Raw genomic sequence first — 57,245 nt, forward strand, 5'->3', positions numbered from 1 at the left:
AGCCTTCAGCATCCGCACCCGCACATCAGGTTCAATGGTGCCATCCTTGAACCGCACCATGAGGAAGATACTGTAATCGACCCCAAGGGCCATCAACATGATAAACGTGAAGAACGGCGTGTTCCAGGTCAACAGTGGCCGCCCTAGCACAGTGCTGGAAATCAGCCGCGTCAGCCCCATCGAAGTGACATACGCGGTGACCAAGGTGGCCAAAATCGTGATCGGTTGCAAAATCGATTCGGTGACAAAAATCAAGGCGATGAAGATCCCAATCACCATGATGGCGGCAGTCCGCAAGAAATCGCCATTGGCCAGGTTCCGTAAGTCATGATCTTCGGCGGTTTGCCCGCCGATGGCTACGGTCGCCTTACCCAGCGCCCCATGCTTCAACTTAGCATTCAAGTCTTTTTGCAACGTGGTGAACTGCTGGTCTGCTTTGGCCGAGTTTGGATCGCCTTTGAAGACGACAGTCAGGGTCGTGATGCGATTATGGTCAAACATGTACGCATCCAGCGCTGGCTTGAACTGACTGCTCTTAATCGTGGCTTTCGGCAGGTAGAACTGATTGCCCATGTATGAACCTTTCAGCTCAGTCAGGTAATCATCCATACTTGAATTGCCAGCTTCCAGCGCGCCTAAGGCCTTGGTGGCAGTGGTCAAACCATCACCAAGCTTGTCGACCTGGCTAGCCATGGCCTTCAGCTTGGTATTCAGCTCTTGCACGCCAGCATTGACTTGGCCGGCGCCGCTGGTTAGCGCGGCGGTGCCGGAGTTAAGGGTGCCGTTTTGCGCGGCTAATTGCGCCGTCCCGTTGGCGAGCTGATTAATGCCACTAACGGCTTGGCTCGCGCCACCGCTTAACGCGGCCATATTCGCTGCCAGTGAAGCAGTGCCATTGGCCAACGTTTGGGTCCCGGCGTTCATGGCATTAGCACCACTAGCGACTTTAGCCGCCCCAGCGGCCAACTGGTTCACTTGCGCAGCCGCGGTATTGACTTCACTGGCAGCACCATTCAGGCCTTGGTTGACCTGGGTTAAGCCGGCTTGAATGCCAGTGACGGCAGTTTGCAGCAAGCCAGGCTGGGTGCCGCCAGCCTGCGCGTTTAGCTGTGCGAGCAGGGCGGCGGCCTGCGTATTCATGGTGGTAAGCGCTTGATACAACCCGTTCAGACTTTGATTGAGCTGATTGCCAGCGGCAGCGAGTTGCTGAACCTTGTCATTCATGGTTTGGGTCCCAGCACTGACTTGGTTAGCCCCATCTTTCAGGGTACTCATGTTGTCATTGATCTTCTGTGCACCAGCATTAAGCTGATCACTGCCGGCTTGCAATTGCTGAGAGCCTGATACCAACGCCCCAGCACTGTTTTTCAAGGTCTGGGTGCCGCTGTTCACCGTGCTGACGCCAGCCGTATAGGTTTTGAGCCCGGCTTGCAAGGTCGCCATTTTATCGGCGAGCTGCTGACTGCCATCCGCCAAGGTTTGCACTTGCGCCATCGAGCCGCTGATATTTTGGGCTTTAAGCTGAGTGTTGGCATCAGCAAGGCCCTTTTTCAAGGTCGCTAAACCTTTTTGCGATTCTGCTAGGCCTTTGGTGATGGTGGTCAGCTGACTGCGCAGGTACATGGCGTCAATGCGGCTGCCGCCAGGTTCGGTGACAGACGCGACGGTTTTAACCCCTGGTTCTTTTTGCAGATACTGAGTCAAATCGTCAATCGCCGCCAGTTTAGCCTGGGTGTTCAGCGGCGTTTTGCTTTGAATATAAATCGTCGCTGGTGCGGTCATGCCTTTGGAGAAATGCTTTTGAATCAGGACATAGCCCTGCTTGGATTGGTAAGTCGTGGGCAATTCATCCGCATTGTTGAAGTTTTCTTCGGCGTTCATCGCCATGGTAAACGGTACCGCCAGAATGGCAACGGCAGCTAACCACAGCGCAGGCTTGTTCATCGCCCCGCGAGACAGCCAGTACCAGAGCTTGCTTGAGCTTTCCCCGCCATCCACGCGGCTCGGCCAGAACATTTTGGCGCCAAGTGTGGCCATGAAGAACATGTTCAGCGTCAGTAGTACTGGCAAGAGTACCAGCACGCCAATCGCGACTGCAGAGGCACTTTGATAGAAGGTAAACTTGGCGAGCCACAGCACGGAGAACCCAATCAAGACTGACACGCCGGAATAAAGTACCGTGCGGCCGCCATGCCGCCGCGTTTCGGCGGTCGCCTCCAGCGCGGTTTTCCCTTTCGCTAGCTGCCCTTTGAAGTAATCGTACAGGAGGATATCATAATCCGTCCCAATCCCGAACAGCACCACGACCATGAAGACTTGAGTAAAGTTCGAAATTGGAAAGCCGGCATGCGCGGCCAGGTTCATGACCACGCTGAGGCTGGTGATGAAGGCGACCCCGACATTCAGCAGTGAAATCACCGGCACGATTGGGGAGCGGAAGACGATGATCAGCACGATGAAGATGAAAATAATCGCGATGATTTCGGTTTTCTGAATCCCTTTTTCCGTCACCGTTGAGAAGTCGTCATTCAACGCGTCGACCCCGGTGACATACGTCTTCAGGCCGTTGGTTTTCAGCTGGGCCTGCAGTTTCTTAACTTGATTTTTGACCAGTGGGCCTTTTTTGACGGTAATTTGGGTCAGCTGGGTGGTTTTGTCGCCACTGATCAGTTGCTTTTTGGTTTGCGCATTTTCACTGGGCCGCATGACCGTGGTAATCGTCAGCCCGGATTCACTTTTGAGGGCTTTGAGTTTACGGTCAATTGCTCGGCTTTGCTTGGCGGTCAACGCGTGCTTACTGTTGAACACCGCCGTATAAGTTGAGACCTTGCGATTGTGATTGGCCTTTTTTTGAATCCGGGTGGCGACCTGGCTAGGCACATTGTCAGGTAGCTTCACAGCCCCGTTGTCGCGCACCAAAGCGTTGACATCAGGCATGAAGACAACGGCCACAATCACCAACAGCGCCCAAATCACTGCTGCGAGGCCATGATGTTTCAAAAAGTTTTTCATCTGCGTTACTCCATTCATCTGTTTACGTTTAGACAGTTGTAAAACATTCATTGCTATGGTAGATTACAGGAGAAAGCTAGACAAGAGACAATCTCTATCCAATCGTCGAAAATTGGACAGATGTTGCAAATTGCAAAAGAAAATCATTGAAGAGGTAACCACTCATGAAATACGATCCAGCACAAAAAACCACTCGGGGCGCGGCTCGGACGCTTAAAGCGTTTTCAGAAACGATGCTGATGATGCTTGGTGAAAAGCCGTTTGAGAAAATCAGTGTCAATGCCTTATGTGAAGCCGCCGACTATCCACGGGCGACCTTCTATAATTATTTTGACGATAAGTATGACTTGCTCACCTACTGCTGGTACCGGATGCGGCGGGAAGTCCATCTGGATCAAATCAGTGGCGACCCGACAGACGCCACGTTTATGGCGGCTTTCGACCAAATCTACCATCTGTTTGACTCCCATCATGACTTATTGATTGCGGTGGTGTCACACAATCCGCTTGATAGTCAGCTGGTGAATCACTTTATCCAGTACTTCACCAGCGTGTTTACGGAGCTGTTTTCCGCCCGCGCCAAGCCGCAAGCACTCAAAACACCAGTCGAGCTGGTGGCAAAGCATTACAGTTCAACGGTGCTGCTGATTATGGAATGGATCTTCCTCGGTCAGCACCCCACCACGCGCGAGGAGGCAGAAGTCTACGTACGAGAGCTGCTAGAACCCAGCTTTACTTGTGTTGAATAACTCAAAATAGCCTCAACCACCGCGCTTGGCGTGATGGTTGAGGCTACTTTGATGGGGCTAGTTCAGACATGCGCCGGCAGCTGGCCTGCCAGCACGCCATCTATTGCTTTGAGCACCCCAAGGTCAAGATTGCTGGCGGTGCGGTAATCCGCATAGGCTGCCATGTTTGGCGTCGCATTGGCGACGAGCACGCCGTATTTCACCGTTTGCATCATCTGAATATCATTGTTGGTATCGCCAAAGGCCATCATTTCGGCTGGCGTGATGTTCAGAGCTGCGCCAAGTTGGGTCAGCCCGAGGCCTTTATTGGTGGTTTTCGGCATGACGTCGATGAAGGTTTCCCCGCCCACCGTCAGGCCATACCGGTTGCCGAATTGCGCCTCGATGCGCGGAAAAGCGGCATAGGCGCCGCCTGCGCGAAAATATAGCGACAGCTTCGCCATTGGCACCGGTGCCTGGGTGAGATCAGGCGCAATGGCAAAGCGACTGATAAACGAGCTCAGCTCCGGCTGGTAGTCGGCTTCGCTGGCATCGAGGTAAGTGGCATCCAGGGCATTGCCAATCGCAATCACATCCGGCTGGGTGCGCACATAGGCCACCACTTCGGCGGTTTCTTCAGGCTTCAGCATGTTTTGCGCGAGGACTTGGCCCTGCCGCTTGATGACGCCACCATTTTCGGCGACGAAGCTCATGTGGTCCGCCACCGGCGCGAACAAGTCCTCCAGGGTGTACACGCCGCGGCCGCTGGCAGCCACGAATTCGATCCCAGCCGCATGGAGCTGGCAGATGCGGTCAAAAATGCCTGCTGGCAACGTGCTATCGGCAAGCAGCAAGGTGTTATCAAGATCACTAGCAATCAATTTAATGGGCGTCATGAGGTTCCTTTCCGGGATCAGGTTGCAAAGCAGGCGGCAAATGGTCTTGCCATTGCTGCATTTGGTCTAAAAAGCGCTTGGCTTTGGGGACGGTGCCAACCATATCGGTGTAAATACGGTCGAGCACGCGGCGCAGTTCTTTTTTGGTGGCGGCAGTCACCGTCACCGCATGGACTTGATGCAAATCCAGCACTGAAAATTGCCGCAATAAATACAGGGCCTTGGGCTGAACATGAAAGCGATAGGCGTCTTCCGGCCAGTGGTTTTGACACAGCAGGCCGCCGTAGCGTTCGGAAAAATCCAGTGGTAAGTCGCTGCGCCCATCCAGCACACAGCCGCGCCAGTTTGGAGCCACCCCAAACGCCCCCAGCAACTGCACTTCGGCAATGTTGGTGACAATGGCCGGATCAACGCCATCGTCGATCAAGGCCAAACTGGTTTCAGCGAAATCATACCAAGTCCCTAGCGCCTCGCCATCGGGAAAAGCGAGGTCAATCAGGCCCAAAATGTACGTGGCATAGGCGTTAAGCGTAATGTCTTCGGCAATATGCTGAAACTGATGTGCGCTTTGCACCGTGGTCAGGTAAGACAGGCCATCTTCATTGATGGTACCGGTGTAGTCGGCCTGAGTGAACGGCAAAATCCCTGCCGTCATGCGAAAGCCCGGCTTTTTGGCGCGATGAATGAGAAACATCTTCTTACCATACTCAGCCGTGGCGAGTTTCACCAGTAAATCAGATTCGCGATAATTTTGCCGGCTCAACACCAGCCCTTGAAAGGCGACATTGCGCTTGCTCATGTTAGCGGAGATCCTTGCTGTTGTAACCGAGACTTCTCAGGTACTGGTTGTTGTCGCGCCAGTTCTTCTGCACGCGCACCCACAGCTTCAAGTTCACGCGCTCGCCAAGCAGGGCTTCGATGTCTTGCCGCGCGCGAATACCGATTTGCTTTAGCATCGCCCCGCCTTTACCGATGACAATGCCTTTTTGGCTATCGCGTTCGACAATGATGTAGGCTTCAATCTGGAGTTTGCCATTGACCCGGTCTTTCATGCGCTCCACTTGCACCGCGGAAGAGTGCGGCACCTCATCGCGGGTCAGTTCCAGGACTTTTTCGCGAATCAATTCCCCCACAACGAAATACTCGGGGTGGTCGGTGAGCTGATCTTCAGGATAAAACTGCGGGCCTTCTGGCAGCGCGGCAATCAAATCCTGCACCAATTCTTCCACGTTATTCCCCATCGTAGCAGACAGCGGGTAGACGCCGGCAAAATGCAGCGCCTTTTCGTACTGAGGAATCCGCGGCAGCAAGTCGTCGGGATGCACAAGGTCAATTTTATTAATCAGCAAATACACTGGCGTTTTCACCGGCCGCAGCTGATTGATAATGTACTGGTCGCCAGGGCCCATCGCCTCATCGGCGGCAACCATGAAGAGCACGGCGTCGACTTGATTGAGCGTCGACAGGGCGGCCTTATCCATGTAGTCATCCAGCTGATTTTTCGGCTTGTGAATCCCTGGGGTATCGACAAACACGATTTGGGCGTCGGCGGTAGTATAAATCCCATTGATTTTGTTGCGGGTGGTTTGCGCTTTCGGCGACATAATCGCAATTTTTTCGCCGAGCAAACGATTCATAAACGTCGATTTGCCGACGTTGGGCCGGCCAATAATGGCCACAAAACCTGAGTGATGGGTTGTCATTTCAAATCTCCTTTAGTAAAGGCGCCTGGCAGTAAAGCCGCGACCGTGGTGGTCTGAACCTGCCCATGCAAATTGGTCAGATAAACCGGCGCGTCCGAGGCGAAGAACTCCGCCATCACCTGCCGACATGCTCCGCATGGTGAAATCGGCCCAGCGGTATCGCCAATCACGGCAATCGCTTCTAGGTGCGTGTAACCAGCAGCCACAGCCTGAAACATGGCGTTGCGTTCGGCGCACATCGCTAGGCCGTAACTGGCGTTTTCAATGTTGCAGGCCGCAAAAATGTGGCCATCGACTTGCACCGCGGCCCCCACGGCAAAATGTGAGTACGGGATGTAGGCGTTTTGGCGCGCCTTTTGGGCTGCTGCAATTAAATCATCCATGAACTGCCTCCAATTAGATGCCACAAGGGCGGGAAAAACACATACACGCCGCACACCACCGCAATCAGCGCCGCCACTAGCACGGCGCCGGCGCTCATGTCTTTGATGCGCTTCGCCCGCACATCGTAGCGACCTTCAACCTCGAGGTCGACCAGCGCTTCGATGATGGTATTCCAAAGCTCGCACAAAAAGACGAGCAGCACTGCCAGCACCAGCAGTAGCCAACTAAAGCGATTGACCCGGAGCACCGCAGCCGCCATAAACACCAGCAGCGCGGCAAGACTTTCCCGCCGAAAGTTACCTTCATGCCTGAACACCGTCACTAGCCCGGCCAGCGCGTGCCGGAACGACTGGCCGAAGTGCCGATTTTTGCTGGTTTGCTTAGCGGGTGAGGCCATAGGCAGTCAAAATCTTCTCTTGCAACGGAATCATGACCGCCTCATCTTCCGGCTTGATGTGGTCGTATCCGTTGAGATGCAAGAAGCCATGGACCACGGTGTAGCCCAATTCACGCTCGAAGGAATGCTCGTAGGTGGTGGCTTGACGCGCCACTTGGTCAGGATCGATAAATAAATCGCCAATGTTTTCCGGCATGTCGGGGAAACCTGACAACACCTCTTCATCGCCATCTTCAATGGCAAAACTGATGACATCCGTGACGCGGTCAGTGTCGCGGTATTCTTTGTTGATTCGGTTGATTTCGGCATCATCAACAATGGTGATCGACATTTCCGTATCCGGCGCCTTATCCAGCGTCTTGGCGGCAAATTCGACTAATTCCTTCACCAATTTGGTATGTTCAGCCGACAGGCGTTTCTGGTCATCATATAATTCCAGGTCCATGGGATTCTCCTTTGAGGTCATTTAATATCATCTGGGGTTTGCGGGTACTCGATGCGCGTATAAAAGGTGCTGGCTAAGCCCGCTTCTAGTGAAGCTTCGACTTGCCGCAGCTGCGCTACGGTGATCGGGGCGTCATCGAATTGCCCATCAGCGAGCCGCTCGTCGGTGATGTGATGGACAAAATCGTGAATTTTCTCTGGCGTCGGCTGCTTCATCGAGCGGATGGCGGCTTCACAAGTATCCGCCAGGTTGATCACCGCCGCCTCGATGCTTTGCGGCTTTGGGCCTTGATAACGGTACTCAGATTCTGGCGTGCTCGGATCCGTTTTTAACGCTTCCATGTAGAAGTATTTCATCAAAGTAGTGCCATGATGTTGCTGGCAAATATCAATGATGAATTGCGGCATGTGGCGTGCCTTGAGCATCGCCACCCCGTCATCGACATGGGCAAAAATAATTTTGGCGCTGGCCTGCGCTGACAAATGATGGTGCGGGCTATCGAAGCCATTCGGCATGTTCTCGGTAAAATAAAGCGGCCGTTTCAACTTGCCCACATCATGATAATAACATGCCACGCGCGTCAACCTCGCTCGGCCCCCGATTTTTGCCACGGCGTTGGCGGCCAGACTCGCCACCATCATGCTATGGTGATACGTCCCGGGCGCCTTGGTCAACAGCTCGCGCAGCAGCGGGTCATTCGGGTTGCTCAACTGATTCAGCCGGAAAATCGCGTCATCGCGCCAGATTAACTCCAGATACGGCGTGACGCCAATCGCCAAAATATAACCGAGCACCTGCCCCACCACGGTGAAGCCTAGGGTCTGCCAGGTCAAACTGCTGGTGAACCGGGCCCCTTGCATCAGCATCAAACTGACGGTTAAGGCGAGATTCAAGCCCAGCACCCAAAACGCCACACGCTGCAACACATCATTAAGCCGGCGCTTGGGAATCATCACCGCCAAGATACCAGTGGTTAAGTACGTTACTGCGGTGCCAGCGGTGAAAATCGTGCCGGTGGTGGAATAGAAAATGAAGTATGCCAGCAGCGTTTGCATCAAGGCCGCCAGCAGCCCCCACCGCCGGTCAATGAACGTCCGGAAAATTAACGGTAGCAGCGCTGCTGGTAGCAACAAGGTCAAATTCGCCCCACTGGTGTTTGCCAAGTAGCGCAGCCCCAGCATGATTAGCGCCACTAGCAGCATGCCGCCGCCATATAGCAGCAATTCTTTTGCTTGCTCTGCCCGCGGATGATCCATGAGCAGCGCGAGCACTGCCAGCGCCTGCACAATCAGCAGCACGCCAAAGCCCAGCAAGGCCCAAGGCGCCTTGCGTTTGGTCAGGCCCAGCACGGTGATTTGATGCAGCACGCTTTGATCGATGAGCTGCCCTTGCTGCACGATGACCTGCCCTTGCAAAATCGCAACCGGCTTAACCGCCGCGGCGGCAGCCGCTTGCTTGGCCTTGGTTTTAGTGGTATCCACCAATTCATTGGCGATGAGGGTTTGGTTGACCAAAGTCGTGGCCACTTTGTTTTGGGCTGCGGTTAAGTTAGCCGCCTTGACCGCGCGCCGGGCGGTTTGCTTGCTAGCGGTCAGCTGATCACTCGTCACGCGGCCGGCGAGCTGTGCCGCAACGGCCTTGCTGGCGGCTTCAAAGGCCTGGTGGCGCTGGGCCTGCGTTAACCCATAAGCCTGGGTTAAAAAGGCCGTGCTGAATTGATAGAAATAAGGGTAATCGGCCTTGCTGTATTGGGCGCGGAACGTTTTGGTCAGCTCCGCCGGCGTCGGGACCGCCAGCACAGCATTGGCGTTATCCTTTTGCGCCTTCTTCAGGGCGGTCTGCGCTTTGCTGGTGGCGGTGGTTTCCACCGTTGCTAACGCTTTTTCGAACCGAGTCAGTTGATCGGCTTGCTTGGTGCTGACGCTTTGATCATAACTGTACACCGGCGTGGTGGCATTGGCCGCCGCGACCCGCGCCTTTTTAGTGCTGGCAAGATCTTGCACGGTTTGCGTGGCAATGATGGTTTGCGGCGCGGCAGTGTTGACCTTTACCTGCAGTGGCCGCGGCCACAAAATCCACGCCGCCAACGCAAACAGCACTGCGCTAAATATCAGCAGCAGTGCTAAAGCACGATGACTAAATTTTGGCGTTGTTTCCATCGCTGTTCCCCCGCTAAGCCTTGGACTGCTCGCTGGCCTCGCCATACGCTTCAATGATCTTCGCGACCACCGGATGCCGCACAACATCGCTGGCGGCAAAGGTGGCAAAACCAATGTGATCGATATCCTTAAGAATCTTCTGGGCCTGAATCAAGCCACTGTGTTGGTTAGGCGGCAAGTCGATTTGGGTGATGTCGCCGTTGACAATCATCTTCGACGAAAACCCGAGCCGCGTCAGGAACATCTTCATTTGCATCTGGGTGGTGTTTTGGGCCTCATCCAAAATGGCAAAGGCATTGTCTAAGGTCCGCCCCCGCATGTAAGCCAGTGGCGCAATTTCAATCACGCCGCGGTCCATCAAGCGATTAGTGTGGTCCGTACCGAGCACCGCGTACAAGGCATCATAAATCGGCCGCAAGTAGGGATCGACTTTCTCCTTCAGATCGCCAGGCAAAAAGCCCAAGTTTTCACCGGCTTCAACCGCCGGCCGGGTAAGGATGATTTTTTCGACCTCACCAGCCTTCATGGCGGCCACAGCCATGACCACTGCTAGGTAAGTTTTCCCGGTGCCGGCTGGGCCGATGCCGAAGGTAATATCATTGTGCTTGATCGACTGCACGTACTGACGCTGGCCAAAATTCTTGACGCGAATCGGCGCCCCTTTGGCATCGCGAATCAGCGTTTCACTGTACATGTCAGCAAAATACTCCAAAGTACCGCGTTTGGCCATGTTGATGGCTGACACCACATCTTGAGGCGCCACGGCAATGCCCCGACCCAGCAGTGTCAGCAATTGCGTGATGAGCTGGTAAGCTAAACTCGTGGCCGCTGGCGTGCCCGACAAGCGCAACTCTTGGCCAAATGGGGCAATGAGCACATCCAGTCCTTCCTCGATCAAGGTCAGGTTCTGATCATTGATGCCAGCAATGGCAATCGCCTGATCTGCGCTGGCCAATGTCAGCGTCTTTTCCACAGTTTCTGGCAAAAAGCGGCCCCCTTAATGATTTGCTTTTATTCTACCATAAAGCGCATCGCCTCGCGCCGTAGCGGTGGCAATCAAAAACCCGTCCAGGACTGCTGGGCGGGCAATGCAACCTTAGCCTAACTTTGCTTTGACGATGCGATTAACCATGGCCCCATCGGCTTGGCCTTTCACTTTTGGCATCAGGGTCTTCATGACCTTACCAAAATCGCTTTTGCCGGTAGCGCCAACTTCGGCAATCGTTTCATCGACCAGTTTGGTCACTGCGGCTTCATCGAGTTGCGCTGGCAGATAAGCTTCGACGATTTTGATTTCGGCTTCCAGCGGCGTCACCAAATCCTCGCGGCCGGCTTTGCTGAATTCTTCCAAGCTCTCTTTACGCTGCTTCAGCTCGGTGGAAAGCACTGCCTTTTCGTCTTCCGGCGTGAGGTCATGGCCCAAGTCAATCTGCTTGTTTTGCAAGGCGGACTTTAACATCCGCACCGTGCTTAACGTTTGCTTGTCCTTGGCCTTCATTGCCGTTTTCATTTGTTCGTTCAATTGATCCAATACTGCCATGTTGATCTTCCTTTCTGACGCAAAAAACGCGCGCCACAATCGGCGCGCGCTTTGGCGAAAATTAGAACTTCTTGCGCTTGCGTGCAGCTTCAGATTTTAACTTCCGCTTAACGCTTGGCTTTTCGTAGAATTCCCGCTTCCGGTATTCGGCTAAAGTACCTGACTTGGATACGGTGCGCTTGAAGCGCCGAAGAGCATCATCGAGAGATTCGTTTTTCTTAACGACCGTCTTTGCCATATGATATCCCTCCCTCCGACACTTGTGTAACCATTGATAGATACCATCGCAAGTTCTTGTCTATTATATCTAAGTTGAAAAATCGCGTCAATACAGCATTTATCGAAATTGGCGATATTCTGTGATTTTTATCCCTGAAGGCCTACGCTTTTTCTCCCCGTCAGCTATGGTAAAATGAAAGCGAACGCAATACAGCGAACAATCCCGCCCCGGGTTCGGGCGAAAGGTGGATGAACATGGCAGCAACGAATTACTATATTATCTCAGATTCAATCGGCGAAACCGGCCTCAAGCTGGCCCAAGCCGCCGCGGCGCAATTTGCCGATCAAAGTGCCCATTATCTGCGCTTTCCGTTTGTGCATGATCAAACCAAACTGATGAGCACCTTGGATGCGGCGAAAAAAGACGATGGCATCGTGATTGCGACCTTGGTGACACCAGGCATGGCGCATGTCGCCAAGGAATATGCCCAGCAAATCAAGGTGCCACTGATTGACGTGATGACGCCGATTCTCAAAGCCGTCAGTCAAGGCACCGGTGAAGCCCCTAGCGGCGTGGCTGGCGCGGTTCATGACCTGGACGAAAAATACTTTGATCGCATCTCGGCGATGGAATTCGCCGTGCTTTATGATGACGGGAAGGATCCCAAAGGCTTCCTGGAAGCCGACATCGTGCTGTTAGGAGTCTCGCGCACCAGCAAAACCCCACTGTCGCTGTTCCTCGCCAACCGCAATCTTAAAGTGGCAAACCTGCCGCTGGTGCCAAATGCGCACATTCCGGAAGAAATCTGGAAAGTCGATCCCAAGAAAATCGTTGGCCTCACCACCGATGCTTCAGTGCTGATGGAATTCCGGCGCCAGCGGATGATTGCTTACGGCCTGGATCCTGACACCGCCTACTCGGCCCGCGGCCAGGTGAACGACGAATTGCAATTTGCCGATGATCTTTACAAGAAGCTCGGCTGCATGGTGATCAACACCGCCCACCGCTCGATTGAAGAAACGGCGATGCTCATTCTCGAGCACATGGGCCTAGATGAAGTCGACGATGCCGCTAAGCAGTAAATGGAAATCAAAAACTCAGGTCAGTGGTGACCTGAGTTTTTTCGTCTTAGTTGGCGGTTTAAGCGCCACCAGAGCGGATCAGCCGCGGATGCGGTCCAATTCGGCTTTGTAAGCCTTAGCGGTAGCCGTGACCCCAGCATAATCGCCAGTCTTGGCGGCGGCAGTTAAGTTGGAGCCGGCACCAACTAAGGTGACGCCAGCGGCGAACCATTCGGCCATGTTATCGAGCGCAACTCCGCCAGTGGGCATGATCGACAACTGTGGGAATGGTGCCTTGACGGCTTTGACCATGGCTGGGTGCATCACGGCGCCTGGGAACAGCTTGACCAAATCACAACCGGCTTCCAAAGCGCGCTGGATTTCCGTTGGCGTCATGCAGCCTGGTGTGTAAGGGATGTTGTACAGATTGCACATCTTGGCTACTTCCGCGTTGAAGGACGGACTGACAATGAAGGCCGCCCCTGCTGACAACGCCAGCCGCGCCGTCACCGGATCGAGCACCGTACCGGCCCCGATAATGACACTGGTGTCATCGTGATACTTTTGGGCCAGTTCTTGAATGACGTTTGCCGCATTCGGCACGGTGAAGGTCAGCTCAATGGCAGTGACGCCGCCGGCAATCACGGCATCGCTTTGTTTCAACGCGCCTTCCGGGGTATCATCGCGAATCACCGCGACCACGCCTGCTTGCTTGAGGCGCAATAAGTTCTCAACTTTTTGCATGTTGAATAGTCTCCTTTAGTGTTCAATCAGTTCCTAACAAGGACATTGTACGCCTTTTCCGATATTAAGGAAACCGTTTGCCTAAAGAATATGTTACACTGATTTTAGACATAAAAGGCTTACATTTACCAGTAAGGAGTGATTGTCATGTCAACGATTTTAACCATGGGTGAAATGCTATTGCGGCTGAAGCCGGTGGATCATCAGCGCATTCTGCAGGCGAATACTTTCGAGGCCAATTACGGCGGCGCCGAGGCCAATGTCGCGGTCTCTCTGGCCCAGCTCGGCGATGACGCAGCAGTGCTGACCAAAGTGCCGGCTAATCTGCTCGGGCAAAAAGCGCTCAATACGCTGCGCGAATTTGGTGTGGAGACGAGTCGCGTGCTGCAAGGTGGACCGCGCCTCGGGATTTACTTTTTTGAAAAAGGGGCGTCGATTCGCAGCACCAACGTGGTTTATGATCGCGCCGGCAGTGCTTTTGCCTTAGCCGAAGCCAGCGAGTTTGACTGGCCCACCATATTCAACGGCGTCGATTATTTCTATTTCTCCGGCATCACCCCCGCCTTGTCGCCGGCCTTGGCCGCGGCCTTAGACGAGGCCTTGGCTTATTGCCACGCGCACGCCATCAAGGTCTGCCTAGACGCCAATTACCGCGGCAAGCTTTGGTCGCCTGAGCAGGCGCAGCCGGTGATTGCCCGGTACATGCCGTTTGTTGATGTTCTGCTGGCCAATGATGAGGATTTCGAAGCCGCCCTGGGTATTAAAGCCTTCGATGGCGATATGAGCACCGGCATCGATCAGCTGCCGAGCTTCAAAACGGCAATGACGCAGCTAGCGGCCAAGTACCCCAATCTGCACACCATTGCCAGCGTGGTCCGCAACATTCATTCCGTCGAACAGCATGACTGCACCGCTTTGATGTGGCAAGCCGGTCAATTTTACCAAGGCCCGGTTTATCATATGCACGTGTTTGAAGGGGTGGCTTCTGGTGATGCCTTTGGCGCCGGGTTGCTCCATGCGCTGAAGCATGGCTTTGATCCGCAGGCCCAAATCGATTATGCCGATACCGCCAGCGCCTTGAAGCTGACCATCAGCGGTGATTTAAATCTGGTATCTGACGCTGATATTCGCGGCGCCATGGTTAACGCTGGTGGCGTGAACCGCTAACTGAAAGCAAATTGAACCCGGCTGCGCAACTTGCAGCCGGGTTTTTAGTTTAGAGTGAGGCGCGCAGATGGAGTGTGGCCGGAATTTCCGTCCGGGCCACAGACACAGCCTCGCCGCTCATCAAGGCCACCAGCCGTTCGGCCACGGCCCGCCCAATTTGCTCAGGGTGCTGATCAAGTACCGATAGCGCCGGATTGGCCAGTTCGCCCCAGTTCCAATCATCATAGCCACATAAGCCGACTGCCACAGGTACAGCGACAGCATGGGCCTGGAGCCAGCGCAAACTAGCCATCAGCAAGTTCCCATTCGCAGCAAAAATCGCCGGGTGATGCTCCGCATTTGCAGCCAGCCAAGGCTTGATGCCCGCCACGGTGCTATCTTTGCCCACTTCTAGCAAGCTAACGCTGGCCCCTGCGGCCTGGGCCGCGACTTTAAACCCTTCATAGCGTTCAGCTCTGACCGAGGCGTCCTTAACGGGTTGGCTGATCACCAGCAGGCGCCGGTAGCCTTTTGCCACCACTGCCTCAGCCAAGGCAGCGCTAGCGGTCTGGTCGTTTGACGTCACACAAGGAAAGCTGAGCGGCGTCAACACCCGGTCCACCAGCACCACCGGCAAGCCAGCGGTGCGGAGGGCCTCATACGCACTGGCCTGCCCCCGCGCCGGTTGCAAGATGATGCCGTCGACATTAGAGGCCACGAGACTCGCCAAGGCCTGCGCTTCGGTGGCGGGGTCCTCACCGCCATCAGCAATCAAAATCTGATCACCATGGTCATGGGTGACCGCGGCGATCCCTTTAATGAGGAAAGTCGAGTAGACATTGGAGACATCCCCCACCACGACGCCAATTTGATGCGAGCGCTTGGAGCGCAAGGCACTGGCGTTATGGTTGGGCACGTATCCCAGTGCCGCAATCACCGCGGCAATGCGCTGTCGCGTAGCAGGCGACATGCGGTCGAATTGCCCAGTTAGGTAGCGAGAAATCGTGGATTTAGATACCCCAGCCGCCGCTGCGACCTCATTGATGGTCGTTGTCATGATTATGCCTCTTTCTCTGCCAGCGGTGCCGCGCCTAAGGCTACCAAATCAGCCGGCGCAAAGTGACCGGTTTTGAGCCAGTTGATTTCTGGGCCATACGGTGGCACCAAATGCTTGCGGTCTGACCCGACATACGGCGTTTCCAAAATCTTGGGAATGCCTTGCAATTGCGGGTGATGCGCAATCGCGTTGAGGCAGTCAAACCCTAGCGTGCCAAAGCCAATATTGGTATGGCGGTCCTTGTGCGCGCCTTGCGGATTTTTGGAATCATTGAGGTGAATCAGCGCTAGTTTGTTTAAGCCAATCACATGGTCGAAAGTATTGAGCACGCCATCGAAGTCATCCCGCACCGGATAGCCGGCGTCGCTCATGTGACAAGTATCCATCGTCACCATCACCTTGTCCTGCAGCTCGACCTGGTCAATGATAGCCGCCAATTCTTCAAAGGTGCGGCCGATTTCGGTGCCTTTACCGGCCATCGTTTCCAAGGCAATGACCACGTGTTGGTCCGGTGTGAGTATTTCGTTCAGTCCTTTAGCGATTTGGTTGATTGCCGCTTCCGGGCCGGCGCCAACATGCGCCCCGGGGTGAAACGGCATCGCGTAGGCCTGCAGCGCCTCGGCGCGTTGCACTTCCTCCTTCATGAACTGCACTGCAAAGGGATAATTCTCCGGCTTGACAGTGTTGCCAAGGTTAACGATGTAAGGCGCATGAATGACCGTGTGACTCAATCCGGCCTCCTCCATCAGTTTTAAACCTTCTGGTATCCGCATGTCTGCTACCGCTTTGCGTCTAGTGTTCTGGGGGGCACCGGTATAGAACTGCAAGGTCGTGGCCTTGTAGCTCTGGGCCTCTGCCACTGCCCCTACCAGCATTTTGGTGCCTTTCATGCTTACATTTGCTCCGATTAACATGACCCTATCCTCCAAAAAAAGCCGGGCTGCCCCGGCGCATTCGTTAGTCTGTCTTTGGTTCGTAGAAATGCCCCATGATTTTCACCGACTCGGTTATCGAGACAAACGCATAAGGATCACTGCGCTTCATTGCATCTTGCAGGTCATAGATTTCAGCCCGCGAAATGATGGTGAAGAGAATGGTTTTTTCTTCGTGGTGGAACGCCCCTTCGGCATCATGCACAATGGTGATGCCCCGGCGCAAGGTGTTTTGAATCTCGTTGACCACGGCTTTTTGCTGATCGGTGACAATCATCACCTGAAGGCGCTGCTGCCGCGTGTACATGGAATCCATCACCCGGCCGTTGATGAAAATCGCCAGCGCCGAGTACAACGCATGTGGCCAGTCATTGACAAAGCCCGCCAGGAACACAATCACGATGTTGACCGCGATGTTCACTGTTCCTATCGTGGTGCCGGTTTTCTTCCGCCAGACGATACCGATGATATCGAGCCCACCAGTGGAGATGTTATTCCGCAGCGCAAAGCCGGTGCCGAGACCATTGATGACGGCCCCGAAAATCCCACAAACAATGGGATCGGTCGTGAGCGGCTTCACCACCCCCAGCAAGCGAATCATAATCGTCGAAAAAATAACGGCTAAGAAAGTAAACACGGTGAAGCGGTGACCAATTTGCCGCCATGCAATCACAAACAACGGTACGTTCAGCAGGAAAAGCAAGGTCCCAGTCGAGAAAATATCGGTGGTGCCGAGACGACCAAAAGGTGTGGTCAGCTGAAAATTGAACCATTTACGGATGACTGTGGCCACCAGTTGCGCAGCCCCAGTGACCCCGCTGGCGAAAACGCCACCTGGTTCCCAAAACATATTCAAAGCTAAGGCGACACAAATACTGTAGAAGAAGGCTGCGGTGAACCGACTCCAGTTTTGGTGCCGTCTGATCAGCCGATCAATTTCTTGCATAACGTGATCCTTTCCCTGTGTTAGTGCATTAAGTATACCACGCCGCCAAGCCGCGGCGCAGGGAATCCAAGCGTTTGAGATAGAGACCGGGCCAGTCAACCTCCGCCGGCAGGGGCTGGAACGTGGTGGCCAGCGCTTTGAGCCTCGCGCTGCGAGTCTCGCAGTCGCGGCTTGTTCTAAGCCGGAAAGCCCCCGGCTAAGAACAATTTCACCACTGAGCCCCTGCCGGCTCCGGTTGACCGGCCCTACGGTAGTGGATGACCTCAACTGCCCCACTCTGGGAAATGCAGCACCCGGCAATGAATAGTCCCTTCCTGAGAGGAACACAAAGGAGCCACGCAGACGTGACTCCTCCTATCGCCTAATCTCCTTAATTAATTTACCCAATGCTGAGCTTTGAACTGTTCACGGCCGCCTTGTTCTTCCATCGCATAGCGCCAAGGATTCTTGCGGTAGAAATCTTGGTGATAGTCTTCCGCCGGATAAAACGGTTGGGCTGGTTCGATTTTGGTGACAATGGGATCGCTGAAGCGACCACTGGCAGCTAACTTTGCCTTGGAGGCTTCCGCAATCGCTTTTTCGGCTTCATTTTGGTAGAAAATCACCGGCCGATAGCTGTCACCGCGGTCCTGAAATTGGCCCATCGCATCGGTGGGGTCGGTTTGCTGCCAATAGATTTCAACTAGGTCAGCATAGCTGATCACAGCCGGGTCGTAAGTGATTTCAACGGCCTCGGTGTGCCCCGTGGTGTGACTGGCCACTTGTTCATAGGTGGGATTAGCGACATGACCGCCGGTATAGCCCGAAATGACCTTGATAATGCCAGGCTGCTGGTCAAATGGTTGCACCATGCACCAAAAACAGCCGCCGGCAAAAATTGCTGTTGCTTCTGCCATGCTTACGCCTCCTCAAAGAGCTGGCGATACTGGCCGTAACCGGCCTGCTCTAGCTGCTGGAGTGGCACAAAGCGGAGGGCCGCACCATTGATACAATAGCGCAAACCGCCCCTATCCGTTGGCCCGTCAGTGAAAACATGGCCCAGATGGGAATTAGCCTGCCCGCTGCGAACCTCGGTGCGTTCCATGGCGAAGCTGGTATCCCGCTTTTCTTTCAGCTTAGCAATGGGCTTGGTGAAAGACGGCCAGCCGCAGCCAGCATCATACTTATCCTGCGAGGAAAACAGCGGCTCGCCAGAGACAATGTCAACATAGATGCCGGGTTCATAAAAATCATCATACTCACTGGAAAATGGCCGCTCCGTGGCGGCTTCTTGCGTGACGCGATATTGCTCAGGCGTCAGGCGCTGTTTCAAATCATCTTGTTTGTCAGTCATTGTCATCACCTCGCGTTCAGTATACCTGCTTTGAATTAAATTGTCAGCAATTAAATAGTTAACGTCTTTTGCGGCTGATGGTAGCAAAAAAGAGCAAGCACGAGGCTTGCCCCTTTTCACTGGCTTATTCGGTGAGGTTTTGATCTTCCGCATGGGCGGCGTCAGGATCCACGTTCGCCCGCACCTCGATTCCGAGGTCACTGAGTTGTTGATCCGCCACCGGCGTTGGCGCGCTGGTCATCGGTTCAGACGCATTGGAGTTCTTCGGGAAGGCCATGACGTCGCGAATGTTGTCGCGGCCCAGCAGCAACATCACGAAGCGGTCCAGGCCGAACGCCAAGCCGCCATGCGGTGGGAAGCCATAGTCCAAGGCATCCAGTAGGAAACCAAAGGACTTTTGTGCCCGCTCTGGCGTGAAGCCCAGCGCTTTCAACATTTTCTCTTGAATCTCGCGGCTGTGAATACGAATTGAGCCGCCGCCTAATTCATCCCCATTCATGATGATGTCATAAGACTGGGCATGGGCACTGTGCGGATCGGTATCCAGCAAGTGCACGTCTTCCTCATTCGGCATGGTGAAGGGATGGTGCGCTGGTACCCAACGCTCAATCCCTTCATCATATTCGAACAATGGCCAGTTAACGACCCAGCAGAAATTATACTGGGACTCGTCAACCAGACCGAGATCATGGCCGAAGTGCAGGCGCAGGTAGCCCAGACTTGCGGCCACCACCGCCGGCTGATCAGCGACAAACAAAAGCAAGTCGCCGGCACTCGCGTTCAGTGCGTTGGTCAATTCAGCGCCATCACCAAAGAATTTGGCAATGGGACCAGAAATCCCGTCGGCAGTGACTTTGAGCCAGGCCAAGCCTTTCGCCCCGAAGCGCTTGATGTAGTCTTGCTGTTCGTCGATCTTCTTGCGGGAGTACTTCTCCGCCCCACCAGGCACGACAATCGCCCGTACCTGGCCATCATTGGCCACAGCATTGGCAAAGACTTTGAAGTCAGAGTCCTTCACTAGGTCGGAAATATCCTGGATGAACATGTCAAAGCGCATGTCAGGCCGATCAGAGCCGTAGCGATCCATGGCCTCTTGCCATTCGATCCGTGGGAAGGGCAGCTTAACGTCGATGCCTTTGACATCCTTCATCACGCGCGCAATCAGACCCTCAGTGAGATCTTGAATTTCCTGCTGATCAAGAAAACTGGTTTCCATATCGATTTGGGTGAATTCTGGCTGCCGATCGCCGCGTAAATCTTCATCTCGGTAGCAACGCGCAATTTGATAATAACGATCGAACCCGGCGCCCATCAGCAGCTGCTTAAACAGTTGCGGGGATTGCGGCAAGGCATAGAAGCTACCCGGATAAACACGAGACGGCACCAAGTAATCCCGGGCACCTTCTGGCGTGCTGGCAGTCAAGGTTGGCGTTTCAATGTTCAAGAAGCCTTGGTCATCGAAGTAGTGGTGCACGGATTTCAGCACCTGGCTGCGGGTGATGATGGCTTCCTGCATTTCCGGCCGCCGCAGGTCCAAATAACGATACTTGAGTTTGGTCTCTTCAGTGGCGTTAACCCCATCGGCAATATCAAAGGGCGGGGTCTTGGCTTGATTCAAAATCTTAGCCGTTTGAATCTCAACTTCGATTTCCCCGGTTTTCATCTCAGGATTAACAGCTTCCGGCGCCCGCGAGGTCACGGTCCCGGTGGCTTCAATCACGTATTCGCTCCGCATGGTGTTGGCCACGTTCAGCGCATCCTCCCCGAATTCTTGGGAGAACACCAGCTGCACAATGCCGGCGCGGTCGCGCAAATCAACGAAGATCAAGTTACCTAACGAGCGGCGCTTTTGCACCCACCCTTTTAAGGTCACGGTTTGGCCCAAGTTCGCCTTGGTGACCTCGCCTGCATAAAGTGTTCGTTTAGTCATGTGCTTCCTCCAATTTTGCCACCTGGTTCAAAAAGTCAGCTTCCAGCGCGGATTGCGCCATGGCTTCTTGATTACCCGACTGCATATTTTTGACTTGAACGGTGCCATTGGCCAGTTCGCTTTCCCCAATCGTGAGCACGTATTGGGCATTTGCTTTGTTGGCAGACTTGAACTGGGCCTTGGCTTTGCGATCCAAGAAATCCATATCGACGGCCAGCCCTTGCTGCCGCAAGGCGTGAGCCAAATGCAGCGCGGCGCCTTTGCCGGCTTCATCAATGGTGACGATGTAGGCTGGCAAGCTGGTCGTGGCGGTTTGCCCTTGCATCAACAGCATCGCGCGTTCAACGCCCATCCCGAAGCCAATGCCTGGGGTTTCGGGGCCGCCGAGTTCTTCCACTAAGCCGTTGTAGCGGCCGCCACCTAAAATGGTGGTATAACCGCCGCCGAACACAGCGTCATCGCTCATCACTTCAAAAATCGTGTGGTTGTAGTAATCCAAGCCGCGCACCATGTCCGGATCGATTTCAAAACTGATGCCCAGCGCCTTAAGATCCGCTTGGACTGCTGCGAACCGCTCGGCGGCGGCCGGCGTCAGGTAATCGATCAGCTTAGGCGCATCAGCCACAATGGCCTGATCGCCGCGGTCTTTGCTATCCAAAATCCGTAGCGGGTTCTTCTCGAGCCGAACTTTGGAATCTTCAGACAGCTGGTCTTTGAATGGCGTCAGGTAAGCAATCAACGCCGCATGATAAGCCTGACGCGATTCTGGGTCGCCCAAAGTGTTAATGGCAAACTTCAAGTGCTTAGCGCCTAACGCTTCAAGCAGGTCCTTCGCCAGCGCAATGACTTCGGCATCCAGCGCCGGACTATCACCGCCAAAGGCTTCAACGCCGATTTGGTGGAATTCGCGCTGCCGGCCACTTTGCGGCCGTTCATAGCGATACATCGGCCCCATGTAGTAAACCTTGTAGGGCTTAGTGTATTCTGGGCCGTACAATTTGTTCTCAACATAGGCCCGCACCACCCCAGCCGTGCCTTCTGGGCGAAGCGCCATTTGCCGGCCACCTTTGTCTTCAAAGGTGTACATTTCCTTGGACACAACATCTGAGGTTTCGCCTGAAGATCGGGCAAAGACATCGTAATTTTCGAATAATGGCGTGCGAATTTCTTGGTAACGATAACGGGTCAAAATATCGCGGGCAGTTTGTTCCACTTTTTGCCAGAGTTCGCTTTGCCCAGGCAAAATATCCGCGGTGCCTTTTGGTCGTTGATAACTCATAATTTCCTCCTTTTAACGCCGAACTGAATAAAAAAACACCCCTCGTCAGAGACGAAGGGTGCGGACACGGTACCACCTTGTGTTTAACTTAGCCATAACGGTGGCAACCGGAGCTCGTTCAGCCTCAGAAGTGTCTTTTCGATCGGTCCCGGCTTTCACCATCTCCGGGTCGCTTCAAGTGGTCTATCCTGCTTCGTCATCGGCGCGTTTATTTAGTCCCAGCGTACGTTGTTTATCCGCAGATGTCAACGCCCGCCTTGAAAATTCCTTGAAAAAGAACGCAAAGGCAGGCCCTGTTTGGTATAATCAGCCTAGTAAGGAAACCGAGGGGATGACGCTTTGCAGTTCAAACAACTTAAACGCTGGCCGTTGATCGCGGTGTTTGCGGCTTTGATTGGGGTCTCCGCCGCCACCACGACGGTACTGGCCGCCAGCAACACCATCACGGTGCGGGCTAACCTATTGAATGTGCGGCTCGGGCCAGGCCTGGCGTACAGTGTGATGGGCCAGGTGCAAAGTGGCACCAAACTGACCGTCATCAAACAGCAGAATTCATGGGATCAGGTGCGCCTGGCCGGCAATAAAATCGGCTGGGTCGCCTCCTGGCTGGTGGATCAAAACGAAGCTACCACCACCACTGCTAAACTGGCCACTGCCAAGCGCACCACCAATGTGCGGCAATATGCCACCACTGACGCCAAGATTTTAGGCACGGTGAATGCCGGCCGCCAGCTCAAGGTCATTTACCAAGAAGGGCACTGGACGCAGGTCGCTTACGATAATACCGCAGCGTGGGTCGCAACCAGCAACATCACGCTGAGTGGCAATACCGTCGCGCTCGCCCAACCTAAGCAGGTCAGCACCACGGTGAAGCCGCAAACCACCACTGTCGCCGCCGTTAAGGTGACCACCACAGCCAGCGTCAATTTGCGCCAGGCCGGCGGGTTGAACGCCCCTATTGTCGCCAAATTGGCGAAAGGCACCACCCTCACGGTCCTTGACCAATCTAGTGATTGGTACAAAGTCCAAACCGCCGCTGGTAAAACCGGCTATGTTGCTAGTTGGACCGTCACCACCCCTGGGACGAAAGCCACCAAGGCGGCCACCAACCTAAGCGAAGCGACGATTGTCTTAGATCCTGGCCATGGCGGCGCTGATAGTGGCGCCCTCTCGACCTCCAACAAGTACGAAAAGACCTACACCCTAGAAATGGCCAAAGCCATCGGGTCTGCTTTGCAAGCGCAAGGTGCAAACGTCATTTACACGCGCAGCACCGACACCTTCGTTGACCTAGCACCACGGCCCGCGTTGGCGGCCAAGGCCCACGCCGATGCGTTCATCTCCATCCACTTTGACTCCAGTGCCAACGCCAATGAGGCTTCCGGGTTCACCACCTACTACTACAATTCGAAAAAAGATCTCGCTTTGGCGAAAGCCCTCAACCAGGCCTTCAGCAGCAACCTGCCGCTGAGCAATCGCGGCTACCAATACGGCAACTTCGAAGTCATCCGTAACAACAGCCAACCCGCTGTGCTCTGTGAAATGGGCTACATCAATGATGACAAAGACTTCGCCCAGATCAAATCGCAGAATTACCAGCAGCAAGTCGCCAGCGATGTCGTGCAAGGCTTAACGGCCTACTTCAAAGCCGGCAACCATCAATAAGCACTAGCTGCAAAGCCAAACGCCCTGCCAAACCTCTATTCAGGTTTGACAGGGCGTTTAGTTTAGGCATGAAACAAGGGCAACAGCTCATTCAGCTGCTCAATCTGCACATCAGCCATGGGCGCATCATTCAGGCAGTCGACATTGAAATAAACCCCTTTGACCCCGGCCCGCTGTCCGGCAATGACGTCAAGCTTGCGGTCGCCAATCATCGCGGTGCGCTGCGGGTTGAGTTGATGAACTTTCACCAAGTACTTGATGGCCGCCGGATCCGGCTTCCGTGGGAAAGTCATCGCGGCGGTCACCCCACCGATAAAGGCCTCATCCAGCCCAGCTTGGTGTAACAAAGCCCAAGCGGAGTTGTCGCGGTGGGTCATCAAGAGATTGTTGCCGCCAGCGGCTTGAATTGCTTTGACCACCGCGGCGGCCTGCGGATAAGGCTGGGCGGTCATCACCGTTTGGGCCTCCAGGGCGTGGTATTCAGCCAGCAGGGTTTCAGCGGCCACACCCAGTTTTGGCGCCATTTCGCCCACCGTGGCCTTGATAGAGCCTCGCTTAATTTGGGTCAAAAGCGCGCTGGCGTCACCCGTCGCGCCGTGGTGCTCAAGCGTCGCCACCAAGGCCTTCAGCATTTCCGGATAGGTATCGTATAGGGTCCCATCCAAATCCCAAATCGCGTTCACTAACATGCGCCGGCCTCGGTATCATAAAGCAGCGTGACCGGGCCATCATTGACCAAGCTCACCTGCATGTCCGCGCCAAATTCCCCGTGTTGCACTGGAATACCAGTCGCGACCATCGCCGCCAAGAAGAACTGGTACACCTGATCAGCCAGCGCCGGCGCCGCGGCGTTGGTGAAGCCAGGCCGGTTGCCATGGCTGACATCGGCATACAACGTGAATTGCGATACCACCAGGACACTGCCGCCGACGGCTTTCAGGTCCAGATTCATTTTGCCCGCGGCGTCGCTAAACACCCGCAGCTTGCTGATCTTCGTCACCAACCTAGTGGCCTCAACTTCAGTATCGTGCGGGCCGACGCCCAGTAAAACCATAAAACCTTGGTCGATGGCGCCGTTGATCTGCCCGTCGATGGTGACACTGGCTGAACTGACGCGCTGCACCACTGCTCGCATAACTTGCTCCTTTGCTTAACCTTGGGACCGTTTCACTTCGTAAATATCAGGAATGTTTTTGATGGCATCCATCATGTGTTCCAGACTCGCCAAATTCGGAATCCCAACGGTGACATGAATGTCGGCCATTTTATCATGGTCGACCCGGCCGTTGACGTTGGTTAAATTCTTGGTCTGGGCGTTCAAGGTCTGTAGCACATCGTTTAGCAGACCACTGCGGTTATAGCCGTAGATTTCAATATCCGTATCAAACAACTGGCTTTGATCATTCAGATTCTGCCAGGACACATCAATCAGCCGCCCCGCCATGGCTGGAGAGGCGTCAATGTTCGGGCAGTCTGCGCGGTGAATCGTCACCCCGCGGCCTTTGGTGACGTAACCGACAATCGGATCCCCAGGTACCGGGTTGCAGCACTTCGCTAGATGCACCAGCAGATTGTCGACGCCTTCGATCACGACGCCTTCTTCCGTACGGGACACCGGCTTTTTCTCTTTGGACACCGTGGTGACTTTTTGGTTATTGGCCAAAATCGCGGCTTCCTTAGCCTTCTTGTCGGCATCCGCCTTCTCGCGCCGCGAGCGGTCCGTGAGCCGGTTGGCGATCACCTTCGAGCCATATTCACCGTAACCAATCGCTGAGAGCAACTCGTCTTCAGTGGCGAAGTTCAGGCGCTTGAGCAAGTCCACCATATCAGGTTTGTTGCCCATGTAGTCTTTTGGCGTGTAGCCCATTTCCTGCAGCGTATGCTCCAGAGCTTCGCGGCCTTTTTCGCTGTTTTCGCCTTTATCCACCTGCTTGAAATAGCGGCGAATCTTGTTGCGAGAACGGGAGGTGAACACCAGGTTGACCCAGTCGCGGCTTGGCTTGGAGTTGCTGTTGGTCAGCATCTCAACAATGTCCCCGTTTTTGAGCTGGTAATTCAGTGGCACGATTTTGCCGTTGACCTTAGCGCCGACACTGTGATTACCCACTTCGGTATGGACCATGTAGGCAAAGTCCAATGGCACTGAGCCTTTCGGCAGCTCGTACACGTCGCCTTGCGGGGTGAACACGTAGACCCGATCGGTGAAGATGTCGCCTTTGACACTTTCCATGAAGTCCTGGGCATCAGAAGTTTCATCCTGGATTTCCAGAATTTCGCGGAACATGTCGATTTGTTTGCCGGCTTTGTCGTATTGCACTTCGGAAGTTTGGCCTTCCTTGTAGGCCCAGTGAGCGGCAACCCCAAATTCAGCGATATGGTGCATTTCTTCGGTGCGAATCTGCACTTCCAGCGGCTTGCCCATCGGTCCGATCACCGTGGTGTGCAGGGATTGGTAGCCATTGGCTTTCGGCATGGCAATGTAATCCTTGAACCGGCCTGGCATCGGCTTCCACTGGGTATGAATCACCCCGAGCACCGCGTAACAGTCCTTGATGTTTTGGGTGATCACGCGCACCGCCAGCAAGTCATAGAGTTCATCGAATTGCTTGTGCTTATCGCGCATTTTCTTGTAAATCGAGTAGATGTGCTTCGGGCGCCCGTAGATTTCATAGTGCATATTCAAGTCTGCCAGCGCCTTTTTGATATCGGTGATGGCATTGGCGATGTAAGCCTCGCGCTCGGTGCGCTTGGACTTCATCAACTGGGCGATTCGGTAGTACTGTTGCGGGTTCAAATAGCGGAGCGATAGATCTTCCAGTTCCCACTTGATGGTGCTGATCCCTAAGCGATCGGCTAACGGCGCATAGATTTCCAGCGTTTCATTGGCAATCCGGCGCTGCTTATCCGGCCGCAGATGCATCAAGGTGCGCATGTTATGCAACCGGTCGGCCAATTTGACCAAAATCACGCGCATGTCCTTAGCCATCGCCAGCAGCATTTTACGGTGGTTTTCCGCCAGTTCGTCTTTGTGGGCAACATAAGTGACCTTGCTTAACTTGGTCAGGCCATCGACAATAACCGCCGTTTCCTTGCCAAAGACTTCTTGAATGTCGCCGAGGGTGATGTTCGTGTCCTCAACCACATCGTGCAGGTAGCCACTGGCCACGGTGACGGGATCCATTTTCAGTTCGGCCAAAATCCCGGCCACTTGAATCGGGTGAATGATATACGGTTCCCCAGATTTACGGCGCTGGTCTTTGTGAACATAAGCCGCAAAATCATAGGCTTTTTTGACGAAGGCTTGGTGCTCTTCGTTCATATACTTGGCGCACATCGCCATCACTTGTTCTTGGGTCAATTCTGGTTCTTCAGCCATTGCAAAATCCCCCTTTACACCGCTCACCGGACTAGGTCGGCAGCAAGCGGCGGATACAATAAAAGCACGTCGAAACGTGCCTTGAGTTCGTGTTTCTACAGCTGGGCGGTCGCTACTCGCGGGTCAAGCTAAGCATGGTTAAGACCCAGTAGATTGGGGCAAACCAGTAGCCATAATCCGCAAAGCGCACCCACACCATCAAAGCAAACAACAGCGGTAGCCACAAGCTGTGCCACCAGTGCAAGTGATACTTGGCGATGGTACGGCCAATATAGATTGCCAAGGTCACATTAATCAGAATCCAAAGCAGCGTCACCCGCAGCGCCACATGCACATGGAGCAACGTAAAGCCCCAAGGCAAAATAAGCGTGGTCAAGATACTCAATAAAACTATACGGCCCGATGCGGACATCAGCCAAGACTTGATTTTGGTCATTCTGATTCTCCCTGCAATTCAGTAAGTGCCGACACCGCGCTGAGTAAGTACAGCGGTGCCGTTTCGGTTCGCAAAATCCGCGGGCCGAGGCCGGCTGTGGTAAACCCACTGGCCGTTAACGTCGCAATTTCAGCTGGGCTCAGGCCACCTTCCGGGCCGAATACGCATACCAGCGTGCTGGGCCTGGTCTTTAGCGCCTGCACCAAGGCGGCCGCCTCGCCGGCCTTGCCGCTTTCTTCATAAGCGACTAGTTTGGCATCAGCAGTCAATTGCGTTATTTCGTTTAATGTTACCACATCTACGGCCGGGACAAAACACCGGTGGCTCTGTTCTGCGGCGCCTTGGGCAATCGCCGCTAGCCGCGCGAGCTTTTTGGCGACACGCGGCGCTTGCCATTTGGCGGTTGCCCATTGGCTGTTGAAGAAGCTGATGTGCATGGCGCCAAGCTCGGTGGCTTTTTGGACAATCAGCTCAGCCTTGTCGCCTTTGGGAATGCCGCACAGCAGATGGACCGCCACCAGTAATTCCACCGGCCGCGTAATGGGCTGGTCGACTCGCACCGTGAGCGGGTCGACGTCCAAAATCGTGGCGACAAAGGCTTGATGGTTTCGGCTGACCACCTCGATTTGCGCGCCTTCCTGTAGTCGCAGCACCTGGATGGCATGCTTTCGCACACTGGCTGGCAGAGTGGCAGTGCTGCCTTGGGTCAGCGGTTGGTCGGTAAAGAAGCGGTTCATGCGTCCTCCTCCTCAACGTGCCCGGCCACAATGGCGACCCAATCGCCTTCTTGCCATTCACTGCGCACCTTGAAGCCGTTGGCCGTTAAGGTGGCCTTGATGGCCGCGGCCTTTTCGCGGTAAATGCCTGACAGTAGGAACCGGCCATGCGGCTTTAAGCGGCTGACCACTTGCGGAATCAACGGCGTCAGCACATTGGCCAGAATATTGGCCACCACCAAGTCGACGGGCTGCTCAATCCCAGTCAGCAAGTCGTTGGCAATCACGTCAATTTGATCATCAGGATTGAGTGCCAAGTTGGCCTCGGCATTGGCTACAGCGACGTCATCAACATCGGTGGCCAGCACATGCGCAACCCCTAGGCGCCGCGCTGCTAACGCTAAGATACCTGAGCCGGTGCCGACATCAATCATGGTTTCACCGCCGCGAATGACTGCCTCCAGTAGCCGCAGCATCAGCGCGGTGGTGGGATGGCTGCCGGTACCAAAGGCCATGTCCGGATCCAACTTAATCACCTGCTCGCCTGCTTGCTGCGGGGTGTAATCGAGCCACGCCGGCACAATGGTCAGATAGCGGGTGATCCGTAGGGGGTGGTAATACTTTTTCCAAGCGTTGGCCCAGTCCGCCTGAGCAATGTTGACCACACTAATCTTGCCACTGCCTTTGGCAAGCCCGAAACTCGGTAGTTGCTCCACTTGAGCCTGCAGCCGGGTCATCAGCTCACTAGGATGCAAACTGCTGGCAAAATACCCCTTCACCGCCGCGCCGGTAGCGCGATGCGGCACGCTGTCCGGGCCAAACCAGACGCCGGTTTTGCTCTGACTGCCGTGCTGAAAGTCAGCAGCATCTTCAATTTGAATCCCTGCTGCTCCGGCCTCAATTAAGAAGTTAGACACAGCTTCTACCGCCTCACTGCTTGTTTCGACTGCGAGTTCAAACCAGTCGTCCATAGGCGCCTCCAATCAGTACTTGGGATACGGCAAGAACACATGCTGGTTCGCTGCCGGCTGAGCGGCAACGGCAGCCTGAAACTTGGCCTGGTCGAATTGCAACTCAAAGGTTTCGTCCTCAGAGGTACCATCAACAAAGTCCATCAAATCAGACTGGCCATCGTCTAGAAGGGTTTGCAGATACTCGAACAACCCATCAACTGTGGCTTGGGCAATGCCTTGCTTGCCTTGGAAACCAATCACCGCCAGATAGTTGTCTTGGTAATCTTCGCCCTTCAGGCGGGTAGCATCGTACAGCAAAATCGCATCAGAGTAATCAATTTCGCCTTCATCGATGGTTTCGCCGTCTTGGTCCTCTACTTCAAAACCGGCCGCAGCATCCACGGTCATGGTTAACTCCACTTCAAAAACGCGTGCTTCTTTGTCCCAGTTCAAATCCAAATCGCCATCAAAATCCAAGGCATCCATTTTGTCGCCAACATAATCGAGCATGTTTTGGGTGGTCATGTGTGTTTCCTCCATTTTTCGTTGCGACGCAGTGCGCGCCACCGATTTTCGCCATCAAGGTCTGATTGCGAGCTTTATGCTTACTATAAACTACAAGTGGTAGAAGGAAAAGTGGCATCGGCGATTACGGCGCGTATAATGGACGATAAGGAGTGAAAGACATTGGAAGAAAAAACGATTCGCGCCTTGGTCGCTAACGCCGCTGATCAAGTCGTGGCAGCGCAGTTCACTGAACCGCAGATTGAAGCGCGGGCGGCGGCATGGCAAAAAGCAGCGCCCGACGCCGACTTGGCGCAAACCACCACTTACCTGCTCAACGAAAACCGCGCCTTCATTGAAGCGGTTTTAACCACTGTGATTTCAGATCTCATTGCAAAGGAGCCCCCTCATGACATTCGGTAAACACGCCCATTTCAAGGCTGATAAGCACAACGCCTACTTTGAACTCGATTCCGCCCATGATTTAATCAAAGTCCACCGCCCGCATTTTGGCCACAAAATCATCCCTTCAACCATTATCCGCGGCTATCGCCTGACCATGGATGACCACGTGATTGTCGCTTCTGACGGTAGCAAGCCCGCCTTGATCGATAATAACCTGCTGTCAGACGCTCATATCATGGGCGTGTTGACGCCTGGCACCGAGGAAATTTATCACCTTAACTTGGAGCTGGAAACCACTCAAGGCCCAATTGTCATCAAGTACATCAACACCCGCGTTCAAATCGGCACGCTGGTGTATAGCGTGGCTCTGCTGGATGCCAACAAGGCCCTGCAAGAACTCGATCAGCTGCCTGCCACCAAGCGCGCGGCAGATTTAACCGGCAGCGCGGAATAACATGGTAAAACGCAAAAGACGACCTCATTTTCGAGGTCGTCTTTTTGTCAGCTTCAACTTAACGCTTGAACACCCGCGCCACCTTAGCCAAATCATCATCGGATAAAGCGCGCAAGGCCCACAAAATGCCGTATTTCACACCTAGCGCGATCACTAAAAACCCTAACCCCAGAGCAATCAAATAGTAAATTAACCCAAAAGCCGTACCCATCATGATTTTTTTCTCCTCGCTTCAACTGGTGTGAGCTTAGTCTTGTTCCTGCTGAATGAGTGCCAATTGTTTCAGCCCGGCCTCGACGGCTTGCCGCGAGTAATTGGCATCGTCTAGCGCTTCGTCGCTCAGCGCATTCAAGTGCTCAAAATACCAAGCTCCCAGCGCCATGAAATCTTTTTCCGCCATGGCATAGCGCTGACTGAAGAAAAATCTGGTCGCTTCAGGCAATTGTTTAGCCGTCAAAAACTGCTCCAAGCGCTCCTGCCCGGGTAAAAGCCGCGCATCAGTTTGCGGAAAAACGATTTCGCTCCCCGGGTTACCACCGGCTTTGCCAATCATATAGCCCAGCCCTTGGGCGAAGGACTTAATCTGCCGCAGCAACACATCATTTTCTTCTTGCATGAGCTTGTGCCTCCATCCTGAAATACCTGCCAGTCGTGTAGTGACGAGTCGTTTGCTTGTAGTATAGGCGGATTGAGGCCCTGCCGCAATTCTTTTCCATCCCGGCTAGTGCCGCCCAATCGGCACGATTAGGCGGTCGTTGAAATGACCCGAAAAAAACCGAGCACATCGGCTCGGTTAGATGACGCCTATTTAAGTTTCGCCTGGACGGCACTGGGAATGTTGGCGAGAGTAATTGGATTTGGTCCTTTAACCACGCGCTTTTGGGAGATTTCAGCAGTCACATAAGACCCTGGGGCGAGCGGTGTCGGGTTGGCGGATTCGCCACTAGAATAGCTCAGGTGCCGCGTGGTCCTATCCTTCAACACGAAGTCGAATTCATAGTGGTAATAGTAATACTGCTTACCATTAACTTTGTAATTCTTACCATCGCTAGTTTTGGAGTTCTTTTTCACCGCCTCACCCACCTGCGCATACGCAGTTTGGGTTTGGTAGGTTTCGTGCCAATAGTTGTAGCCGAACCAACCGCCAGCAATGACGATCAGCAAAGCGACAATCGCTAAAATCTTCTTCATTTTTTGTCCTCCCCAGGATGTTTTGACTGGTCAGAATGCGGCCGCTTAAACGCCGCCTGCAGCTTGGCGAATTTGCTCGGGTCTTTTTCCCGCGCCAGCTTCACCATTTTGGCAAAATCATAGGCTTGTGGTTCGTCATTGCCGCTTGGCTGCTTGGATTTGTGAAACCAGCTCATCGCTGTCCCTCCATTTCGGATTCCTGCATTGGCCGATGATAGCTGATCAGCAGCCAAACTGCCACTAGTTGCACGATGGCAATGAACAGGCTGTAATTTGGAATCAGCGGATAAGCCACAAAGGCCCACACGCAGATAAGATGAGCAATCATCAGTCGCGGCCGGCGCATCGCTTTAAGGTAGGCCAACCCATGCAGCACCACCCCGATGATACTCAGCCACCACCAGTGCGGCTCCCACTGCATCATCTGTTCCCCGACGGCCGGGAAACTAAAGCCACTGCGGAAACTCAAGAGGCTGGCATAAGCGAGCACACCGAGTGTGAATAGTGCGTACAAGAAACTGTATAATCCGATCATCTTCACTAAAGATGTTTTCAAGGCCTGTCATTCCTTCTAGTCAGAATAGTATCAGTATACCTAGTCCCCAGGCAAAAAGAAAAGCGTGGAAACAGATTTGCAAAAATCTCAACATTTGCTATACTGAAAAGCGTTCTAAAAACCATTAACCACATGGAGAGTTGGCAGAGTGGTAATGCAACGGACTCGAAATCCGTCGAACCGGCTAATACCGGCGCACGAGTTCGAATCTCGTACTCTCCTGAATAAACGTTGATATATCAGCGTCCCGCAGCCTTTCGGGGTTGCGGTTTTTTGTTGCTTTCAAACACATGTTTGGGTCGAAATAGGCCTTCCAGTACCAGTGCAGTACCAGTTCGAAAAATCAGACCGCCGTTTTTGGCGGCAAACGTGTCCGGAATTTCATGTGATCAGACCTTTCTTTTTAGAAGAATTTGTCGAGGGCATCGGCGGTTTCGCGTTGCTTGTTGGGGAAAAGATGCCCGTAAGTGTCAATCGTTGTGACGATGCTCGCATGCCCCAGTCGTTCCTTGATGATCGTGTACTCTGTTTCTTGGTCGATCAACAAGGCGACGTGTGAGTGCCTGAAATCGTGAATGCGAATCTGCTTCATCGTGGGATCACGCTTGCAGATACGTTTGTAGCGCATGCGGATCGTATGCTTATTGCGGCGTATCAGCGTTGCTTGGAACATTGGCGTATCTTCGCTCCAGTCGAGGGCTAAGTCGTGCTTAAAGAGTTCCTGTTGCTGTTCACGCCATTGCAGAAGCAAGGCGATCATGCCTTGGTTGAGACTAATACGGCGATTACTAGCCTTAGACTTCGGCGGGGTAATGACATCCACGCCGCCGCGCCGGAACACAGACTTGCTGACAGTAAGTTCCTTGCGTTTGAAATCGAGATCCGACCAGTCCAGCGCGCATAGTTCGCCAACCCGCAGGCCGGAGAAGAACAGCAGTGAGAACAACACGTACCAGTCGAATTCCTCTGGCAGATGAATCAGCGTGGTAAACGCGTGAAATTCATCTGGCGTGTAGAAGTCCATTTTCTTGCGTTCGATTTTGAGCTTCTTCACGCCAATACAAGGATTTTCGACGATCACTTTCTCCTCAACGGCGACATCGAGAATCAGCTTTAACTCAATCAAGGTCTTGTTGTTGGTGTTATTGCTCAAATCACGTTCCTCGGTGAGCCATTCTTGAAAGTCGCGGATGTGCTCGCTGGTCAGGCGCTTAATATCGGCATTGACGAAGAACGTCTGGATATAGCGCTTGTACACGGCACGTTGGGACTGCAAGTAGGACGGCTTGATATGGATCTTCACGCGGTTCACGTACCGCTCAAACAATTCATCCAAGGTGACGGTTTCTTGATTGAACAGCCGGTCGACGCTAGTACGCATCATCTCCTTTTCAACTTCGCGGGCAGCTGCCATTGAATGAATGCCTTGTTTCTTCTTGCGGCGTCGCTTGCCGGTGACGGGATCAGTGCCAAAGGAGACACTGACAACATAGGTACCATTAGGTGCTTGGGTAATACTCATTTCATACCTCCAAATAATCGAAGGCACGCTTGCTTTGGTCGTTGACCATGATATACTTGGCTTGTCTAGGGCAAAGTATCGGGTGCGTGCAATCACGTTCATTCGTTGCTTTGTTTTTTTTCGTCTTCATGTTGCGCTTGTTCAAATACTTCCTTGAGTAACGTCTTCTGTTGCGGCGATAATTCAGCCTCGTTAATCATATCCGCGATCATGTCAGTACCATTGAGTGAATCGACTTGCTGAACCATTTTCAGACTGGGCGCGACTTGCTTGGTCAGCCAGTTCAGCACGCTGTCCATCGTGATTGGTTCAGGCCGCATTGCTAGTTTCAAGCGATTACGGTTATCGCCGATAAACGTTTGCCAGTCTGGATCTAGTGGACAATCGGCCAATTTCTTTGAGCCTTGTGGTGTTACGATCCGCAAGTAATGGTTAATAATCCCGAAGACAACCGTTTCGGCGTCTTGGCAGGCCAGCAGTTCCTTCATAGCCTTTTGAGCACGCTGGTCGCGAAGGCGGACTTCAAACCGGTTGAGAATTGGAGAATCTTCTGGGTAGTCGATTTTGTTTTTGAAATATTGTTCGATGTCCTTCTGATAGCCAATCATTTGCACCAAACTTTGTGGTGAACCGAATTGAACGGTTTTCCCGACACGGCCTTTCTTAATGGTTTCGATTGCGCCTTTACTCTTGAACAAGCTCACTAGTTCTTCTTTTTCGACTTTTTGAATCAGGTGGGGAATGTCGATAATCCCGACGGTATCATTGATGGCGAAGTCAACCCGTTTGTAGATCCCAGTTAGGTCATCGCAGGCCTGAAAAAAGTCGAACCAAGTCAGCCCATCTCGGACAAGCACTGCTTCTAGTTGACGGCAACCAGAGCCGTGCATCTCAATCATTGTTCCCAGATAGGCATTCGGGCCACCTACGCGGGTACTCATGATTGAAATATCGCCACGCTGAATCGTGTAGTCGAACCCATAAAAGGCCTTTTCAGTTAAGGAGAAGAAATCCCTGTTCATTGGAAAAAGCTTCTTGAACACATACTCGGCGTCTTGTGTATTGAACCGCACCCGCACGTAATCGACTAAGATAAACATCGAATCACGATTGGTCAGGCCAAGAAGCGCGTGGCCCAGGCGCCGTTGCATTTCTTCGGTTAACGCAGCGCGTCCATTTAACAGCCGATTGACATAGGAGCGCGTCATACCTAGTTGTGCCGCAAGTTGTGCTTGACTAATACCGGCATCAGTCATCCGTTGGCGAAATTCCGCCAACCAGCCGTGTCCAGTATGATCACGGCCATTCATCATTGTCTTATCCATTGCTCACCTCGTGTGCTCTGATTTCGCCGTCTGCGAACAGCGGATTGCCGTGCATAGTGGCGAATCACTTGTGTTTTCTGCCTCGTTTCGGATTGTTCTTGTCATTTTGTGCCCCCCTGTTAGAATACGGGAGCTTGGGCGGCCGGCTAACGCCGACCGCCGCCGCTCGCGCTAGCGGCTTTCGCGCTGCACGCCGCGCGCGGCGGCGTGGTGTTGCGTGACCATTGCCAGATCTTCAAATGGATTGAAGCCTAACAGACTGACGATGGCGTGGAGTGGGACTTGGCCGCACTTGCGGTTTGCATAGAAGCAATGACCGTCTGCAACCAGGTTCAGCTTGCACTGATGGATAATCTGTCCGGCTTTGTAACCGGAAAATCCTAACTGCATGAGCATCTTCTTATCGACTAACATATAGTCACCTCTTTTGGTTTGAATTTAACATGTATGGGTTTACAATCTGCTATGGCTGAATCATACCATCCTCCAAGAAACTTATCAACCTTTTTAGATAAGTTACAAACAGGTTTCGTTTAATTATTCCTTGACACTTTCAATGGGTTTCATTAAGCTTCAAGTAAGGCTACAAAAAGGAGAAATCAACTCATGTTCGGAAAAAGTGAAGAAGGTATCGACAAGAAGCTCGCTAGAAATATTAAGCGTATTCGTATGGAACGCGGCATGACGCAAAAAGACCTTGCTGATGCAATGGGTAGCATTGAGCAAAGCGTGTCTAAGTTTGAGCGGGCAATTTCGGCACCGTCTGCTAAAGCGATTATGCAGCTGTGTGAGGCGTTGCAAGTGACGCCTAACGACTTGTATCTCAACGATGCCGACTGGCGCAGCTGGCAGTCAGAGAAGCTTGAACACCAAGACCATTCCGTTAACGGTTTGGTCGATCACGTCGAAATGGTTCAAAAGATGTTTGCGGAGGCAGAACTGGCCCGCAAAGCCGGAGATGAGAAGCTGGAGCGTGCTACTCTAGATCAAATCATTCAGATGTACATGTGGACTAACGACCATTTCCGTGACGTCGCGCACTTGCTTGATCGGCGCTATGTGACCGAGTACCTCGACAATATGGAAAAGGAAACTCGTGACGCAATGATCAACAACGCGAATTAGACCCTGTTTGATAAGCCGGACCACTTTACGCTTTAGCGTTCAATTAACGAAACGGAGGAGTTTCATATGACTGCAAAAGCAAGCAAACTAGACAAGTTTATTAAAGCCGCTGACAAACTAGTTGAGTCCAGAGGTGTTTCTAAGCTCACCAAAACAATCGATAAGACACTGGATATTGCAGGAAATGCCATTGGAGCTGCAGCTGACGTGACCAATCACCAACTGGATGAACATAACAAGCGACACCAGACCGATGTAAAATTGCCAGACATAATTGGTCTTAGTATTGATCAAGCAAAGGAATTGTTTGCTACGCTGGAACTCAAATATGCTCTTCTCGCTTCGGAGCCTGATGCAAGTTTTGAAACGGCTAAAGCTGATACCATCGTCAACACCGTTCCCAAGGCTCACACGGTTTTGTCTGCAGGCAGTTTCGTTAAGATCTACTACTTAGATGCGGAGGTTATTGAAGCGAGCCGGTTAATTGTCTCGGAGAAAGAAACCCGTAAACGTGCTCGAAAAGAAGCGGTCAAGGCTCTCGCCTCGAAGATTGGGCACGGCACTGCTATGAGTGCTCGCAATGTTTTAAAAGCCACGACAAAAGTGACTAAGAAATCCACTAGGCAGAGTAGCACCCAAAAAAATTGCAAAGAGATTAAAGCTACGATTATTGATGTTCCCTCCACCGCTGATGAAAGTATGAACGATGACAGTAAGTAGACGATATAATTAGGCTTGACACGGTAGTCGATTGGCCCAGGCTCATGCTGATAAGGGGATGGATTAATGAGCGTTTCATCAATTACAAGTTCGCTAAACACATTAAGGCGCGAACTAAACCGAATTCAGGATAAACAAACTGATGCAGCGAACAAATACGCAAAACAAGATGACATCATATCTAGGTCAAATGATCGGCTAAGCAGAACGACCAGTGCAAGCCGCATCTCCTCCTACAATCGTGACATTGATAGAGCCCAAGCCGAAAAAGCAAAATTATCCAAAGTTCAAGCCAGTCTCAGTAAGGATTTCGGTAAGAAGCAAAGACAGATAGCAGACAAAGAAAAAGACCTTAGGAAAGCCACAGCTGATGAGCAGCAAAAACAGCTTAGGTCGATGCAGAAAGACTACTCATCACAGATTGTTACCATGAAGCGAGAACAATCTGAATTATTGAAGTCACAATTTCTCTCCGATGATGCCAGTGGTACCCGTGATTCTAAAGAGTACGATGTTTTTATTTCTTATGCTCACGAAGACCAAGAATATGCGGAGAAGCTGACCAGTGCCATTCAGGCAATGGATTTATCCGTTTGGATTGATGAACAGAGTATGGGTTGGGGCGCGAGTCAAATTCAGTCTATGGACGACGGCATTCGCAACTCCAAGTTCTCAATAGTTCTCCTTTCCCCCGACTATTTCGACAAATATTGGACAACTCATGAGTATCATTCAATGTTGATTAAAGCAAAGAATCAGCATGATCTCATATTGCCAATCTATCACAATGTCACGGCTGACCAGGTTAAAGACTATAATCTCGAATTAGCGGATCGGCATGCTTTGAACACAAGTATCTCCACTGTAGAAGAAATTGCTCATAAACTGCATGAGCTGATTGCCTCTACTTCTTCTACCGACAGTGAGAATTCATAAACACAAGGGAGTTAAAATAATGAGCAAAACAGACCACATTAGTGTCAATTCCAGTTTCGACCGCTTAATTGAGCAAATTGACGCTTCTGCGAACGGTGTGCAGCGAGATCGTGGCACGATGTTTGAGGAAGTCGTTAAGTCTTATCTGTTAAATGAACCCGCCTACAAGAATCTATACGATAACGTGTGGATGCTACGCGAGGTTCCAGCTGAATATCAGATCCCAAGGAATGATCTTGGGGTCGATTTAGTGTGCCGTCATCGTGGTACGGGTAAGCTGACGGCGGTACAGGCCAAGTATTACCGTGGCAAAGTCGGCAAAGACACTATCAACAGTTACGTTGCCGAACTGAACAAAAATTACTATGCAGACGGTCTGCTAGTAGCCACCACCGACGACTGGAACAAGAACGCAGAAGCGGCGTTGCTCGACGGGACAAAAGAGATTAACCGTATCGGCCTTTCTGATCTTCGGCATTCTGGGTTTGATTGGTCTCAGTTTAACTTCGGCGATTCAGGAAAGGCCATCCAAGCCAGTCACAAACAGCCAAGAGCATATCAAAAGATCGCCATCGAAAAGACGGTCGCCTACTTCGACACGCACGAGCGCGGTAAATTGATTATGGCGCCCGGCACTGGTAAAACCTTTACGAGTCTCAAAATTGCTGAGGCGCTCGCTAAGCATGAACGCAAGGACAATTACTTTGTGCTGTACCTAGTGCCAAGTATCCAGTTACTATCACAAACACTATTTAGCTGGAATAGTGACGTCACGCCTGAGACGGACTTGGTTTCGTTTGCCGTAACCTCGGATCGTAACGCTTCGAAAAAGCGTACATATAGCAACAGCGATGACAGCGATATGAACGTTCAAGATATTGGCTTCCCAGCATCAACCAGCGCTGAGAAGCTAATGGCAAACTATCATGCCTTACAAACAGATGCTGGTAGTCGTATCACGGTGATCTTCAGCACCTACCAGTCCATTGATGTCATTCAACTTGCACAGCAACAAGGCTATCCAGAATTTGATTTAATTATTGCTGATGAAGCCCACCGAACGACTGGATCACATGCAGCTAATGAAGAAGCTGGCATGTTTACCAAGGTGCATAGTAATAACATCATTAAGGCGCACCATCGCCTCTACCAGACCGCAACGCCCAAAATCTATTCGCAAGACACCAAGAAAAAAGGCGAAGACGAAAACATTGTGATTGCCTCAATGGACGACCAGGATATTTACGGTGACGAGATTTACCGGCTCGGTTTTGGGGATGCAGTTGCTAAAGGAATCCTGACAGACTATAAGGTTGAGGTTTTAGCGGTTGATGAATCTGTAATTCAGCGCGATTTACAAAGTAGTATTTCTACCGAAAACGGTCTGGGTATTGATGACATTGGCAAGATCATCGGTGTTTGGAATGCCATGATGAAGCGTGAGAGTTTCTCAGATAAAGTGAACGGTGCGCCGATGCAACGCGCAATTGCTTTTGCGTCCGTGATCGATAATCAGCGCGGACAAGGCGCTGGCAAGGTCGGTTCTAAGCAAATCGCTCAGGAATTCAATCACGTTGTCAACGAATATCTCGGCGATGATAACCCTAACAGCTTCCATGTGGATGTAAAGCACGTTGATGGCAGCATGAATGCCCTTCAAAAGAAGGATGCAATCGACTGGCTTGCTGCCGACCTACCTGATGATGAAGCACGTGTTCTGTCCAACGTGAAGTTCCTCACTGAAGGTATCGATGTTCCGAATCTCGATGCCATTATTTTCTTTGCACCAAAGCAGTCTCAAATTGACATCGTTCAAGCAGTTGGTCGAATCATGCGCAAGTACAAGGATAAAGACTATGGCTACATTATCCTACCTGTGGTCGTCCCTGCTGGGCAGGATCCAGACACGGTGCTGGATGATAACAAAACTTACCAAGCGGTTTGGCAGGTATTGAACGCCCTCCGTTCCATTGACGAACGGTTCGAGGCATCCGTCAACAAGCTGGACCTTAACAATAAAAAGCCACGTAACTTGAATGTGATTGGCGTTGGTGGCGCTCCCGATGGTGAACTTGGTAATTCTGGTAGCAAATCTGATCCAGTGAACACAGAACAAACCGAGTTGGAACTGAACTGGCATGAGATTCAAAATGCCATTTACGGTCGAATTGTCAAAAAAGTGGGCGATCGCCGCTACTTGGAAGACTGGACGGCCGACGTTCAGCAACTAGCAGAGCGTCATATTCGCTGGATTCAAAACTTGATTGCCGATAAGCAGTCCCCATTCGCCAAGTCCTTTAAGAAATACGTCAGAAGTTTGCAGCACAATATCAATAGCGATATCGACGACCAGCAAGCCATCGAGATGTTGGCACAGCACATTATCACGAAGCCAATCTTTGAAGCTCTCTTTGATCAGTACAGTTTCGTTAACGACAATCCCGTTTCTCGCGCAATGGAAGACATGATTCAGCAAATGCTGGAGGCTGGCTTTGATCAGGAGCAAGCTGCACTTGAGCCGTTTTATGAATCAGTCCGTTTGCGTGCTACTGGGATTGATAACGCAGCGGCCAAGCAGCAATTCATCGTCACATTATATGATAAATTTTTTAGCACTGGTTTTAGCGCGACTGCCGAAAAATTAGGCATCGTCTTCACGCCTGTTGAAATCGTGGACTTTATTGTGAAGTCGGTCGATGAAGTGCTCAAGAAACATTTTGGACGTGGACTTGCGGCTGAAGGTGTGCACGTGCTTGATCCGTTTACCGGTACTGGGACGTTCATCACGCGGACGCTCGAATACTTAAATCAAGAACTGGAACGTGGTGAGATTACCCTTGCCGACATCACTCGCAAATACACACAAGAGTTGCATGCTAACGAGATTGTTCTGTTAAGTTATTACATTGCCGCAATCAACATTGAATCCGTATTTGACGAGATTAATGGACCAGAAGATTATATTCCATTTGACGGAATTGTGTTGGCCGATACCTTCGAATCTACAGAGAATCTTGATGTGTTGGATGAAGATATGTTCACTGGTAATAACAAACGTTTGAAGAAGCAACAAGAAGTGCCGATTACGGCGATTATATCAAACCCGCCGTATTCCGCCGGTCAAAAGAACCAAAACGATAACAATCAAAATATTCACTACGCAAAGTTGGAGACACACATTCGGGAAACCTATGTAAGAACCAGTAAGGCCAGCCTGAGTAAGGGAATGTATGATAGCTATATTAAGGCATTCCGCTGGGCAAGCGACCGCTTAGGTGAACAAGGGGTAATTGGGTTCGTTACTAATGCGGGCTACCTAGATTCAAATTCTGCGGATGGTATGCGTAAGTCCCTTTATGGCGAGTTCAACTACCTCTATATTTTCAACTTACGTGGGAACCAGAGAACATCTGGTGAGCGATCGCGTAAGGAAGGTGGCAAGATATTTGGTTCTGGGAGTCGTGCACCGATTGCAGTAAGTATCCTTGTTAAGGATGGCTCAGATAAGCATGAGCTGTTCTACCACGATATTGGTGACTACTTATCTCGCCAGCAGAAACTAGACATCATCTCTCAGGCTGGGAGTATTAGTAGGATTGAATGGAATACTGTCAATCCAGATGAGAATAATGATTGGCTTAATCAAAGAGACCCAAATTATCAACAGTACATGCCTTTGGCTTCAAAAGAACATGATGGTATTTTTGGGATTAATGCGATGGGAGTTCTAACCAGTAGAGATGCATGGATATATGGCTATAACGATGTAAGAGTGAGCGCAAACGTCCGTTTATTTATTGACCATTACAATCAAGAACGCGAGCGATTAGAAAAGGTGGAACCAGACAGTAGGAAAAACATGGTAAACACAGATGCCGCATACGTGAAATGGTCTTTTCGTTTACAGGAATCACTTCGAAAGAATAAAAGTATAGACTTTTTCCCCCAGAAAATGCGTCTAAGTTTATACAGGCCATTCACTAAAAAGTGGTTGTATTATGATGATGCTTTGGTTGAAAGAACACGTAGTTATTATCAAAAATTTGGTGATAGCAACAAGGTAATCTTTACAACTGGTCGAGGGTCTGATAAAGATTTCTCAGCGATAGCTACAGATGAAATCCCTTGCAATGACCTTCAAGCAAAAGGACAAGGCTTTATGCGTTACGACAACGAAGTCCAAGACGATGCCCTATTCCAAACTGGTCGTGACAATGTGTCTGAGACCTTTGCCAGGAAGTTGGGACTTTCCACTGATGATACCTATTCTTACGTATACGGCGTGCTGAACTCACCAGAATACCAAAGTCGGTATGCCAACGATTTGAAGAAAGATTTGGCGCGAATTCCAGTTCTCAAGAATATTGAACAGTATGTGGCTGTTGGTAAGCAACTGATGGACTTACATATCAACTATGAAGATGCACCAATCTATGATGGTTGTGAAGTGGTATTCAAGTCTAAGGAACCTAGTTATACCGTTAAGAAGATTCGGTTCAAGTCTCGAGATGACCATTCTGAAATCAAATTCAACTCCGATATCAATATCAAGAATATTCCTGAACGCGCCTATGATTATGTAGTTAATGGGCGATCTGCCCTCGAATGGATTATGGATCAATATCAAGTGAAGACCGATAAGGCCTCCCAGATAACTGATGACCCCAACGATTACAGCGATGACCCGAAGTACATTTTCAATTTACTGCTAAGAATCATCACGGTCTCATTGAAGACATTAGATTTGATTGCTCAACTACCAGAGTTTGAGCTTGCAGAATGATTTCACTTACATGTTCAGCACAATCGTGATAGTCTCTCATGAATTATGAAAATATGGAAGAAAAAGACATGAAACTAACAAAGCTGATAATAGATGGCTTTCGCTCCTATGGAGAATCGACAACCATCGATTTTGATAATATTACAACACTGATTGGTAGTAACGGGGCCGGAAAGACCACTGCTTTGATTGCATTAAACAAAATGTTCTCAGTTAATGCCAACGATCGCATTATTTCCCCCACGGACTTCTTTGTTGCAACTCAAGACAATGGCGAGTTACAGTCATCGACGAAGTTGACCTGCGAAGCAGTGTTTGAATTTGAGCAAGAGGATGACTCTGCAAGCCAAAAACACGCGGATGCCCTGTTACTGAAACATTTGTGTGTTAAAGGACCTGGCGAGGCATTGATTTTGCGTATTCAGTTGGTTGCCACACTCGAGGATGATGGGACCGCTGATGGAGCAATCGATTCACATATTTATTACGTGCCGACTCTGGGAGTCTGCAAGGATGAAGACTTGGTATTAGCTTCAAGACGTGAGTTGCAGCATATCCGGCTGATTTATGTACCTGCAGTGCGAAATCCCGATACGCAGCTCGGAACTACATCCAAAAGCTTGCTAGCAAACTTAGTTCGTCACATTAATTGGGGCAACGAGACTAAGCAGTTAGTTGACGCGCAATTAGATTCGCTCAATGATACGATTCTCAATTCTAAGGGAGTCAAACTCATTGGAGACAGCCTTTCTGCGGACTGGAATATGTTCCATGAAAATGACCGATTTGCAGACGTGCGGCTCAATATTGAATCGACGAGTTTAGGCGATCTTGCAAAAAGGATGCGACCTGTATTTCAATCGTCAATCAGCCATCGCACTTTTCAACCCGAAGAAATGGGTGATGGTACTCGGTCACTATTTTATATTTCCAATGTCGCAAGTGTCTTAGAAGTTGAGCGGAAGTTATTAGAGGCGGAAGAACAGTTTTCAAAGGATGAAACTACAGGTGAGGAACATGCCCGATTGATCGATCATCAACCACCGGTACTCACTATTTTAGCGATTGAAGAACCTGAAAATCACATTTCACCGCATCTGTTAGGTAAACTTGTTAATCAACTAAAAGCGATGGCAGATTATCCAAATGCCCAAGTTGTATTGACTTCACACTCTCCCGCCATAGTAAAGCGGGTAACCCCAGAATGTATTAGATACGTATGGATGAATAAAGACACAGATGTCAGTTCTGTGCAATCGCTAGAAATTCCGAATCAAGAAGACGAACTTGAAGCATATCGTTACGTTAAAATGGCGGTAGAGTTGTATCCAGAACTCTATTTTGCCCAGCTCGTCATCTTAGGTGAAGGAGCAAGCGAAGAAATTCTTCTCCCAAAGTTCTTGGAACTTAGTGGAAAGCCTCTGGATGAATCGGGAATTTCCTTTGTTCCGCTTGCAGGAAGATTTGTTCATTACATTTGGCATCTATTGACCCAGCTTCAAATACCTTACATTTCGTTGCTTGATCTGGATCGTGAACGTTCGGGTGGCGGATGGGGCCGGGTCAGCTATGTACTTAAAGAGTTAAGACAAAATAGTATAGATGTCAACGCGTATCCTGACGGAATCACAGACCTTTCAGAGGCAAGTCTGCAGCAACTTTCTGAAAGAAAAACCGAGGACAGCGTATCTGCCAATCAGTTAGATCAGTACTTGAAATATTTGCAGAAGTACAATGTGTTTTTCTCAGCGCCGTTGGATATTGACTTCGTAATGTTGTCTTCTTATAAGAACAATTACCTAGGCCTTGTTCAAGGAAAACAAGGTCCTACACTGAAGGTAGATGGTAAACGCTGGTTGATAAGTGAATACCCGAAACAGGATGAGAACGATTCGTCATATGCCTTACGCGTAGAAAAAGCTCGTAAAGATGCTTTGAAGAAAGATAATTCAAAACTGGGTCCTAGCTCAGGAAATTCGTATTCATTTCAAGATCGGGAATTAATGATTTGGTACGTATACTTCTTCCTTGGCCGTGGGAAGACAACCACTCATATACAAGCATTAACTCAAATGAATGATGATGCACTGAAAGCCGGCATGCCTTCTCTATTTAGTGAAATCGCCGCGAAGGCCTCGCAATTATTGGGAAAGGAGCCCGTCAGTCATGATTAGTAGTTCTGGTTGGGAACCTTCTGAGGGAATCATTCTAGAGCGCGAAGCGGAAAATGCAATCAAATCCACGAGAAATCAGCTTGTTGTTGCTGGCCCCGGTACTGGGAAAACGGAAATGTTGGCGCAGAAAGCCGATTACTTGTTTCAAACTGGCATTTGTGCAGATCCGTTTAAAATTCTAGCTATTAGTTTCAAGAAGGATTCGGCAACGAACTTAAAAAAACGAGTTGATAAGCGATCTCCCCAATTTTCAAAATACCGTTTTGACTCAATGACATTTGATGGTTTTGCCAAACAAATTCTGGATCAATTTAGAATGGGATTGCCTGAAGACCTCAGACCGAATGCCGACTATTTGGTAGAGAATACCCAACTTCTAGATCGAATGTCACGCGATAGTTTTACGAACAGAACGCCTAGTAAGAAGGAAATCACATCCTCTTGGAAAAATATCCAGATTCAACAAAATCAGCTTCTTGAATGTGATCGCTATCTCCAGAATGAAATGTTGACCGGGACCGAAGATTTGCCAGCTTGCTTGCCATACCACGCTATTATGCGACTTGCCCAAATGATACTAAGGCTAAATCCGGCAGTTCAACAAGCAGTTCGTAACGCCTATCCATTTGTTTTTATCGATGAATTCCAAGATACTACAACGTCTCAACTGGTGTTGGTACGACAACTTTTTGAAAATTCCGGATCTGCAATCACTGCGGTTGGAGATGACAAGCAACGTATAATGATCTGGGCGGGAGCAAGAAAGACGGCATTCGAAGACTTCTGTAGTATATTTGCCGCAGAAACACGTGAGCTATCAATTAATCATCGGTCTGCCCCTGCAATCGTCGGCTTGCAGAGGCAAATGTACGCTTCCCTGAATGCAAATTCGTCAACGGCAATTACCGAGCCCTCTTGGAACCCCGACGACGGAGACATAGAACTACTGGAGTCCGATAATGAAAAAGAGGAAGCTGAGCTACTCGCACGAAGAGTGAAGCTGTTGATTGATGATGGAATTTCCCCTAATAAGATTGCTGTTTTGTTGAAGCAAAAAGTCTCAAATTATGCACCTTTACTGATTTCCAGTTTTGCCAGCGAAGGGATTAAAACTCGCGAGGAGGCCGAGTACCAAGAACTACTGAATGAATCATTGGTACAGCTTGTCATCCAAACAATAAATATTAATCTGGGAAAGAACACTCTAGCTGAATGGGAAAGCTACATGTCTTCACTTATTGTTTCGCGTGGTATCGAGAATGAAGGAGCCGCATATGTGAAAGCAGAACGGGAGCTGAATAATTTTCTAAAATCGACCACGACACTCCTGCAGAAGCCGGCAAACATGCAACTGGTGATGAAAATAATTGATCAAGTAACACATTTTTGGACATATGATTACCTTGTCGGCACTGATGAGACGTATTCAAACCAAGAGCGCTTTAGTCAACTTCGAGAGACACTCGCGACACGTCTACTCGAAGAATACGAAACCACCAATAATTGGATCGAGGTGATTGATAATTTTGAAGGGAAGCATTCTGTTCCAATCATGACGATCCATAAAAGCAAGGGATTGCAATTCGAGGCTGTGTTTATTGTGGCACTAGACGACAATGCATTTTGGTCCATGACAAAGGATGCCGACGAGACTAGAAGAACATTCTTCGTTGCTATTTCCCGTGCCAAGCGCTATTTAGGTTTCACCTTTTCGCATCATCGGCATCATGGCGACATTATGACACACAACGATATACAGGAGTTCTATGATCTGATTTCTCCGACTGCAATTCGTGTGAATCTAGCTAATGTGGAGAGTGAGTTAAAATCGACCGATTGAGTCGTCAGATAGGTTGACTGATATTGTTTCCCTGAGTCGGTGTACTCGGCACAAACAGGAGTTGGTGTGCCATGCTTCCTACAACAATCGCGACCGCTACAAAGACAATTTCCGTTCCGCAGTTACGCATCGTTGCCTGGCACGAAAAAAGGCCGCCAACCAATGACGGCCAACCAAGTATATTCGCGTACCAATTCAGTACCACTTCATCCAAATTCAGCCGATTTCAACCGTTTCTAATGCATGAAGAATGCCGTTAAATCAACGATTTGACTTCAGTCAAACCGCCAGGATACAACTCGAAATCCGTCGAACCGGCTTACACCGGCGCACGAGTTCAAATCTCGTACTCTCCTGCAGTAACATCCGTGCCGCGGCCTGCAAAGGTCGCGGCTTTTTTGTGGTGAAGGATTGCATGAGCCAACAATTCATCAGTTACCGCGATATCACGTCACCAGATTGAGCGACTGCGGCTGGTCATCTTATGCCCCTGATCAAGCCAAGTCACACTCGCACCGACTTTCAGTGTTGTGTCCCCAGGGATATGGGAACCGAAGCCACAAGGAACGATAAATAATGAATGTTGTTGTTCAGTCTAGCAAAATATTCTAAAATGGATATATTCCATTCTATTTCATTGGGGGAAAACACGATGGCTGCAAAATTGACCAAATTAGACAAATTCATCAAAGGTGCCGACAAGCTGATGGATTCCAAAGGCGTTTCCAAGTTGGCCGGCACGCTTGATAAAACCCTAAACATCGCAGGGGATGCAGTGCAGGCTGCTGCCGAAGTGACAAACCACCAATTGGATGAGCACAATAAACGCCATCTTCACGACGTCAAAATTCCCGATCTCCTTGGCTTGACCTTAACGCAAAGCCAAGAAGCCTTATCACCCTTTGATCTCACCTTTGCACCAGTGGTCGCAACGCCAGATGCGAAGCTCGCTCGAGCCAGGGTTGATACGGTTATTGCGACTCTCCCCAAACCAAACGCTGTTGTCGCGCCAGGCAGTTTCGTCAAGTTATATTATGTTGACGCCGCCACCCTCGAGGCCAGCACGGTGTTGGCTGAAGAAGCTGTCCGGCGTGTGAAAGAGCGCAAAGAAGCGGCAAAAGGCTTTGTTGCGAAAGTGGCACATGGCACCGCGGCGGGCACCAGCCACGCAGTGAAAGCGGCGACCGCAGGCGTCACCAAAAAGCTAGGCCATCACGACCGGCCGAAAAATATACGCAAAGAAATTGACGCAACAATAATTGAGGCCCAAGCGCCTTCAGATGAGTCAAAAGAATAGTCACCCTGCCATCATTTCCGTTTAAATGTCGAAATGATGGTTTTCTTTTGGCCTCTATTGGCTCTCCAACATTGATCTCGAATCAATAATACAATTCAGATTGATAAAATCTTGTGGGGCAATGAACAAGGCTAGAAATAGTTCGCTCCCAACACTAATTTCACGAGTTGGCAATGACCCCGAAGATGCAATTTAAGGAATTGGTCTAGCCCCTATCAATAACCCATATAAAAATAGATATGGCCCCTTATCTTGCCTGAATCCATAACAGACGCCACTTTCCATCGATTAAATAACACACATATCATTAATGAATATCATAACATCCATTCTTTAAATATAGGTAGAATATTATGTTGATAATTAGATTTTCGAGTGGTATGCTTTCAGGGTAAGTTAGTCAATGAGCAAGGGGGCATCTACCATGTTAACTACCGAATACATTCAGTGCGTCAATCAGGAACTCGAACGTTTGCTTGTTTTTGAAACCGTATTCAAAGAATACGCGCACACATGTCGGAACATCGAGAAAGGCAACTGCCTGGCCAGCGAAAGCTTCTCCAATATTCGTCTCTACTTCTCCAAAAATATTATCCGCTTTGATCGCTTCGTGCAGCAGTGCGCGAGGGTCACCGCGCCGTCTGGGTATGAACGATTCAATAACACCCTCATCGACGGCCTCAAAGGCATCCGCAAAGCCGTCTTGGCGATTCTGGGGGCCATTGAGCCCGATCATGTGGATCACGAGCAATTCGAAGATGGCTTAGAGGCCCAAAAAGCGGCCCGAGCCGAAATCGATCATGCTTTCGAAGAAATTAATGTGCCTGCATTCTAACGTAATCAAATAGCCGCCTGTCCTCGCAGTATTGCGAAGGCAGGCGGCTTTGCTATGTCTTTTACTTATTGGCTTCTTCTGGCAGCAAAATCGTCTGATTTTCGCCGTCATCATAGGCCATGATGGTTTTGGGAAAGCTATCGTCGTAATCGAATGGCAAATCCACCGCAATTTGGGTATCATGCCCTTTTTCGGAAAAGGCCATGGTTAACTTGCCCTTGGTATTGAGCAAGTCGAATTGGAGCAAATGCCCCAGCGGCACGACGCCGGCCAAATCTTGGTCGATGATCATCCAGACGCTGTCAATAATTTCCCCTGGCAGTTTCGAGATCACGCCGTAAGTCGCAAAACGGCTTTCGTTGGTTGAAAACATGCTATCCCTCCTGTTCTTCCAGACTGGTGATGGCGGCGAACTTGGCGTTAACTGCCTTGGCTAGCGCTTTCGGCGCCAGCCCGACCGAGCGACCGATTTTACCTGCCGACACGATGATTTCCGGTTCCTTCAGCGCTTCTTCGCCGATAAAAATCGGATACTTGTGGCGGGCATGGATGCCGATTGGCGTATTCGCGCCGTGCTCATAACCAGTGGTTTGTTCCAGATCTTTTAGCGGTATCATGCCGACTTTTTTGTTGCCGGACACCGCACTGAGCTTTTTGTAGTCAATGTGGCGATCCAGCGGCACGACGCCAATAAGCGGACCGGTTTTGTTACCAGTCAATGCCAAGGTCTTGTAGATGCGATGCTCTGGCACGGCTAAATGATCGACCGTCAGCTGCGCCACATCCCCTGCCTCATGGGTCGGAAACTCATAGGGCGTGTAGGCAATGTTTTGCTTGTCGAGCATCTTCTCGACTAAAGTTTTATCTTCTTTTTTCTTTTTACTCATCGCTTGGCTCCGTTTTCAAGAGTCAACTTCTGCAAGCAGCGCCGCGATTAAGCGCCTTTGTAGGAGGTCAACGTCAGCATATCATAGTCCTTGATCTTATCGCGACCATGCAAGTCTTCCAGTTCGACGATAAAGGCCGTGCCGACCACGATGCCGCCGAGCTTTTCCACGAGCTCAATGGTCGCCGAAATCGTGCCCCCAGTGGCAAGCAAATCATCCACCACCAGCACCCGCTGGCCCGGCTTGACCGCGTCTTTGTGCAGGTACAAGGTTTCTGAACCGTACTCCAAGTCATAGCTGGCACTCACGGTTTCGCGAGGCAGCTTGCCTTTTTTCCGGGCTGGGGCAAAACCGACCCCAAGCTTATAGGCGACTGGGCAGCCGACGATGAAACCGCGGGCTTCCGGGCCAACCACCATTTCAACGCGCTTATCCTTCGCATAGGCCACCAGTTCATCGGTCGCTGCCGCGTAGGCCTTGCCATCCGCCATCAGCGGTGAAATATCGCGGAAAATGATGCCGGGTTCAGGAAAATCTGGCACATTTGCAATGTAGTCTTTATAGTTGATCGTCATGGCTCTATTCCTCATTTCTTGCCAAGCAGCCGCGCTTCAAGCGCACTGCGGCTGTCACTTTGCAGCTCATGGGCCAGCGTCAAAAACGCCGCCTGCTGCTGATAGATATGCGCCTGGGTCAACGGTTTTTTGACCGGATTAGGCGTCACGTCGATTTGCGCACCATCTATTTTAACAAATCCGAGTTCAAAAAACACCTGTACCGCTAAGATTGCTTGCTGCGTCGTCACATGCACGGCTTGCGCTAGCGCTGGCAAGTGATGCTTATCAAAGCCGGCGTGCGCGCTCAGGTAATGAAGCACCCGGCCGCATTCTTCACGATTGGGTAGCGCCACCAAACTGGCCGCCGGCGCGGTAAAAATCACCCGGACCGGCAGGGTCAGTTTCGCCAGCAGAGCCGTTAAATGCGCCTCATCTGGCGGCAGGTCCACCAGCACCGCATTGGCGGTGGCAGCGGCCACGCTTTCAGCGAGCACCACTGGCCCGCCAAACATGTACTGCTGGGTCATGCGCTGCTTGAGGCGGCCATCAAAGAAGATATAAGTGAAAGCCCCGCGGAATTGTTCTGCGCTCGGCTGCGGCAGCCGCAGGTCAATGATAGCCGGCGTCTGCAGTTGCCAATCGCACAGCCGCAGTTGCAAGCTGGTGCGATTTTGCCAGGTGTTGGCATCCATGCGCACGGCGAGTTTCACCTGACTGGCACTTTCCAGTGCCGCCGCCTGGTCGCCAAACCCGAAGCCCACGACATTCGTGCCATCAGCGGCAAAGCGCAGATGATCATTGGTCTTACCCATTTGCCGGACGGAGTTGATCGTTTGCGGCAGCAGGCTAAAGGTGGGTTCTTCATTGCCCGGCCCAAAAGGCGCGAGCTGACGCATCAGCTGATAATTGGCCAGCGTCAAATCCTCCGGTTCCAGCCGGGCGTTAATCGTAAGTGTTGGCTTGGCAATTGGACCCAAGTTTGCTGCCGCCGTTTCCATGGCGGCATGCAAGGCAGGAATGTTCGCCACGGGCATCGTGAGCCCTGCGGCCATGGCGTGGCCGCCAAAATGGGTCATTTGGTCGCGCGCTGCATCTAGGGCCTTGAAGAGGTTATACGCGGCAATCGACCGCCCAGAACCTTTGGCACTTTGGCCGTCTTTACCGATGTTCAACACCAAGGTCGGTTTGCCGGTGGCTTCGACAATCCGACTGGCCACAATCCCAAGGACCCCTTCATGCCAGCCTTGATGCGCGATAATCAGCGTCTTAGCCGCCTGATTGGCCGGGCTTTGCGCCATGGTCAGGGCCTCATCGGCAATTTTAGCCACCAGGGCCTGACGCTGCGCGTTAAGGTCGTTAACATTGGCCGCCAGCTTGTCGGCTTCGTCTTCGTCGAAGGTGGTCAGCAGCGTGACCCCGGGATTGGCATCCTCTAGCCGGCCCAAGGCATTCAGCCGGGGACCGATACCAAACCCGATGCTAGTTTCATCCACTGTCGCCGGGTCGATTTGAGCCGCTTTGAGCAAGGCATTCAGCCCCACGCGCTGCTGGGTGTGAATCGACTGCAACCCCATTTGCACAATCAACCGATTTTCGTCGGTCAGACTCACAATATCGGCTACTGTCCCCAGCGCGGCCAAATCGATACTATCGGTGGCGGGTTCACCCAGTAGCGCACTAGCGACCTTGAAGGCCACCCCTGCACCGGATAAGTCGCCAAAGGGATAATGACCTTCAGGATGGCGTGGGTGCACCACGGCCACTGCGTGCGGCAATTGCTTAGGTAACTCATGGTGATCTGTGACCACCACATCCATCCCTTGCGCCATCGCCGCATCGATCACCGCGGCGCCGCTGACGCCGTTATCGACGGTAATCACCAGCTGGGTGCCATTTTTGCGCAGGTAGTCATACACCGCCTGGTTGGGTCCATAACCATCAGCGAAGCGGTCAGGAATGAAGGCCTCGGGTTCGGCGCCCAGCGCCTCCAAGGTTTCCTTCATGATCGACGTGGAGGTCAAACCATCAACGTCATAGTCACCATAAATGGTGATTTTTTCCTGATTGGTAATAGCCTCCTGAATCCGCGCCACGGCTTTATCCATATCATGCAGCTCAAACGGATCATGCAACCGGCTTAAATCAGGCTGGCAAAAAGCATCGAATGCCGCCTGGTCAGTAATCCCGCGCTGAATGAGGAGCCGGGCCAAAAACGGCGGTACCGATAACGTGCTCGCCACGGTTTGAATCTCGTTTGTAGCGGGCTGCGCCGCTTCTTGCCACTGGTAATGTGCCATCATCGTCTTCCTTTCTAACCGCAATAGTATATCAGACTTTGACGAGCGATGGCGGGCGACATTTTGGAAACGGAAGATGAAAGCGTGGTATAATAGCTTTGTTGTCAGAATCTCAGCCCAACTTCGATCAGCGACTGAAACGAAATGGAGAGAATAATATGGCAGAAGAAACAGTTAAAAAGGCAGTTAAAGTGGTTGTCGACATCCCTGATGCGGACCTTCAAATCGCTGAAAAAGCGATGAATGATCAGAGTTTTGTCACCCCGAAGGAACTGCCTCAGCTCACCAACATCGATTACGCCCGCTCGCTTGCCGCGGCATTGACCAAAGCGCGGGAAGGCAAAGCCGAGGAAGGCTACATCTACAGTGAAGAATTCGACTTTGCTGGCGGTGAAATCGAGAACGTGGTCTGGAATATGGACACCATCAAGACCCGCGACGATGCTAAGCGTGCTTTAGCTAAGCATATGGGCTTGACCATGCCGACAGAAACCCTGTCCGCAGCCGACAAGGAAACTTTCTAATTCTACCTTTGAACGTCTGCCGCCCTGGCAGGCGTCTTTTTTTGCGCAAAAACAGGTCAATCTGGATGCCAGATTGGCCTGTTTCATTTGTCTAGAATGCAATTAAAAATGGACTCAGCGGCAGCTTTGCTTCATTGAAAATCGCTGGGGCTGGCGCGTTGCGATAGGCGTAGCGCACCGCTTTCGCCTCTGGTGCCTTAAACTTCAAGGTAGTGCCATTAAGCTGAAAATCAACAGGCTGCCAAGTGCCATCGATTAAAGCCTCAATGCCGTCGCCCTGTTTTGCACTCAAGCTCGTCGCCGGCGCGACCTTCAGGCTGATCTGATCAGCCGCGCGGTCAACTGCCACGACGGATGGCGTGCCGTCACCGCTCAACAAGGCTTGGCCGAGGCGCTCGCCGCTGGCCTGTTTGTGCACCGGATGAATGTTGTGATGTTCGCCAGTGTCAACCAGCGAAACTAACGTGCAATCATTCAAGGCTTGCGTCGTTTGCCACTGCGCCTGGCGAATTTCGGCCCAGGCATGATGCGGTTCATCCTGATACTGAGGAAGCTGAATCACGAAGACCGGTAGCCCTGGATTACCTAAATCTCGCCGCCACTCGGTAATTAGCCGCGGCAGCAAACGGTCGTAGAGCGGCGCATGATCGGCGTCATTTTCGCCTTGATACCACACCATCGCTTTGACCGTGTACGGCGCGGTCTTTTGAACCATCGTGTGGTACAAACCATTCGGACGCAAGTAGCTCTTAGGCTGCATTGGCGGCGGCCATGGCGTATGGCCAACGTGCATCTTCACGGCTTCCAAGCTCAGTTCGGGATGCGCTTCAATGTAGGCAGCCTTCTTCTGGTTGTATGCCGTCACAGTAGCCTCATACTTGGCCTCAGCGGCGTCAAAATCGGCTTGGCTGCGCCCGGTCACTGCAACCTCATAAGGTTTAAGATACGCGTCTGCCAGTTTCGCATCGGCTTTCAAGTTGGCTTCAGAAATCCAACTTGAAGCACTGGTGCCACCTTTGTAGCATTGCAACATGCCGATGGGTCGGTCTGGGTGGTTAGCAGCAACCTGGGCCAACGCGTAGTATGCCACCGCCGACACCTGACCCAAGTTCTCAGCAGTCAGTTTTTGCCACCGGGGATCAGGTTCATCCGCCCAACCGAACCGGCGCTTCGTCTCGTACTCCACTTGCGGCGTGTAATAAAATGACAGGTTGGTCGCGGTGAAGTTGGCCCGAGCGGCCTCAAAATCGGCATCGTCGGCCATTTTGTATTCGATGTTGGATTGTCCAGCCACCAAGTACACATCACCGGTTTGCACGTGGCGCGTGACCGACGCACTGGCCGCCGCCACGGTCAGAGTCAGTGTCTGATTGTAGGCTTGGGCCGGAAACTGAACCGTCCATTTTTCATTGGTAGGCGTGATAGTTTGCCGAACGGACTGCCCCAAAGCCACCTTTACGCGCAAGCCAGGGGTGCCCCAGCCAAAAATCGTCACTGGCTGCTCGCCTTGAATGATGGCGCCCTCTGAAAACAGTGGCGCTAAGGTCAACTGATCAGCCATTCACCTTCGCCTCCAAGGCGTGGAGTCGTTTGGCCTGACCCAAGTACTGCGTCGCCACGGTCATCATGATGTCAGCAGCGATGAAATGGTCTTGGGAATGAATCAGCAGAATTGATTTTTCCACAACTTCGCCATTCATTTCGGCTGACATCCATTCGGTTTGCACATTGTGAGCCTGATGGAGGTCCTTTTTGGCCTTCTCAAGCATCTCATCCGCTTCGTCGAACTTCGCATCGTCAGCCAGGTGCATCGCCTGCACAGCCTCAGAGCGAGCATTGCCGGCGACCGCAATCAAATTCATTGCCCGCTGGAGTTGTTTCTCATCCATTAAGCTTCACCTGCCGCTTCTTTGGCGGCTTCACGTTGCTGGGTGATGCGATTAGACATCTTGACGAATGGAATCCAGATCAACGTGGCAACTGCCAAGTTAATGATTTGCACAATCGCGCCATTGATTGAGCCTGAGAACAGCAAGCCGGACAGAATCGGCGGCACAGTCCAAGGCACATTGTTGGTAATCACGCCAATGAACCCGATCTTGGTGAAGAACACCGCAATGTAGAAGCACAGTGGCTGCACGATGATAAATGGAATCGCGTACAGTGGGTTCAAAACAATTGGCAGGCCGAAAGTAATCGGTTCTGAAATATTGAAAATCGCTGGCATCAACGCAATCTTAGAAATCTTCTTTTCGGAAATCTGCCGCGATGCAATGATGATGGCAAGGACTGGCGCCAAAGCAAAGGTGCCGGCAGCAATCGTGGAGAAGTTCATGAACATGGTGGAGTACAAGTGATGCGCTTGGCCCAGCATGTTTTCGGTATCATTAATGTTCCAGGTCAAACCAAAGATTGGGCCCCAAATTGATGTTGGGTGAATCCCAAACCACTGCAGCAGTGACCAAGTAAACTGAGAAACAAAGGCGAAAGCGGCGGTCCCAGAAACGGCCAGCGCTGGCTTTTGCAGCAAGGACAACAGGAGATCTGGAATGGACTTATCTGCCAAAGCATTGGCCAAGCCGGTCGCGCAGACGAAGAACAACATGGTAATCAAGCCTGGAATTAAGGATTCGAAGCTCCGAGCAACGGCCGGTGGAACGGATTCAGGCATTTTGATGGTGATGTTGCGTTTCAAGATCTCGTTGTAAATCACGACCGCAACCCCGGAAATGACCAGAGCGGCGAAGACGCCTTGGGTGCCCAGATATGTGGAATTAATGGCATTGGTGACGTTAACCGTCTCTTTACCGTTAACAAAATTGAACTGCCACGGTAAGCAAATAAAGAAAGCACCCATTGCGTACAAAACAGAAATCATATGTTCCTTGTTCTTGGGATAGTATTTGCGCGACAAAATGTAGGCAAACACCATGACCAGCAGCAAGGACAACAGGTTCAAGGACCCGTTAGCAATCAACCCAATCAAACCTTGAGTGGATTGCAGGCCGGAGAACAAACCCGACTTCGACCAAGCGCCCCAAGAGCCAGCAATCATCTTACCTAATTGCAGCCCTTGTTTACCGAAAATCAACCCATTCAACGGGTCAACGAAAACTGAAGAAATCATCGTCGCAAACCCGGCAATCATTGTTGTTGAGGCCACGAGAATAAAGGAATCCCGCAAGGTCAGTAGCAATTTGTTTGCGGCAATTTTCCCGGCGGCCTTCGTAAAGCCCGCCTGGAACTTATTCCATGCCCCACTATTTGCCATCTGTTGTCACCCCTTCTTTATCCAGCTTATCCACAATGGTCTGGCCATTCATCTGACCAAACTCAGCCATCGACAGCGCAATGACTTTGGTATTGGGATGCTGTTCAACCACCTGATCATAAGCCCAGCTGATTTGCGGTGCGATCAAGATCACATCTAGCTCATCCCCGAGTTCATCGATCATGGAAAAATCCGAAGCACTGACCTCAACATCACGGCCAGCCGCATCGTAAACCTTTTGCATCTTCGAGCCAACAAGACTCGTTGACATCCCGCCTGAACAAAACAGGCCAATCTTTAATGTCATAACAAATCCTCCCTGTAATCGGTAATGGAACCCTTTACAAAGAATAATATAGGTCGCGAAGCGCTTACAGTCAATACCCTTTTTAGATGTTATAACAAATAATGGTAAAAAAAGATTAAGCGAGCGTTTGCTCGAGCTGATACCTAGCGGTGACGATGTCGATGTGGGCGTATTCAAACATCCGGCCTTCACTGAGATATGTCTGTTGTTTGACGCGCAAAAGCGGGGTTTCGGCCGCCACGTTCAACTGCTCTGCCTCTGCCTGACTGGCCTCAATCACCGTGTATTGGCGCTTTGCTGATTCAGGACTCAAATCCAAATCGTTGCTGATGAAGTCATAGAGCGAATCTTTGATGACATCGAGGCGCATCCCTTGAATCAACTTAATGGGCATCCAAATATGGTTAAACGCCACCGGCTGGCCGGCCTGCGAAAAGCGGCGCTTGATCTCATAGACAAAATCGTAATCGTTCACATTAAGGAGCGGCTTCAAAAAGCTGGGCGCCTTAACCACTGCGAAATCCACGGCTTCGATGGTGACCGTATCAAGTGGAATCAAATCAAGTGGCAACGGGCCCTCGTCCGGCAACTCATTGTTTTTAACAAAAGTCCCCGCCCCTTGAATCTTATAAATCAGTCCATCTGTCTGCAGTTCATCGAGCGCCCGCCGAATGGTG

Annotated in this window: 57 protein-coding genes, 1 tRNA gene and 1 pseudogene (2 of these 59 running past the window's edge); 16 read left to right on the top strand and 43 right to left on the bottom strand. The window is 51.4% G+C overall.

The annotated features are described in order from the left end of the window. Nucleotides 1-3,012: pseudogene (locus EKM90_RS00520) on the bottom strand (MMPL family transporter) (its annotated part extends 210 nt beyond the left edge of the window); the annotation flags it as partial. 164 nt (nt 3,013-3,176) lie between these two features. Here EKM90_RS00520 and EKM90_RS00525 point away from each other — a divergent pair. Continuing rightward, a complete protein-coding gene (locus EKM90_RS00525) occupies nt 3,177-3,761 on the top strand; it encodes a TetR/AcrR family transcriptional regulator (protein WP_125579063.1) in 585 nt (194 codons plus the stop codon). 62 nt (nt 3,762-3,823) lie between these two features. Here EKM90_RS00525 and EKM90_RS00530 read toward each other — a convergent pair whose 3' ends face one another. From EKM90_RS00530 to rpsU, 10 genes are all read right to left on the bottom strand, one after another. Continuing rightward, on the bottom strand, nt 3,824-4,636 hold the full coding sequence (locus tag EKM90_RS00530; RefSeq protein WP_125579065.1) for an HAD-IIB family hydrolase: 813 nt from the start codon (nt 4,634-4,636) through the stop codon (nt 3,824-3,826). Beyond that, nucleotides 4,623-5,435, bottom strand: a complete 813-nt coding sequence (recO, locus tag EKM90_RS00535) for a DNA repair protein RecO (protein WP_125579066.1) — start codon at nt 5,433-5,435, stop codon at nt 4,623-4,625. The genes EKM90_RS00530 and recO overlap by 14 nt, the downstream gene beginning before the upstream one ends. A 1-nt stretch (nt 5,436) precedes the next feature. Continuing rightward, nucleotides 5,437-6,339, bottom strand: a complete 903-nt coding sequence (gene era, locus EKM90_RS00540) for a GTPase Era (protein ID WP_125579068.1) — start codon at nt 6,337-6,339, stop codon at nt 5,437-5,439. Beyond that, a complete protein-coding gene (locus EKM90_RS00545; RefSeq protein WP_125579069.1) occupies nt 6,336-6,722 on the bottom strand; it encodes a cytidine deaminase in 387 nt (128 codons plus the stop codon). Before EKM90_RS00545 ends, era begins: the two co-directional genes overlap by 4 nt. Continuing rightward, nucleotides 6,710-7,120 carry a diacylglycerol kinase family protein gene (locus tag EKM90_RS00550; protein WP_125579070.1) on the bottom strand — a complete coding sequence of 137 codons (411 nt, stop codon included), beginning with the start codon at nt 7,118-7,120 and terminating at the stop codon, nt 6,710-6,712. Before EKM90_RS00550 ends, EKM90_RS00545 begins: the two co-directional genes overlap by 13 nt. Beyond that, on the bottom strand, nt 7,104-7,565 hold the full coding sequence (ybeY, locus tag EKM90_RS00555; RefSeq protein WP_125579072.1) for an rRNA maturation RNase YbeY: 462 nt from the start codon (nt 7,563-7,565) through the stop codon (nt 7,104-7,106). Before ybeY ends, EKM90_RS00550 begins: the two co-directional genes overlap by 17 nt. Before the next feature lie 17 nt (nt 7,566-7,582). Next, a complete protein-coding gene (locus tag EKM90_RS00560) occupies nt 7,583-9,724 on the bottom strand; it encodes an HD family phosphohydrolase (protein ID WP_164507785.1) in 2,142 nt (713 codons plus the stop codon). Nucleotides 9,725-9,737: 13 nt separating this feature from the next. Further along, nucleotides 9,738-10,709 carry a PhoH family protein gene (locus EKM90_RS00565; RefSeq protein ID WP_125579075.1) on the bottom strand — a complete coding sequence of 324 codons (972 nt, stop codon included), beginning with the start codon at nt 10,707-10,709 and terminating at the stop codon, nt 9,738-9,740. Between the two features lie 111 nt (nt 10,710-10,820). After that, nucleotides 10,821-11,264: a GatB/YqeY domain-containing protein gene (locus EKM90_RS00570; RefSeq protein ID WP_125579076.1), complete on the bottom strand. Its 444-nt coding sequence runs from the start codon at nt 11,262-11,264 to the stop codon at nt 10,821-10,823. Nucleotides 11,265-11,325: 61 nt separating this feature from the next. Continuing rightward, the gene (gene rpsU / locus EKM90_RS00575; RefSeq protein WP_054661478.1) at nt 11,326-11,502 is read right to left on the bottom strand and encodes a 30S ribosomal protein S21; all 177 of its coding nucleotides are present in this window, start codon (nt 11,500-11,502) and stop codon (nt 11,326-11,328) included. 236 nt (nt 11,503-11,738) lie between these two features. Between rpsU and EKM90_RS00580 the strand changes: the two genes are divergently transcribed. Further along, a complete protein-coding gene (locus EKM90_RS00580; RefSeq protein ID WP_125579077.1) occupies nt 11,739-12,566 on the top strand; it encodes a pyruvate, water dikinase regulatory protein in 828 nt (275 codons plus the stop codon). A gap of 78 nt (nt 12,567-12,644) precedes the next feature. Here EKM90_RS00580 and EKM90_RS00585 read toward each other — a convergent pair whose 3' ends face one another. Next, nucleotides 12,645-13,289 (bottom strand): bifunctional 4-hydroxy-2-oxoglutarate aldolase/2-dehydro-3-deoxy-phosphogluconate aldolase, encoded by a 645-nt coding sequence (locus EKM90_RS00585; RefSeq protein ID WP_125579079.1) that lies wholly within the window; start codon nt 13,287-13,289, stop codon nt 12,645-12,647. A 147-nt stretch (nt 13,290-13,436) separates the two neighbouring features. On the opposite strand from EKM90_RS00585, the gene EKM90_RS00590 reads away from it, so the two are divergent. Continuing rightward, nucleotides 13,437-14,456, top strand: coding sequence for a sugar kinase (locus EKM90_RS00590; protein WP_125579081.1), 1,020 nt, complete (start codon nt 13,437-13,439; stop codon nt 14,454-14,456). Nucleotides 14,457-14,505: 49 nt separating this feature from the next. On the opposite strand, the gene EKM90_RS00595 is transcribed toward EKM90_RS00590, so the two are convergent. The 7 genes from EKM90_RS00595 to hisS all read right to left on the bottom strand — a co-directional run bounded on the left by EKM90_RS00595 (nt 14,506) and on the right by hisS (nt 21,912). Next, the gene (locus EKM90_RS00595; RefSeq protein WP_125579083.1) at nt 14,506-15,492 is read right to left on the bottom strand and encodes a LacI family DNA-binding transcriptional regulator; all 987 of its coding nucleotides are present in this window, start codon (nt 15,490-15,492) and stop codon (nt 14,506-14,508) included. 2 nt (nt 15,493-15,494) lie between these two features. Continuing rightward, nucleotides 15,495-16,406 carry a deoxyribonuclease IV gene (locus tag EKM90_RS00600; protein WP_125579085.1) on the bottom strand — a complete coding sequence of 304 codons (912 nt, stop codon included), beginning with the start codon at nt 16,404-16,406 and terminating at the stop codon, nt 15,495-15,497. 43 nt (nt 16,407-16,449) lie between these two features. After that, complete coding sequence (locus EKM90_RS00605) at nt 16,450-17,370, bottom strand: YitT family protein (protein WP_125579086.1); 921 nt, start codon at nt 17,368-17,370, stop codon at nt 16,450-16,452. Nucleotides 17,371-17,744: 374 nt separating this feature from the next. Next, nucleotides 17,745-18,266: a peptide-methionine (S)-S-oxide reductase MsrA gene (msrA, locus tag EKM90_RS00610; protein ID WP_125579088.1), complete on the bottom strand. Its 522-nt coding sequence runs from the start codon at nt 18,264-18,266 to the stop codon at nt 17,745-17,747. Between the two features lie 2 nt (nt 18,267-18,268). Next, nucleotides 18,269-18,703 (bottom strand): peptide-methionine (R)-S-oxide reductase MsrB, encoded by a 435-nt coding sequence (gene msrB / locus EKM90_RS00615; RefSeq protein WP_125579090.1) that lies wholly within the window; start codon nt 18,701-18,703, stop codon nt 18,269-18,271. A gap of 124 nt (nt 18,704-18,827) precedes the next feature. Continuing rightward, nucleotides 18,828-20,633 carry an aspartate--tRNA ligase gene (gene aspS, locus EKM90_RS00620; RefSeq protein WP_125579092.1) on the bottom strand — a complete coding sequence of 602 codons (1,806 nt, stop codon included), beginning with the start codon at nt 20,631-20,633 and terminating at the stop codon, nt 18,828-18,830. Beyond that, on the bottom strand, nt 20,626-21,912 hold the full coding sequence (gene hisS, locus EKM90_RS00625; RefSeq protein WP_125579093.1) for a histidine--tRNA ligase: 1,287 nt from the start codon (nt 21,910-21,912) through the stop codon (nt 20,626-20,628). Before hisS ends, aspS begins: the two co-directional genes overlap by 8 nt. A 339-nt stretch (nt 21,913-22,251) precedes the next feature. Between hisS and EKM90_RS00630 the strand changes: the two genes are divergently transcribed. Beyond that, complete coding sequence (locus tag EKM90_RS00630) at nt 22,252-23,577, top strand: N-acetylmuramoyl-L-alanine amidase (RefSeq protein ID WP_125579095.1); 1,326 nt, start codon at nt 22,252-22,254, stop codon at nt 23,575-23,577. Nucleotides 23,578-23,639: 62 nt separating this feature from the next. Here the strand turns inward: EKM90_RS00630 and EKM90_RS00635 are convergent, their stop codons facing one another. The 7 genes from EKM90_RS00635 to EKM90_RS00665 all read right to left on the bottom strand — a co-directional run bounded on the left by EKM90_RS00635 (nt 23,640) and on the right by EKM90_RS00665 (nt 29,583). Next, nucleotides 23,640-24,266, bottom strand: coding sequence for an HAD hydrolase-like protein (locus tag EKM90_RS00635; protein ID WP_125579097.1), 627 nt, complete (start codon nt 24,264-24,266; stop codon nt 23,640-23,642). Then, a complete protein-coding gene (gene dtd / locus EKM90_RS00640; RefSeq protein ID WP_125579098.1) occupies nt 24,260-24,712 on the bottom strand; it encodes a D-aminoacyl-tRNA deacylase in 453 nt (150 codons plus the stop codon). The genes EKM90_RS00635 and dtd overlap by 7 nt, the downstream gene beginning before the upstream one ends. A gap of 15 nt (nt 24,713-24,727) precedes the next feature. Next, complete coding sequence (locus EKM90_RS00645; protein ID WP_125579100.1) at nt 24,728-26,953, bottom strand: RelA/SpoT family protein; 2,226 nt, start codon at nt 26,951-26,953, stop codon at nt 24,728-24,730. Between the two features lie 112 nt (nt 26,954-27,065). Beyond that, entirely contained in the window at nt 27,066-27,338 is a 273-nt protein-coding gene (locus EKM90_RS00650) for a hypothetical protein (protein ID WP_164507786.1), read from the bottom strand. 47 nt (nt 27,339-27,385) lie between these two features. Continuing rightward, a complete protein-coding gene (locus EKM90_RS00655) occupies nt 27,386-28,126 on the bottom strand; it encodes an RsmE family RNA methyltransferase (protein WP_125579104.1) in 741 nt (246 codons plus the stop codon). Continuing rightward, nucleotides 28,123-29,076, bottom strand: coding sequence for a 50S ribosomal protein L11 methyltransferase (gene prmA / locus EKM90_RS00660; RefSeq protein ID WP_125579105.1), 954 nt, complete (start codon nt 29,074-29,076; stop codon nt 28,123-28,125). The genes EKM90_RS00655 and prmA overlap by 4 nt, the downstream gene beginning before the upstream one ends. 12 nt (nt 29,077-29,088) lie before the next feature. After that, complete coding sequence (locus EKM90_RS00665; protein WP_125579106.1) at nt 29,089-29,583, bottom strand: DUF3013 family protein; 495 nt, start codon at nt 29,581-29,583, stop codon at nt 29,089-29,091. Nucleotides 29,584-29,745: 162 nt separating this feature from the next. On the opposite strand from EKM90_RS00665, the gene EKM90_RS00670 reads away from it, so the two are divergent. Both EKM90_RS00670 and EKM90_RS00675 read left to right on the top strand, forming a co-directional pair. Further along, nucleotides 29,746-29,985 (top strand): hypothetical protein, encoded by a 240-nt coding sequence (locus EKM90_RS00670; protein ID WP_125579108.1) that lies wholly within the window; start codon nt 29,746-29,748, stop codon nt 29,983-29,985. Next, on the top strand, nt 29,972-30,421 hold the full coding sequence (locus EKM90_RS00675) for a hypothetical protein (RefSeq protein WP_125579110.1): 450 nt from the start codon (nt 29,972-29,974) through the stop codon (nt 30,419-30,421). Before EKM90_RS00670 ends, EKM90_RS00675 begins: the two co-directional genes overlap by 14 nt. A gap of 58 nt (nt 30,422-30,479) precedes the next feature. Here the strand turns inward: EKM90_RS00675 and EKM90_RS12680 are convergent, their stop codons facing one another. From EKM90_RS12680 to EKM90_RS00695, 5 genes are all read right to left on the bottom strand, one after another. Beyond that, nucleotides 30,480-30,635 (bottom strand): hypothetical protein, encoded by a 156-nt coding sequence (locus tag EKM90_RS12680; protein WP_164507787.1) that lies wholly within the window; start codon nt 30,633-30,635, stop codon nt 30,480-30,482. Between the two features lie 33 nt (nt 30,636-30,668). Beyond that, nucleotides 30,669-31,037 (bottom strand): DUF6483 family protein, encoded by a 369-nt coding sequence (locus EKM90_RS00680; RefSeq protein WP_125579111.1) that lies wholly within the window; start codon nt 31,035-31,037, stop codon nt 30,669-30,671. A 188-nt stretch (nt 31,038-31,225) separates the two neighbouring features. After that, nucleotides 31,226-31,612, bottom strand: a complete 387-nt coding sequence (locus tag EKM90_RS00685; protein WP_125579113.1) for a DUF1093 domain-containing protein — start codon at nt 31,610-31,612, stop codon at nt 31,226-31,228. Beyond that, nucleotides 31,609-31,788, bottom strand: a complete 180-nt coding sequence (locus EKM90_RS00690) for a hypothetical protein (protein ID WP_125579114.1) — start codon at nt 31,786-31,788, stop codon at nt 31,609-31,611. The genes EKM90_RS00685 and EKM90_RS00690 overlap by 4 nt, the downstream gene beginning before the upstream one ends. Next, nucleotides 31,785-32,168, bottom strand: coding sequence for a hypothetical protein (locus EKM90_RS00695; protein WP_125579116.1), 384 nt, complete (start codon nt 32,166-32,168; stop codon nt 31,785-31,787). Before EKM90_RS00695 ends, EKM90_RS00690 begins: the two co-directional genes overlap by 4 nt. A gap of 134 nt (nt 32,169-32,302) precedes the next feature. Between EKM90_RS00695 and EKM90_RS00700 the strand changes: the two genes are divergently transcribed. Next, a tRNA-Ser gene (locus EKM90_RS00700) sits at nt 32,303-32,390 on the top strand. Nucleotides 32,391-32,571: 181 nt separating this feature from the next. Here the strand turns inward: EKM90_RS00700 and EKM90_RS00705 are convergent. From EKM90_RS00705 to EKM90_RS00715, 3 genes are all read right to left on the bottom strand, one after another. Next, complete coding sequence (locus tag EKM90_RS00705) at nt 32,572-33,690, bottom strand: tyrosine-type recombinase/integrase (protein ID WP_164507788.1); 1,119 nt, start codon at nt 33,688-33,690, stop codon at nt 32,572-32,574. Between the two features lie 98 nt (nt 33,691-33,788). After that, nucleotides 33,789-35,015: a replication initiation factor domain-containing protein gene (locus tag EKM90_RS00710; protein ID WP_125579119.1), complete on the bottom strand. Its 1,227-nt coding sequence runs from the start codon at nt 35,013-35,015 to the stop codon at nt 33,789-33,791. A gap of 171 nt (nt 35,016-35,186) precedes the next feature. Then, nucleotides 35,187-35,429, bottom strand: coding sequence for a DUF3173 family protein (locus EKM90_RS00715; RefSeq protein WP_125579121.1), 243 nt, complete (start codon nt 35,427-35,429; stop codon nt 35,187-35,189). Between the two features lie 192 nt (nt 35,430-35,621). Here EKM90_RS00715 and EKM90_RS00720 point away from each other — a divergent pair, with 192 nt between their 5' ends. The 8 genes from EKM90_RS00720 (at nt 35,622) to EKM90_RS00755 (ending at nt 48,725) form a co-directional block, all read left to right on the top strand. Beyond that, complete coding sequence (locus EKM90_RS00720; RefSeq protein ID WP_125579123.1) at nt 35,622-36,140, top strand: helix-turn-helix domain-containing protein; 519 nt, start codon at nt 35,622-35,624, stop codon at nt 36,138-36,140. A 66-nt stretch (nt 36,141-36,206) separates the two neighbouring features. After that, entirely contained in the window at nt 36,207-36,860 is a 654-nt protein-coding gene (locus tag EKM90_RS00725) for a PASTA domain-containing protein (protein WP_125579125.1), read from the top strand. Nucleotides 36,861-36,926: 66 nt separating this feature from the next. Next, nucleotides 36,927-37,796 carry a toll/interleukin-1 receptor domain-containing protein gene (locus tag EKM90_RS00730; RefSeq protein WP_125579128.1) on the top strand — a complete coding sequence of 290 codons (870 nt, stop codon included), beginning with the start codon at nt 36,927-36,929 and terminating at the stop codon, nt 37,794-37,796. A 19-nt stretch (nt 37,797-37,815) separates the two neighbouring features. Beyond that, nucleotides 37,816-42,579 (top strand): type ISP restriction/modification enzyme, encoded by a 4,764-nt coding sequence (locus EKM90_RS00735; RefSeq protein WP_125579130.1) that lies wholly within the window; start codon nt 37,816-37,818, stop codon nt 42,577-42,579. 38 nt (nt 42,580-42,617) lie between these two features. Further along, nucleotides 42,618-44,753: an ATP-dependent nuclease gene (locus tag EKM90_RS00740; protein ID WP_125579134.1), complete on the top strand. Its 2,136-nt coding sequence runs from the start codon at nt 42,618-42,620 to the stop codon at nt 44,751-44,753. After that, nucleotides 44,746-46,593 (top strand): UvrD-helicase domain-containing protein, encoded by a 1,848-nt coding sequence (locus tag EKM90_RS00745; RefSeq protein ID WP_125579135.1) that lies wholly within the window; start codon nt 44,746-44,748, stop codon nt 46,591-46,593. The genes EKM90_RS00740 and EKM90_RS00745 overlap by 8 nt, the downstream gene beginning before the upstream one ends. A gap of 580 nt (nt 46,594-47,173) precedes the next feature. Then, nucleotides 47,174-47,890, top strand: a complete 717-nt coding sequence (locus EKM90_RS00750) for a PASTA domain-containing protein (protein ID WP_225422644.1) — start codon at nt 47,174-47,176, stop codon at nt 47,888-47,890. Between the two features lie 424 nt (nt 47,891-48,314). Beyond that, entirely contained in the window at nt 48,315-48,725 is a 411-nt protein-coding gene (locus tag EKM90_RS00755) for a hypothetical protein (RefSeq protein WP_125579136.1), read from the top strand. A gap of 61 nt (nt 48,726-48,786) precedes the next feature. Here the strand turns inward: EKM90_RS00755 and EKM90_RS00760 are convergent, their stop codons facing one another. The 4 genes from EKM90_RS00760 to recJ are packed head-to-tail and all read right to left on the bottom strand — an operon-like array spanning nt 48,787 to nt 52,466. Beyond that, nucleotides 48,787-49,098 (bottom strand): DUF960 domain-containing protein, encoded by a 312-nt coding sequence (locus tag EKM90_RS00760; RefSeq protein ID WP_125579137.1) that lies wholly within the window; start codon nt 49,096-49,098, stop codon nt 48,787-48,789. Nucleotide 49,099: 1 nt separating this feature from the next. Continuing rightward, nucleotides 49,100-49,612, bottom strand: a complete 513-nt coding sequence (gene ybaK / locus EKM90_RS00765) for a Cys-tRNA(Pro) deacylase (protein WP_125579138.1) — start codon at nt 49,610-49,612, stop codon at nt 49,100-49,102. Nucleotides 49,613-49,659: 47 nt separating this feature from the next. Continuing rightward, nucleotides 49,660-50,187, bottom strand: a complete 528-nt coding sequence (locus tag EKM90_RS00770; protein ID WP_125579139.1) for an adenine phosphoribosyltransferase — start codon at nt 50,185-50,187, stop codon at nt 49,660-49,662. 11 nt (nt 50,188-50,198) lie between these two features. Then, entirely contained in the window at nt 50,199-52,466 is a 2,268-nt protein-coding gene (gene recJ, locus EKM90_RS00775) for a single-stranded-DNA-specific exonuclease RecJ (RefSeq protein WP_125579197.1), read from the bottom strand. Between the two features lie 158 nt (nt 52,467-52,624). Here recJ and EKM90_RS00780 point away from each other — a divergent pair, with 158 nt between their 5' ends. Beyond that, nucleotides 52,625-52,990 (top strand): hypothetical protein, encoded by a 366-nt coding sequence (locus tag EKM90_RS00780; protein WP_125579140.1) that lies wholly within the window; start codon nt 52,625-52,627, stop codon nt 52,988-52,990. 91 nt (nt 52,991-53,081) lie between these two features. Here EKM90_RS00780 and EKM90_RS00785 read toward each other — a convergent pair whose 3' ends face one another. From EKM90_RS00785 to EKM90_RS00805, 5 genes are all read right to left on the bottom strand, one after another. Further along, nucleotides 53,082-54,551 (bottom strand): sialate O-acetylesterase, encoded by a 1,470-nt coding sequence (locus tag EKM90_RS00785; RefSeq protein WP_125579141.1) that lies wholly within the window; start codon nt 54,549-54,551, stop codon nt 53,082-53,084. Beyond that, nucleotides 54,544-54,879 (bottom strand): PTS lactose/cellobiose transporter subunit IIA, encoded by a 336-nt coding sequence (locus EKM90_RS00790; RefSeq protein ID WP_125579142.1) that lies wholly within the window; start codon nt 54,877-54,879, stop codon nt 54,544-54,546. The genes EKM90_RS00785 and EKM90_RS00790 overlap by 8 nt, the downstream gene beginning before the upstream one ends. Beyond that, nucleotides 54,879-56,261, bottom strand: a complete 1,383-nt coding sequence (locus EKM90_RS00795) for a PTS sugar transporter subunit IIC (RefSeq protein WP_125579143.1) — start codon at nt 56,259-56,261, stop codon at nt 54,879-54,881. The genes EKM90_RS00790 and EKM90_RS00795 overlap by 1 nt, the downstream gene beginning before the upstream one ends. Next, a complete protein-coding gene (locus EKM90_RS00800) occupies nt 56,251-56,568 on the bottom strand; it encodes a PTS sugar transporter subunit IIB (protein WP_125579144.1) in 318 nt (105 codons plus the stop codon). The genes EKM90_RS00795 and EKM90_RS00800 overlap by 11 nt, the downstream gene beginning before the upstream one ends. A gap of 115 nt (nt 56,569-56,683) precedes the next feature. Then, nucleotides 56,684-57,245: the 3' portion of a GntR family transcriptional regulator gene (locus tag EKM90_RS00805; RefSeq protein ID WP_125579145.1), read on the bottom strand. 125 nt of this gene lie beyond the right edge of the window; the window shows 562 of its 687 coding nt (coding positions 126-687); the start codon falls outside the window, past its right edge; the stop codon is at nt 56,684-56,686.

The organism is Lacticaseibacillus suibinensis, assembly GCF_003946175.1.
Taxonomy (GTDB): domain Bacteria; phylum Bacillota; class Bacilli; order Lactobacillales; family Lactobacillaceae; genus Lacticaseibacillus; species Lacticaseibacillus suibinensis.

Coding starts and splice junctions, on each gene's coding strand:
- EKM90_RS00525 (WP_125579063.1), top strand. CDS start 3,177: ATGAAATACGATCCAGCACAAAAAACCACTCGGGGCGCGGCTCGGACG.
- EKM90_RS00530 (WP_125579065.1), bottom strand. CDS start 4,636: ATGACGCCCATTAAATTGATTGCTAGTGATCTTGATAACACCTTGCTG.
- recO (WP_125579066.1), bottom strand. CDS start 5,435: ATGAGCAAGCGCAATGTCGCCTTTCAAGGGCTGGTGTTGAGCCGGCAA.
- era (WP_125579068.1), bottom strand. CDS start 6,339: ATGACAACCCATCACTCAGGTTTTGTGGCCATTATTGGCCGGCCCAAC.
- EKM90_RS00545 (WP_125579069.1), bottom strand. CDS start 6,722: ATGGATGATTTAATTGCAGCAGCCCAAAAGGCGCGCCAAAACGCCTAC.
- EKM90_RS00550 (WP_125579070.1), bottom strand. CDS start 7,120: ATGGCCTCACCCGCTAAGCAAACCAGCAAAAATCGGCACTTCGGCCAG.
- ybeY (WP_125579072.1), bottom strand. CDS start 7,565: ATGGACCTGGAATTATATGATGACCAGAAACGCCTGTCGGCTGAACAT.
- EKM90_RS00560 (WP_164507785.1), bottom strand. CDS start 9,724: ATGGAAACAACGCCAAAATTTAGTCATCGTGCTTTAGCACTGCTGCTG.
- EKM90_RS00570 (WP_125579076.1), bottom strand. CDS start 11,264: ATGGCAGTATTGGATCAATTGAACGAACAAATGAAAACGGCAATGAAG.
- rpsU (WP_054661478.1), bottom strand. CDS start 11,502: ATGGCAAAGACGGTCGTTAAGAAAAACGAATCTCTCGATGATGCTCTT.
- EKM90_RS00580 (WP_125579077.1), top strand. CDS start 11,739: ATGGCAGCAACGAATTACTATATTATCTCAGATTCAATCGGCGAAACC.
- EKM90_RS00585 (WP_125579079.1), bottom strand. CDS start 13,289: ATGCAAAAAGTTGAGAACTTATTGCGCCTCAAGCAAGCAGGCGTGGTC.
- EKM90_RS00590 (WP_125579081.1), top strand. CDS start 13,437: ATGTCAACGATTTTAACCATGGGTGAAATGCTATTGCGGCTGAAGCCG.
- EKM90_RS00595 (WP_125579083.1), bottom strand. CDS start 15,492: ATGACAACGACCATCAATGAGGTCGCAGCGGCGGCTGGGGTATCTAAA.
- EKM90_RS00600 (WP_125579085.1), bottom strand. CDS start 16,406: ATGTTAATCGGAGCAAATGTAAGCATGAAAGGCACCAAAATGCTGGTA.
- EKM90_RS00605 (WP_125579086.1), bottom strand. CDS start 17,370: ATGCAAGAAATTGATCGGCTGATCAGACGGCACCAAAACTGGAGTCGG.
- msrA (WP_125579088.1), bottom strand. CDS start 18,266: ATGGCAGAAGCAACAGCAATTTTTGCCGGCGGCTGTTTTTGGTGCATG.
- msrB (WP_125579090.1), bottom strand. CDS start 18,703: ATGACTGACAAACAAGATGATTTGAAACAGCGCCTGACGCCTGAGCAA.
- aspS (WP_125579092.1), bottom strand. CDS start 20,633: ATGACTAAACGAACACTTTATGCAGGCGAGGTCACCAAGGCGAACTTG.
- hisS (WP_125579093.1), bottom strand. CDS start 21,912: ATGAGTTATCAACGACCAAAAGGCACCGCGGATATTTTGCCTGGGCAA.
- EKM90_RS00635 (WP_125579097.1), bottom strand. CDS start 24,266: ATGTTAGTGAACGCGATTTGGGATTTGGATGGGACCCTATACGATACC.
- dtd (WP_125579098.1), bottom strand. CDS start 24,712: ATGCGAGCAGTGGTGCAGCGCGTCAGTTCAGCCAGTGTCACCATCGAC.
- EKM90_RS00645 (WP_125579100.1), bottom strand. CDS start 26,953: ATGGCTGAAGAACCAGAATTGACCCAAGAACAAGTGATGGCGATGTGC.
- EKM90_RS00655 (WP_125579104.1), bottom strand. CDS start 28,126: ATGAACCGCTTCTTTACCGACCAACCGCTGACCCAAGGCAGCACTGCC.
- prmA (WP_125579105.1), bottom strand. CDS start 29,076: ATGGACGACTGGTTTGAACTCGCAGTCGAAACAAGCAGTGAGGCGGTA.
- EKM90_RS00665 (WP_125579106.1), bottom strand. CDS start 29,583: ATGACCACCCAAAACATGCTCGATTATGTTGGCGACAAAATGGATGCC.
- EKM90_RS00675 (WP_125579110.1), top strand. CDS start 29,972: ATGACATTCGGTAAACACGCCCATTTCAAGGCTGATAAGCACAACGCC.
- EKM90_RS12680 (WP_164507787.1), bottom strand. CDS start 30,635: ATGATGGGTACGGCTTTTGGGTTAATTTACTATTTGATTGCTCTGGGG.
- EKM90_RS00680 (WP_125579111.1), bottom strand. CDS start 31,037: ATGCAAGAAGAAAATGATGTGTTGCTGCGGCAGATTAAGTCCTTCGCC.
- EKM90_RS00685 (WP_125579113.1), bottom strand. CDS start 31,612: ATGAAGAAGATTTTAGCGATTGTCGCTTTGCTGATCGTCATTGCTGGC.
- EKM90_RS00690 (WP_125579114.1), bottom strand. CDS start 31,788: ATGAGCTGGTTTCACAAATCCAAGCAGCCAAGCGGCAATGACGAACCA.
- EKM90_RS00705 (WP_164507788.1), bottom strand. CDS start 33,690: ATGAGTATTACCCAAGCACCTAATGGTACCTATGTTGTCAGTGTCTCC.
- EKM90_RS00710 (WP_125579119.1), bottom strand. CDS start 35,015: ATGGATAAGACAATGATGAATGGCCGTGATCATACTGGACACGGCTGG.
- EKM90_RS00715 (WP_125579121.1), bottom strand. CDS start 35,429: ATGTTAGTCGATAAGAAGATGCTCATGCAGTTAGGATTTTCCGGTTAC.
- EKM90_RS00720 (WP_125579123.1), top strand. CDS start 35,622: ATGTTCGGAAAAAGTGAAGAAGGTATCGACAAGAAGCTCGCTAGAAAT.
- EKM90_RS00725 (WP_125579125.1), top strand. CDS start 36,207: ATGACTGCAAAAGCAAGCAAACTAGACAAGTTTATTAAAGCCGCTGAC.
- EKM90_RS00730 (WP_125579128.1), top strand. CDS start 36,927: ATGAGCGTTTCATCAATTACAAGTTCGCTAAACACATTAAGGCGCGAA.
- EKM90_RS00735 (WP_125579130.1), top strand. CDS start 37,816: ATGAGCAAAACAGACCACATTAGTGTCAATTCCAGTTTCGACCGCTTA.
- EKM90_RS00740 (WP_125579134.1), top strand. CDS start 42,618: ATGAATTATGAAAATATGGAAGAAAAAGACATGAAACTAACAAAGCTG.
- EKM90_RS00745 (WP_125579135.1), top strand. CDS start 44,746: ATGATTAGTAGTTCTGGTTGGGAACCTTCTGAGGGAATCATTCTAGAG.
- EKM90_RS00750 (WP_225422644.1), top strand. CDS start 47,174: ATGTTGTTGTTCAGTCTAGCAAAATATTCTAAAATGGATATATTCCAT.
- EKM90_RS00755 (WP_125579136.1), top strand. CDS start 48,315: ATGTTAACTACCGAATACATTCAGTGCGTCAATCAGGAACTCGAACGT.
- EKM90_RS00760 (WP_125579137.1), bottom strand. CDS start 49,098: ATGTTTTCAACCAACGAAAGCCGTTTTGCGACTTACGGCGTGATCTCG.
- ybaK (WP_125579138.1), bottom strand. CDS start 49,612: ATGAGTAAAAAGAAAAAAGAAGATAAAACTTTAGTCGAGAAGATGCTC.
- EKM90_RS00770 (WP_125579139.1), bottom strand. CDS start 50,187: ATGACGATCAACTATAAAGACTACATTGCAAATGTGCCAGATTTTCCT.
- recJ (WP_125579197.1), bottom strand. CDS start 52,466: ATGGCACATTACCAGTGGCAAGAAGCGGCGCAGCCCGCTACAAACGAG.
- EKM90_RS00780 (WP_125579140.1), top strand. CDS start 52,625: ATGGCAGAAGAAACAGTTAAAAAGGCAGTTAAAGTGGTTGTCGACATC.
- EKM90_RS00785 (WP_125579141.1), bottom strand. CDS start 54,551: ATGGCTGATCAGTTGACCTTAGCGCCACTGTTTTCAGAGGGCGCCATC.
- EKM90_RS00790 (WP_125579142.1), bottom strand. CDS start 54,879: ATGGATGAGAAACAACTCCAGCGGGCAATGAATTTGATTGCGGTCGCC.
- EKM90_RS00795 (WP_125579143.1), bottom strand. CDS start 56,261: ATGGCAAATAGTGGGGCATGGAATAAGTTCCAGGCGGGCTTTACGAAG.
- EKM90_RS00800 (WP_125579144.1), bottom strand. CDS start 56,568: ATGACATTAAAGATTGGCCTGTTTTGTTCAGGCGGGATGTCAACGAGT.